Source organism: Aggregatibacter sp., assembly GCF_057314075.1.
Genome location: NZ_DBHLAR010000012.1, coordinates 37138 through 94808, shown reverse-complemented (window position 1 = coordinate 94808; position 57671 = coordinate 37138). Strand labels below are relative to the sequence as shown.

52 protein-coding genes, 2 tRNA genes and 1 other RNA gene (1 of these 55 running past the window's edge) are annotated in these 57671 nt (G+C 41.7%); 22 read left to right on the top strand and 33 right to left on the bottom strand.

Features of this window, described 5'->3' with window-relative positions; all coding sequences use genetic code 11:
* On the bottom strand, positions 1–933 hold the 5' portion of the coding sequence (locus tag ACO5E4_RS08995) for a rod shape-determining protein (RefSeq protein ID WP_314956596.1). Its footprint begins 123 nt before the window's first position; the window shows 933 of its 1056 coding nt (coding positions 1–933); it begins with the start codon at positions 931–933; its stop codon lies off the left edge, out of view.
* A 236-nt stretch (positions 934–1169) separates the two neighbouring features.
* On the opposite strand from ACO5E4_RS08995, the gene rnr reads away from it, so the two are divergent.
* From rnr to glpQ, 4 genes are all read left to right on the top strand, one after another.
* Complete coding sequence (rnr, locus tag ACO5E4_RS08990) at positions 1170–3560, top strand: ribonuclease R (RefSeq protein ID WP_485862807.1); 2391 nt, start codon at positions 1170–1172, stop codon at positions 3558–3560.
* A complete protein-coding gene (rlmB, locus tag ACO5E4_RS08985) occupies positions 3553–4290 on the top strand; it encodes a 23S rRNA (guanosine(2251)-2'-O)-methyltransferase RlmB (RefSeq protein WP_485862806.1) in 738 nt (245 codons plus the stop codon). Before rnr ends, rlmB begins: the two co-directional genes overlap by 8 nt.
* A 303-nt stretch (positions 4291–4593) precedes the next feature.
* Positions 4594–6036 carry a glycerol-3-phosphate transporter gene (glpT, locus tag ACO5E4_RS08980; protein WP_485862805.1) on the top strand — a complete coding sequence of 481 codons (1443 nt, stop codon included), beginning with the start codon at positions 4594–4596 and terminating at the stop codon, positions 6034–6036.
* A 157-nt stretch (positions 6037–6193) separates the two neighbouring features.
* Entirely contained in the window at positions 6194–7279 is a 1086-nt protein-coding gene (glpQ, locus tag ACO5E4_RS08975) for a glycerophosphodiester phosphodiesterase (protein WP_485862804.1), read from the top strand.
* Positions 7280–7371: 92 nt separating this feature from the next.
* Here glpQ and rplS read toward each other — a convergent pair whose 3' ends face one another.
* The 6 genes from rplS to ACO5E4_RS08945 form a co-directional block, all read right to left on the bottom strand.
* Positions 7372–7722, bottom strand: a complete 351-nt coding sequence (gene rplS, locus ACO5E4_RS08970) for a 50S ribosomal protein L19 (RefSeq protein WP_006719364.1) — start codon at positions 7720–7722, stop codon at positions 7372–7374.
* 24 nt (positions 7723–7746) lie between these two features.
* On the bottom strand, positions 7747–8496 hold the full coding sequence (gene trmD / locus ACO5E4_RS08965; protein ID WP_314954504.1) for a tRNA (guanosine(37)-N1)-methyltransferase TrmD: 750 nt from the start codon (positions 8494–8496) through the stop codon (positions 7747–7749).
* A 64-nt stretch (positions 8497–8560) separates the two neighbouring features.
* Positions 8561–9088, bottom strand: a complete 528-nt coding sequence (gene rimM / locus ACO5E4_RS08960) for a ribosome maturation factor RimM (RefSeq protein ID WP_485862803.1) — start codon at positions 9086–9088, stop codon at positions 8561–8563.
* A gap of 24 nt (positions 9089–9112) precedes the next feature.
* Positions 9113–9361 carry a 30S ribosomal protein S16 gene (rpsP, locus tag ACO5E4_RS08955; protein ID WP_454906375.1) on the bottom strand — a complete coding sequence of 83 codons (249 nt, stop codon included), beginning with the start codon at positions 9359–9361 and terminating at the stop codon, positions 9113–9115.
* Between the two features lie 233 nt (positions 9362–9594).
* Positions 9595–10905 carry a Xaa-Pro aminopeptidase gene (gene pepP / locus ACO5E4_RS08950; RefSeq protein WP_485862802.1) on the bottom strand — a complete coding sequence of 437 codons (1311 nt, stop codon included), beginning with the start codon at positions 10903–10905 and terminating at the stop codon, positions 9595–9597.
* Positions 10906–10917: 12 nt separating this feature from the next.
* A complete protein-coding gene (locus ACO5E4_RS08945) occupies positions 10918–11466 on the bottom strand; it encodes a YecA/YgfB family protein (RefSeq protein ID WP_485862801.1) in 549 nt (182 codons plus the stop codon).
* Between the two features lie 129 nt (positions 11467–11595).
* On the opposite strand from ACO5E4_RS08945, the gene ACO5E4_RS08940 reads away from it, so the two are divergent.
* From ACO5E4_RS08940 to ACO5E4_RS08930, 3 genes are all read left to right on the top strand, one after another.
* On the top strand, positions 11596–11901 hold the full coding sequence (locus tag ACO5E4_RS08940; protein WP_032997987.1) for a cell division protein ZapA: 306 nt from the start codon (positions 11596–11598) through the stop codon (positions 11899–11901).
* An 83-nt stretch (positions 11902–11984) separates the two neighbouring features.
* A non-coding RNA gene (gene ssrS / locus ACO5E4_RS08935) (6S RNA) lies at positions 11985–12168 on the top strand.
* 12 nt (positions 12169–12180) lie between these two features.
* Positions 12181–12756, top strand: a complete 576-nt coding sequence (locus ACO5E4_RS08930) for a 5-formyltetrahydrofolate cyclo-ligase (protein ID WP_485862800.1) — start codon at positions 12181–12183, stop codon at positions 12754–12756.
* Positions 12757–12790: 34 nt separating this feature from the next.
* Here the strand turns inward: ACO5E4_RS08930 and ACO5E4_RS08925 are convergent, their stop codons facing one another.
* On the bottom strand, positions 12791–13576 hold the full coding sequence (locus ACO5E4_RS08925) for an outer membrane protein assembly factor BamD (RefSeq protein ID WP_006719379.1): 786 nt from the start codon (positions 13574–13576) through the stop codon (positions 12791–12793).
* A 106-nt stretch (positions 13577–13682) separates the two neighbouring features.
* Here ACO5E4_RS08925 and rluD point away from each other — a divergent pair, with 106 nt between their 5' ends.
* Together rluD and pgeF are read left to right on the top strand one after the other, a co-directional pair.
* Complete coding sequence (rluD, locus tag ACO5E4_RS08920; RefSeq protein ID WP_109433007.1) at positions 13683–14657, top strand: 23S rRNA pseudouridine(1911/1915/1917) synthase RluD; 975 nt, start codon at positions 13683–13685, stop codon at positions 14655–14657.
* Position 14658: 1 nt separating this feature from the next.
* Entirely contained in the window at positions 14659–15396 is a 738-nt protein-coding gene (pgeF, locus tag ACO5E4_RS08915; protein WP_485862799.1) for a peptidoglycan editing factor PgeF, read from the top strand.
* Positions 15397–15469: 73 nt separating this feature from the next.
* Here the strand turns inward: pgeF and ACO5E4_RS08910 are convergent, their stop codons facing one another.
* On the bottom strand, positions 15470–17689 hold the full coding sequence (locus tag ACO5E4_RS08910; protein ID WP_485862798.1) for a FepA family TonB-dependent siderophore receptor: 2220 nt from the start codon (positions 17687–17689) through the stop codon (positions 15470–15472).
* Positions 17690–17952: 263 nt separating this feature from the next.
* On the opposite strand from ACO5E4_RS08910, the gene ACO5E4_RS08905 reads away from it, so the two are divergent.
* Positions 17953–18681: a 7-cyano-7-deazaguanine/7-aminomethyl-7-deazaguanine transporter gene (locus tag ACO5E4_RS08905; RefSeq protein ID WP_485862797.1), complete on the top strand. Its 729-nt coding sequence runs from the start codon at positions 17953–17955 to the stop codon at positions 18679–18681.
* A 57-nt stretch (positions 18682–18738) separates the two neighbouring features.
* Here ACO5E4_RS08905 and ACO5E4_RS08900 read toward each other — a convergent pair whose 3' ends face one another.
* The 4 genes from ACO5E4_RS08900 to hemC are packed head-to-tail and all read right to left on the bottom strand — an operon-like array spanning position 18739 to position 23165.
* On the bottom strand, positions 18739–20013 hold the full coding sequence (locus tag ACO5E4_RS08900) for a heme biosynthesis HemY N-terminal domain-containing protein (protein ID WP_485862796.1): 1275 nt from the start codon (positions 20011–20013) through the stop codon (positions 18739–18741).
* A 12-nt stretch (positions 20014–20025) separates the two neighbouring features.
* Positions 20026–21453 (bottom strand): uroporphyrinogen-III C-methyltransferase, encoded by a 1428-nt coding sequence (locus ACO5E4_RS08895; RefSeq protein ID WP_485862795.1) that lies wholly within the window; start codon positions 21451–21453, stop codon positions 20026–20028.
* A gap of 29 nt (positions 21454–21482) precedes the next feature.
* Positions 21483–22229 (bottom strand): uroporphyrinogen-III synthase, encoded by a 747-nt coding sequence (locus tag ACO5E4_RS08890; RefSeq protein WP_485862794.1) that lies wholly within the window; start codon positions 22227–22229, stop codon positions 21483–21485.
* A 9-nt stretch (positions 22230–22238) separates the two neighbouring features.
* Entirely contained in the window at positions 22239–23165 is a 927-nt protein-coding gene (hemC, locus tag ACO5E4_RS08885) for a hydroxymethylbilane synthase (protein ID WP_485862793.1), read from the bottom strand.
* Positions 23166–23318: 153 nt separating this feature from the next.
* Between hemC and ACO5E4_RS08880 the strand changes: the two genes are divergently transcribed.
* From ACO5E4_RS08880 to ppx, 5 genes are all read left to right on the top strand, one after another.
* Entirely contained in the window at positions 23319–25820 is a 2502-nt protein-coding gene (locus ACO5E4_RS08880; protein WP_485862836.1) for a class I adenylate cyclase, read from the top strand.
* 8 nt (positions 25821–25828) lie between these two features.
* The gene (gene narL / locus ACO5E4_RS08875; RefSeq protein ID WP_485862792.1) at positions 25829–26458 is read left to right on the top strand and encodes a two-component system response regulator NarL; all 630 of its coding nucleotides are present in this window, start codon (positions 25829–25831) and stop codon (positions 26456–26458) included.
* A gap of 174 nt (positions 26459–26632) precedes the next feature.
* Positions 26633–28390 (top strand): autotransporter assembly complex protein TamA, encoded by a 1758-nt coding sequence (gene tamA / locus ACO5E4_RS08870; protein ID WP_485862791.1) that lies wholly within the window; start codon positions 26633–26635, stop codon positions 28388–28390.
* A 21-nt stretch (positions 28391–28411) separates the two neighbouring features.
* Positions 28412–32287 carry an autotransporter assembly complex protein TamB gene (gene tamB / locus ACO5E4_RS08865; protein WP_485862790.1) on the top strand — a complete coding sequence of 1292 codons (3876 nt, stop codon included), beginning with the start codon at positions 28412–28414 and terminating at the stop codon, positions 32285–32287.
* A gap of 3 nt (positions 32288–32290) precedes the next feature.
* Positions 32291–33838: an exopolyphosphatase gene (gene ppx, locus ACO5E4_RS08860; protein WP_485862789.1), complete on the top strand. Its 1548-nt coding sequence runs from the start codon at positions 32291–32293 to the stop codon at positions 33836–33838.
* Between the two features lie 65 nt (positions 33839–33903).
* Here the strand turns inward: ppx and pckA are convergent, their stop codons facing one another.
* Positions 33904–35520: a phosphoenolpyruvate carboxykinase (ATP) gene (gene pckA, locus ACO5E4_RS08855; RefSeq protein WP_485862788.1), complete on the bottom strand. Its 1617-nt coding sequence runs from the start codon at positions 35518–35520 to the stop codon at positions 33904–33906.
* Positions 35521–35774: 254 nt separating this feature from the next.
* On the opposite strand from pckA, the gene ACO5E4_RS08850 reads away from it, so the two are divergent.
* The gene (locus ACO5E4_RS08850) at positions 35775–36419 is read left to right on the top strand and encodes a hypothetical protein (protein WP_314954452.1); all 645 of its coding nucleotides are present in this window, start codon (positions 35775–35777) and stop codon (positions 36417–36419) included.
* A 93-nt stretch (positions 36420–36512) separates the two neighbouring features.
* Here the strand turns inward: ACO5E4_RS08850 and ACO5E4_RS08845 are convergent, their stop codons facing one another.
* The 12 genes from ACO5E4_RS08845 to ACO5E4_RS08790 form a co-directional block, all read right to left on the bottom strand.
* Positions 36513–37334 carry a hypothetical protein gene (locus ACO5E4_RS08845; RefSeq protein ID WP_485862787.1) on the bottom strand — a complete coding sequence of 274 codons (822 nt, stop codon included), beginning with the start codon at positions 37332–37334 and terminating at the stop codon, positions 36513–36515.
* Positions 37335–37419: 85 nt separating this feature from the next.
* Positions 37420–38571, bottom strand: a complete 1152-nt coding sequence (gene mnmA / locus ACO5E4_RS08840) for a tRNA 2-thiouridine(34) synthase MnmA (protein WP_485862786.1) — start codon at positions 38569–38571, stop codon at positions 37420–37422.
* A gap of 111 nt (positions 38572–38682) precedes the next feature.
* Entirely contained in the window at positions 38683–38889 is a 207-nt protein-coding gene (locus ACO5E4_RS08835) for a tautomerase family protein (protein WP_485862785.1), read from the bottom strand.
* Positions 38890–38919: 30 nt separating this feature from the next.
* Entirely contained in the window at positions 38920–39177 is a 258-nt protein-coding gene (gene nqrM, locus ACO5E4_RS08830) for a (Na+)-NQR maturation NqrM (RefSeq protein WP_485862784.1), read from the bottom strand.
* Positions 39178–39250: 73 nt separating this feature from the next.
* Positions 39251–40339 (bottom strand): FAD:protein FMN transferase, encoded by a 1089-nt coding sequence (locus ACO5E4_RS08825; protein ID WP_485862783.1) that lies wholly within the window; start codon positions 40337–40339, stop codon positions 39251–39253.
* A 145-nt stretch (positions 40340–40484) separates the two neighbouring features.
* Positions 40485–41720: an NADH:ubiquinone reductase (Na(+)-transporting) subunit F gene (gene nqrF, locus ACO5E4_RS08820; RefSeq protein ID WP_314954442.1), complete on the bottom strand. Its 1236-nt coding sequence runs from the start codon at positions 41718–41720 to the stop codon at positions 40485–40487.
* 11 nt (positions 41721–41731) lie between these two features.
* The gene (gene nqrE / locus ACO5E4_RS08815; protein WP_005633378.1) at positions 41732–42328 is read right to left on the bottom strand and encodes an NADH:ubiquinone reductase (Na(+)-transporting) subunit E; all 597 of its coding nucleotides are present in this window, start codon (positions 42326–42328) and stop codon (positions 41732–41734) included.
* 3 nt (positions 42329–42331) lie between these two features.
* The gene (locus tag ACO5E4_RS08810; protein ID WP_005633380.1) at positions 42332–42961 is read right to left on the bottom strand and encodes an NADH:ubiquinone reductase (Na(+)-transporting) subunit D; all 630 of its coding nucleotides are present in this window, start codon (positions 42959–42961) and stop codon (positions 42332–42334) included.
* A complete protein-coding gene (locus tag ACO5E4_RS08805) occupies positions 42961–43746 on the bottom strand; it encodes a Na(+)-translocating NADH-quinone reductase subunit C (RefSeq protein ID WP_485862782.1) in 786 nt (261 codons plus the stop codon). Before ACO5E4_RS08805 ends, ACO5E4_RS08810 begins: the two co-directional genes overlap by 1 nt.
* Positions 43739–44974, bottom strand: a complete 1236-nt coding sequence (locus ACO5E4_RS08800; RefSeq protein ID WP_485862781.1) for an NADH:ubiquinone reductase (Na(+)-transporting) subunit B — start codon at positions 44972–44974, stop codon at positions 43739–43741. Before ACO5E4_RS08800 ends, ACO5E4_RS08805 begins: the two co-directional genes overlap by 8 nt.
* A 2-nt stretch (positions 44975–44976) precedes the next feature.
* Positions 44977–46317, bottom strand: a complete 1341-nt coding sequence (locus tag ACO5E4_RS08795; RefSeq protein ID WP_485862780.1) for a Na(+)-translocating NADH-quinone reductase subunit A — start codon at positions 46315–46317, stop codon at positions 44977–44979.
* 353 nt (positions 46318–46670) lie between these two features.
* The gene (locus ACO5E4_RS08790; protein ID WP_314954428.1) at positions 46671–46982 is read right to left on the bottom strand and encodes a BolA/IbaG family iron-sulfur metabolism protein; all 312 of its coding nucleotides are present in this window, start codon (positions 46980–46982) and stop codon (positions 46671–46673) included.
* Between the two features lie 95 nt (positions 46983–47077).
* Between ACO5E4_RS08790 and ACO5E4_RS08785 the strand changes: the two genes are divergently transcribed.
* Positions 47078–47671, top strand: coding sequence for a YajG family lipoprotein (locus ACO5E4_RS08785; RefSeq protein ID WP_485862779.1), 594 nt, complete (start codon positions 47078–47080; stop codon positions 47669–47671).
* Between the two features lie 198 nt (positions 47672–47869).
* Here ACO5E4_RS08785 and ACO5E4_RS08780 read toward each other — a convergent pair.
* The 5 genes from ACO5E4_RS08780 to mutY all read right to left on the bottom strand — a co-directional run bounded on the left by ACO5E4_RS08780 (position 47870) and on the right by mutY (position 50707).
* Positions 47870–47945 (bottom strand) — tRNA-Asn (locus tag ACO5E4_RS08780).
* Between the two features lie 4 nt (positions 47946–47949).
* Positions 47950–48025 (bottom strand) — tRNA-Phe (locus ACO5E4_RS08775).
* A gap of 209 nt (positions 48026–48234) precedes the next feature.
* Positions 48235–49311, bottom strand: coding sequence for a membrane-bound lytic murein transglycosylase MltC (gene mltC / locus ACO5E4_RS08770; protein WP_314954425.1), 1077 nt, complete (start codon positions 49309–49311; stop codon positions 48235–48237).
* Positions 49312–49314: 3 nt separating this feature from the next.
* The gene (locus ACO5E4_RS08765; protein WP_454905510.1) at positions 49315–49590 is read right to left on the bottom strand and encodes an oxidative damage protection protein; all 276 of its coding nucleotides are present in this window, start codon (positions 49588–49590) and stop codon (positions 49315–49317) included.
* Entirely contained in the window at positions 49568–50707 is a 1140-nt protein-coding gene (gene mutY, locus ACO5E4_RS08760; RefSeq protein ID WP_485862778.1) for an A/G-specific adenine glycosylase, read from the bottom strand. Before mutY ends, ACO5E4_RS08765 begins: the two co-directional genes overlap by 23 nt.
* 303 nt (positions 50708–51010) lie before the next feature.
* Between mutY and trmB the strand changes: the two genes are divergently transcribed.
* Both trmB and ACO5E4_RS08750 read left to right on the top strand, forming a co-directional pair.
* Positions 51011–51778 (top strand): tRNA (guanosine(46)-N7)-methyltransferase TrmB, encoded by a 768-nt coding sequence (trmB, locus tag ACO5E4_RS08755; protein WP_165817790.1) that lies wholly within the window; start codon positions 51011–51013, stop codon positions 51776–51778.
* 30 nt (positions 51779–51808) lie between these two features.
* Positions 51809–52147, top strand: a complete 339-nt coding sequence (locus tag ACO5E4_RS08750; protein ID WP_006719446.1) for a YggL family protein — start codon at positions 51809–51811, stop codon at positions 52145–52147.
* Between the two features lie 110 nt (positions 52148–52257).
* On the opposite strand, the gene ACO5E4_RS08745 is transcribed toward ACO5E4_RS08750, so the two are convergent.
* A complete protein-coding gene (locus ACO5E4_RS08745) occupies positions 52258–52668 on the bottom strand; it encodes a copper chaperone PCu(A)C (RefSeq protein ID WP_485862777.1) in 411 nt (136 codons plus the stop codon).
* Positions 52669–52793: 125 nt separating this feature from the next.
* Here ACO5E4_RS08745 and hflD point away from each other — a divergent pair, with 125 nt between their 5' ends.
* The 3 genes from hflD to ACO5E4_RS08730 all read left to right on the top strand — a co-directional run bounded on the left by hflD (position 52794) and on the right by ACO5E4_RS08730 (position 56010).
* Entirely contained in the window at positions 52794–53405 is a 612-nt protein-coding gene (gene hflD / locus ACO5E4_RS08740) for a high frequency lysogenization protein HflD (RefSeq protein ID WP_485862776.1), read from the top strand.
* Positions 53406–53421: 16 nt separating this feature from the next.
* Positions 53422–54789, top strand: coding sequence for an adenylosuccinate lyase (gene purB / locus ACO5E4_RS08735; protein ID WP_485862775.1), 1368 nt, complete (start codon positions 53422–53424; stop codon positions 54787–54789).
* Between the two features lie 222 nt (positions 54790–55011).
* Entirely contained in the window at positions 55012–56010 is a 999-nt protein-coding gene (locus ACO5E4_RS08730) for an iron ABC transporter substrate-binding protein (protein ID WP_485862774.1), read from the top strand.
* A gap of 170 nt (positions 56011–56180) precedes the next feature.
* Here ACO5E4_RS08730 and ACO5E4_RS08725 read toward each other — a convergent pair.
* Positions 56181–57671: tetratricopeptide repeat protein (locus ACO5E4_RS08725; protein ID WP_485862773.1), on the bottom strand; the 1491-nt coding region annotated here is incomplete at its 5' end.

Genomic DNA, 57671 nt, shown 5'->3' with positions numbered 1-57671 from the left:
CGCTAACAACATATCAATATTGCGCAACAAGGCGCCACCACCGGTTAACACCATGCCACGCTCAAAAATATCGGCTGCATGCTCCGGTTGGCACTCCTCTAATGCGGTGCGTACTGCCGCAACAATGCCACTCAACGGTTGACGAATCGCTTCTAAAACATCTTGAGAGGTTAATGTAATGGAACGTGGTGCACCTTCTGCAATATTGGAACAATGCACTTCCATTTGTTTGATTTCATCGCCTTCTTGAATGTACGCAATACCAATTTCTTGTTTAATACGTTCAGCGGTTGGTTCACCAATAATGGAACCAAAGTTTTTACGCACATAAGACACGATAGCTTCATCGAAACTATCACCACCAATGCGCACAGAAGAAGAATAAACGATGCCGTTTAAAGAAATTACCGCAACTTCTGTCGTACCACCACCGATATCAATTACCATAGAACCTGTTGCAGTTGAAACCGGTAATTTTGCACCAATAGCTGCTGCCATTGGTTCTTCAATTAAATACACTTCACGGGCACCAGCGCCCATTGCAGATTCTTTAATAGCACGACGTTCTACTTGAGTTGCACCTGCCGGCACACAAATCAACACACGAGGACTTGGACGCATGAAGTTGCCGCTGTGTACCTGTTTAATAAAGTACTGTAACATTTTTTCGGTCACGAAAAAGTCTGCAATCACGCCATCTTTCATCGGACGGATAGCTTCGATACTTTTTGGTGTACGTCCTAACATTTGTTTCGCTTCTTTACCTACTGCAGCAATACTTTTTAATGAGCCGCTACGATCGCGACGAATCGCAACGACAGAAGGCTCGTCAAGGACGATACCTTGTCCTTTCACATAAATTAATGTATTTGCCGTACCAAGATCGATAGAAAGATCGTTAGAAAATAAACCGCGAATTTTTTTAAATAACATACGTATTCCACTGAACTAAATTGAATAAAACAAGCTCATTTTTGAGCGTTAAAAAATTGCGCTAAATGTACCAAAAAATGCGAGCCTATAACAGAAAATTTTATGTTTCGACGGCAAAAAATTACAATTTAACGATGAGTTTGATGCTTTTCCATAAGCTGTTGAACCGCAATTTCCCTTGCTTTAGACAAAACAGCGTGTAAACTGACCGCACTTTATTTAATGAAAAGAAAATTATGGCGAAAAAAACAAACAAAGCGATATTGCAAGATCCGAATTATGCGAAGGAATTGGCAAAATATGACAATCCGATTCCGAGTCGTGACTTTATTCTGCAAGTGATTCGCAAACAGAATTCTCCTATGAGCAAAGAGGAGATTTTTAAAACCCTTGCCATTGTAAATGAAGAACAACAAGAAGCTATGCGCCGTCGTTTACGCGCCATGGAAAATGACGGTCAGTTAGTTTTCACCAAACGTAAATGCTATGCCTTACCGGAAAAACTGGATTTACTTAAAGGCATGGTGATTGGACATCGAGAAGGCTTCGGTTTTTTACAAGTCGAAGGCAAAAAAGAAGACTTTTTCATTCCCAACGTACAAATGCAGAAAGTCATGCACGGCGATTATGTGTTGGCGCAACCTAACGGATTTGACCGCAAAGGTCGTCCGGAAATACGCATTGTGCGTGTATTGGAAGCGAACAAAAAACAAATTGTCGGTCGTTTTTTCCTTGAACAAGGCATCGGTTATGTGGTGCCCGACGACAGCCGTATTACACGCGATATTTTAATTCCTGATAACGCCCGTCTTGGTGCCCGCATGGGGCAAGTCGTTGTGGTGGAACTCCACCCGCGTACAGCACCGTTTTTCCAACCTATCGGCAAAATTACCGAAGTACTGGGTGACAATATGGCGAAAGGCATGGAAGTGGAAATTGCCATTCGCAAGCATGACATTCCTCATGTATTCCCAAGTGCGGTGGAAAAACAACTTAAAAAATGGGCTGAAGACGTACCTGAAGAGGCTAAACGTGGTCGTGTAGATTTGCGTAACTTGCCGTTAGTGACCATTGATGGAGAAGATGCACGCGATTTTGACGATGCGGTATTTTGTCAAAAACAAGGCAAAGGCTGGAAACTTTGGGTGGCCATTGCCGATGTGAGCTATTACGTTCGACCGAAAAGCGCATTGGACACGGAAGCCTATAATCGAGGCAATTCCGTCTATTTCCCAAATCGCGTCGTGCCGATGTTGCCGGAAAAACTCTCCAATGGTTTATGTTCGTTAAATCCACAAGTGGATCGCTTATGCATGGTGTGTGAAATCACGCTCTCCGCTAAAGGCAAAATGACAGATTACCAATTTTACGAAGCGGTGATGAATTCCCATGCCCGTTTAACTTATAACAAAGTAGCAAAAATACTGGAAAAAGACACCGCACTTTGTGAACGTTACGCCTCGTTAGTGCCTCATTTACAAGATCTACATGACATGTATCAGGCGTTGGTGAAAGCGCGCCGGCAGCGCGGCGCCATCGAATTTGAAACAATTGAAAGCAAATTTATTTTCAATGCGTTGGGACGTATTGAACGTATTGAGCCGGTCGTGCGTAACGATGCCCATAAAATTATTGAAGAATGTATGATTTTGGCAAATATTGCGTCTGCTAACTTCATGGCGAAACATCAAGAACCGGCACTGTACCGCATTCATGCCGTACCGGGTGAAGAAAAACTCACGGCATTTCGCAGTTTCTTGGCGGAATGTGGCTTGAGTCTATCCGGTGGGAATAAACCGACACCGACCGATTATGCGCAGTTACTTGAACAGATTAAACCACGCCCGGATCACGAATTGATTCAAACCATGTTACTACGCTCCATGAGTCAAGCAGTTTATAGCGCCGACAACATCGGTCACTTCGGTTTAGCATTAGAAGAATATGCCCATTTCACCTCGCCGATTCGCCGTTATCCGGATTTGACGTTGCATCGTGGCATCAAATACCTATTGGCGAAACAGAAGGGTTCTAAACGTAAAACGACCGACACCGGCGGATACCATTATCAACTTGAAGAAATGGATGGCTTTGGCGCGCATTGTTCTTCTACAGAACGCCGTGCCGACGATGCCACCCGTGAAGTGGCGGATTGGCTAAAATGCGAATACATGCAAGATCATGTGGGCGAAGAATTTGACGGTGTCATTTCTTCGGTGACCGGTTTCGGCTTCTTTGTTCGTTTGAATGATCTGTTTATCGATGGCTTAGTGCATATTTCCGGTTTGGCAAATGACTACTACTTATTCGATATGCCGAAACAACGTCTTATCGGCGAAAACAGCGGCATGATTTTCCGTCTCGGTGATGCGGTGAAAGTGCGTGTAGAAGCCGTGAGTTTAGAACAAAAACAAATTGATTTTTCCTTAATTTCAAGTGAACGCAAGCCGAAACGTAGTGGTAAAACGGCACGAACCAAAGCCAAGAAAACTGAAGTAAAGCCTTCCAAGAAGACTTCAACCAAGAAAAAGGTAAAAGCAGAAAAAAGTGCAGTCAAAAAAAGTCACGTTTCTAAAATGAAATCCAAAGCTGCCAAAATGAAAAAGGGAAAGAAAAAACATGAGTGAAACAATTTATGGCATCCACGCAGTAAAAGCATTTGTCTCTAATCATCCGGAACGTTTAATTGAAGTGTTAGCGTTAAAAGGCCGAGACGACCAACGTTTACAGCCTTTGATTAATGAAATTCAACGATTGGGCATTTCCGTTCAATTTTTAAATCGCCAAACCTTGGATAAAAAAGCGGAAGGCGAAGTGCACCAAGGCATTATTGCGCGAGTGCACCCGTTACCGGAATTAAATGAGCATGATTTGGATCGTTTACTCGAAACACACAACGCGCCTTTATTATTGGTTTTAGATGGCGTCACCGATCCACATAACCTTGGTGCTTGTTTGCGAACGGCAGATGCAGCAGGCGTAACTGCAGTGATTGTACCCAAAGATAAATCTGCCCAACTCAATTCGACCGCGCGAAAAGTGGCGTGTGGCGCAGCGGAAAATGTACCGCTTATTCGAGTCACTAACCTTGCCCGCACCCTACGTGATCTACAAGCGCTACACAATGTATGGGTTGTTGGCACCGCCGGTGAAGCCACCGAAACCCTCTATCAAACCAAGCTCACCGGTGCCTTGGCATTGGTCATGGGGGCAGAAGGCGAAGGCATGCGCCGCTTAACCCGTGAGCATTGCGATCAACTCATCAGCATTCCAATGGCAGGTTCGGTGTCTTCGCTCAATGTCTCCGTGGCGACCGGTGTTTGTTTGTTTGAAATCGTCCGCCAACGGTTAGGCTGATTTAGCGAGTGAGACATTGAAAAAGTGAGGCGATTTTTGACCGCACTTTTCTCATCCAAACCAAAATAAGCGCTTAAAAACAGCGTTTATTTTTATTTACCCCTACAATTCATGAGCGAAAATGAACAGCCGATGTTCATTAGCAACGACAAGCATTTCGTATTCAATCAAAAGTGCGATTATTTTTGTGATATTTCTCACAAAACACCATAATTTTGCTTTCCTGTTTTTATATTTGCTTTATCATTCCTGCGTTCTTTTCATATAAAGACAATATTACTTATTTAACTCTTGGAGAATTTTATGTTTGGTCCATTTAAACCAGCTCCACATATTGCTGAGCTGCCGGCTGACAAAATCGATTCCACCTACAAACGCCTACGTTGGCAAGTATTCGCAGGGATCTTCTTTGGTTATGCCGCTTACTATTTTGTACGTGCAAACTTTGACTTAGCACAACCCGGTTTAATTCAACAGGGCTTGTACACTAAAGCGCAACTAGGTGTTATCGGCTCAGCGGCCGGTCTTGCCTACGGTTTATCTAAGTTCGTAATGGCAGGTATGTCTGACCGTTCGAACCCTCGCGTATTCTTACCATTTGGTTTATTGCTTTCTGGTCTTTGTATGACCATGATGGGTTTATTCCCATGGGCAACCTCTGGCGTTGCCATCATGTGGGTAATGATCTTCTTAAATGGTTGGTTCCAAGGTATGGGTTGGCCTCCATGTGGTCGTACAATGGTACACTGGTGGTCTAAATCAGAACGCGGTACTATCGTATCTATCTGGAATACCGCGCACAACATCGGTGGTATGATGCCGGGTGCAATGGTGCTATTAGCAAGTGCAGTGTTCTTCAGCACTCATGGTATCGAAGCACAAGCAAAAGACATTTGGCAACAATCCCTCTACTATCCGGGTATTGCAGCAATGATCTGTGCAATTCCAGTTTACTTCGTGATGCGTGATACTCCACAATCTTGCGGATTACCATCAATCGAAAAATGGCGTAATGACTACCCTGATGACTATAACGAAAAAACTTACGAAAACGATTTAAGCACAAAAGAAATCTTCGTCACTTATGTATTGAAAAACAAATTGTTATGGTACATCGCGATTGCTAACGTATTCGTATACTTAATCCGCTACGGCGTATTGAAATGGTCTCCGGTTTACTTAAGTGAAGTAAAACACTTCAACATCAAAGGTACCGCATGGGCATACACAATCTATGAATTAGCAGCGGTTCCAGGTACATTATTATGTGGTTGGGTATCAGATAAAGTCTTCAAAGGTAAACGTGGTTTAACCGGTTTCATCTTCATGATCTTAACTACCGCAGCAGTTGTAGCATACTGGATGAACCCAGCTACACCTGAAGCAGAACTTGCAAACTATGCAGCTTGGTATGAAAACCCATATCAATTAACTGACTTCATCTTAATGACCTTAATCGGTTTCTTAATCTACGGTCCTGTAATGTTAATCGGCTTACACGCTCTTGAGCTAGCACCGAAAAAAGCGGCAGGTACCGCAGCAGGTTTCACCGGTTTATTCGGTTACTTAGGTGGTACTGTGTCAGCATCAGCAGTTATCGGTTGGGCAGCCGAACACTACGGCTGGGACGGTGGTTTCTACGTCATGATCGGTGGTGGTATTCTGGCGGTGTTATTACTCTTCATCGTAATGGTTGAAGAAGGTAAACATAAAGCAAAACTAGGGGACACCTACGGCACTAAATAATTAAACAATTCAAAGGCGCAGGCGTAAAGCTTAGCGCCTTTTTTGTACCTCAATTTTATAAGTTAAATGATTTTATCCACCATAAGTTTCTTTCTTTGTATTTGGATGAAATCAAAAACACCTCAAAAATCAACCGCACTTTCAAGGAGAAATTCTTATGAAATTAAAAACCTTAGCAGTCACATTAATTACAGCAGGCGTATTAGCTGGTTGTAGCCATAAATCCGTTGTAAACAATATGAAATCAGACAAAATTATTATTGCCCATCGTGGAGCGAGCGGTTATTTACCTGAGCATACATTGGAATCTAAAGCACTTGCTTTTGCACAACAAGCAGATTATTTAGAACAAGATTTGGCCATGACAAAAGACGGTCGCTTAGTCGTCATTCATGATCATTTCTTAGACGGTTTAACCGATGTCGCTAAAAAATTCCCTAATCGCCATCGTAAAGACGGCCGTTACTACGTTATCGACTTTACATTAAAAGAAATCCAAAGTTTGAATATGACAGAAAACTTTGAAACTAAGGAAGGAAAACAAGTCGCTATTTACCCTGGACGTTTCCCTCTGTGGAAATCTCATTTCAAAATTCATACCTTTGAAGATGAAATCGAATTTATTCAAGGTTTAGAAAAATCTACCGGTAAAAAAGTAGGTATTTACCCTGAAATAAAAGCACCTTGGTTCCATCATCAAAATGGTAAAGATATTGCTGTAGAAACCCTCAAAGTATTGAAAAAATATGGCTACAGCAAGAAAAGTAATCTAGTTTATTTGCAAACCTTTGATTTTAATGAGTTAAAACGTATTAAAACGGAATTGCTACCGAAAATGGGCATGGATTTAAAACTTGTCCAGTTAGTGGCATATACCGATTGGCATGAAACTGAAGAAAAAAACGCTAAAGGCAAGTGGGTAAATTATGACTATGATTGGATGTTCAAACCAGGTGCCATGGCAGAAGTTGTAAAATATGCCGATGGTGTTGGTCCAGGCTGGTATATGTTGGTAGATAAAGAAAAATCCAAACCGGGTAAAATTGAATATACACCTCTAGTAAAAGAACTTGCGCAATATAATGTTGAATTGCATCCATACACCGTGCGTAAAGATGCCCTACCTGAATTCTTTACCGATGTAAACCAAATGTATGATGCCTTATTAAACAAATCAGGCGCAACAGGTGTATTTACTGACTTCCCGGATACGGGTGTAGCGTTTTTAAAAAAACACAAATAATGTATGAATTAAATATGTGGATTAAGCAAATTTAAGCGCTTATCAACACAAATAAAAAAGGCTTGGAAATCCAAGCCTTTTTTATATTGCGATTATTCGCCCAAACGCTCTTTAATACGAGCCGCTTTACCGGAAAGTGCGCGTAAGTAGTAAAGTTTCGCTTTACGTACCGCACCTTTACGTTTCACTACGATGCTATCAACTGCCGGAGAGTGAGTTTGGAATACACGCTCAACACCAACACCGTTAGAGATTTTGCGTACAGTAAATGCAGAATGCAAGCCACGGTTACGAATTGCAATAACCACGCCTTCGAATGCTTGCAAACGACGTTTGCTACCTTCAACAACCCATACTTTCACTTCTAAGGTATCACCCGGACGGAAGCTAGGTACGTTTTGTTTTAATTGTTCTTGTTCAAGTTGTTTAATGATGTTAGACATTTTTGATCCTTTTTGATCCTAGAGTTAACTGAGTTTACTGTTATATTCGGCTTTCACCTGTTTTAACAGCTTACGTTGTTCGTCAGTCAGAGCTAGGCCTTCCAGTAGCTCAGGGCGTCGTAACCATGTTCTCAATAGCGATTGTTTTAATCGCCATTTACGAATTTCCTCATGGTGTCCCGACATCAGCACGGGTGGCACAGTTAATCCGTCAAGCACTTCAGGGCGAGTATAATGCGGGCAATCCAGTAATCCATCGGCAAACGAATCTTCCTCGGCGGAAGCTTGTTTACCCAGCACACCAGGAATAAATCGGGCAACTGCGTCAATTAACGTCATTGCCGGCAATTCACCACCGGTGAGAACATAATCACCTACTGACCATTCTTCATCAACAACCGTTTCAATCAAACGCTCGTCAATGCCTTCATATCGACCGCATAACAAAATCAATTTCTGATTCTGCGCTAATTCTTCTACGCCTTGTTGATCGAGTTTACGACCTTGCGGCGAGAGATAAATCACTTTTGCACCTTCACCTGCGACTTCTTTTGCTGAATTAATAGCATCCTTTAATGGTTGCACCATCATCAGCATTCCCGGGCCTCCGCCATAAGGACGGTCATCCACGGTTTTGTGCTTATCGTGCGTAAAATCTCTTGGATTCCAGCACCGCACTTGTAACAGGTTTTGCTTAACAGCCCTGCCGGTTACCCCGTATTCCGTAATTGCTTTAAACATTTCAGGGAACAGACTTATTACCCCAATCCACATAATTTAGCCTTAACTTTTGAGCCTTATGTTAATGTTACCGCAAAGCGCTACGGCATACCTGAGATTAGAAACCAGCGTCCCAATCCACTGTAATCGTCTTAGTGGCGGGATCGACTCTTTTAACTACTTGTTCATACAAAAACGGAATTAACCGCTCTTGTTTCCCGAAAGCATCTTTTACATTGGCTTTTACCACCAATACATCATTAGAACCGGTTTCCATCATTTCGGTTACGGTTCCCATGGCATAACCGTCCAGATTCACCACCGCACAACCAATTAAATCGTGCCAGTAGTAATCCCCTTCTTCCAAGGTTGGAAATACCGATAAATCGACACCGATTTCCACATTGGCAAGAATTTGCGCCGCTTCACGATCATCTACACCTTTTAATTTAACGATCAGTTCGTGATTATGATGACGCCAGTTTTCCAGTTCGGTTGGCTGCCACCGCCCTTTGATTTTCAAAAACCAAGGTTGATAATCAAAGATACTTTCAGCTTGTTCTGTGGATGAGTAAATACGTAACCAACCGCGAATACCATAAGTCGAACCTAATTTGCCGACAGTTTCGATTCTTTGTTGTTGCATATTCATCACCTCAAAAAAGTAAAATTAGGCGGTTTTTTGCGCTTCTTTTACTAACGCCTGAACGCGATCTGACAATGAAGCACCTTGGCCAACCCAGTGGTTAACACGGTCTAAATTGATACGAACACGTTCTGCATTGCCTTGTGCGATTGGATTGAAGAAACCAACACGCTCAATGAAACGACCGTCACGTGGTGAACGGCTGTCAGCAACTACGATTTGGTAAAATGGGCGTTTTTTAGCTCCGCCACGAGATAAACGAATGGTTACCATAACCTTCCTCTAATTATTTGATTACAAAAAGAAAACCCTCAAATATCGAAAGTTAAATGAGAGTTAAACTTACTTTTTTCTCTGTATATATAGACAAAAAGCCCGTGGATTGTACTCTTTTTCGCATAAAAAGCAAGTTAAAATCCATGTTCGGGCGTTGTTGAAATAGGCGTTTTTCAGATAGCGTGAAACTAAAGTGCGGTAGTTTTTCAGAACGTTTTTAAGTGCTATTTTTACCGCGCCAAAGATTGCGCATCTGCCATTAATTTTTCAATATCGGCAATTTCTTTCGGTGCAGCGGACGTCAGATTTTTGTTGCCGTAATCGGTAATCAACAAATTGTCTTCAATCCGAATGCCAATGCCTTTGTATTGTTCCGGAATATCGCCGTTTTTAGATAAATACAATCCCGGTTCTACGGTGAGTACCATGCCGGGTTCTAAAGTGCGGTCGCGATTTTCACCATATTCGCCTACGTCATGTACATCCAAACCGAGCCAATGTCCTAACCCGTGCATATAAAATTCACGATAGGCTTTTTGTTCGATCAATTCATCTACCTCGCCTTTCAGAATGCCTAAACGCACCAAACCTTCGGTTTTAATACGAATGACTTCCTCGTTCGCTTTCGCAATGGAACTGCCCGGTACCAGCAATTCAATGGCGCATTTTTGTGCTTGTAGCACAATCTCATAGATCGCTTTTTGCGCCTCGCTAAATTTACCGTTTACCGGGAAAGTACGGGTAATATCGCCAGCATACATGGCAAATTCGCAGCCCGCATCAATGAGCACTAAATCGCCGTCGCGCAACGGCATATCATTTTCCGAATAATGCAAAATGCAGGCATTTTCACCACCGGCAATAATGCTGTTATAGGAAGGATAACGCGCGCCGAAGCGATTAAATTCATGCAGAATATCGCTTTCCACCTCATATTCCAAACGGTTCGGGCGGGTTTGTTGCATGGCTTTAATGTGTGCAAGCGCGCTGATTTGCCCCGCTTGTTGCATGAGTGCAATTTCATTTTCTGATTTGAACAGGCGCATCTCACCAAGCATCGGCTTCCAATTAAAAACACTCAAAAATTCCACCGCACTTTGTTCCAGCAAGGCATCGCCCCAAGGCTGTTGCTTCGGCGCATAATAAAGTGCGGTCTGTTTTTGCGCTAAATTTTTAAACTGCGGTACAAACTCGTCGATGGCATAAGCGGTATCTACCAACAAGGTTTGCGGTGCATTGTCTACGCCAAGACGGCGTCCGTTCCAAATTTCCAGTAATTTATCGGACGGGCGTACAAACATGATCGCCTGCTGTTCACCTTGCTGTTTACGCAATAACAATGCCGAATTCGGTTCATTAAAACCGGTTAAATACCAGAAATAGCTGTCCTGACGGAAAGGATAATCACAGCCGTCATTGCGGCGGCGTTCAATATCGGAAAAGACTAAAAACAGGGAATCGTCCTGCATGAGTTCAAAGACCTTAGCGCGGCGTTGGGCAAATTCTTCCATCGGCAACGCCGCCATGTATGCGAGATCCATATTGTATCCTTATTAATGTAACGTTGGCTGTTTGTCTTCTTGTTTGGTGAAATGAGTAAAAAACAAGGTGGCAATGGTGCGCACATATTCCACGATTTCTTCCACCGCTTGCGCCAGTTCCTCCGGATCATCGTCTTCTTCGTAACCTAACTGGCAAATATCATGTAAATCGTCCACGGCTTCGCCAATGTCGCCTTTTTCTTTATCCAAATGCGGTTGAGCTAAGCCTAAACCAAGCAAAAAGTGATTCGACCATTCTGCCAAACCGTCGGCATATTCAAAAATATTTTCCGTATCGGGCAAACAAAGCGCAAAGTCAAAGGCTTCATTATCGGATAATTGGTGATGAATTTGTTGATAAATGTCGGTAATTTGCGTTAAAAGTGCGGTAGGATAGGCATAATTATCATTGGTAAATTGATAGAGCAACGGCTGCCAACTTTGATCTTGAATCCCTCCGCAAATTAAACCACTCAAAAAACCGTGTAATTCGGCGGCAGAAAGTGGAATAGAGGCTTGTTGGAGTTGTTGATTCAGGTTTTGATAAGAAATTGTTGTCATTGAAATTATCCTTGTTGAAATTGCACTTAGTTTATCATCCTATATCGCAGGCAACCAGTTTAGAAATTGGCAAGTTTTTTTGCCTATGGCATAATACGGGCAGTTTTGATTAAGGAATTTGAGGCTCAAATGTCATCAAAAAGTATTGAAATTTCCGTCTTAGGGCAGGTATTACGTTTAAATTGTCCGGAAGAACAACATGAAGCTTTACGCAACGCTGCCCGTGAATTAGATCAACGCGTCTTGGAAATGAAAGAGCGCACCGGCATGTTACAAGTTGAAAAAGTCCTTTCCATCGTCGCCCTCAATTTAAGTTTTGAACTCATGCAAGAGCAACAAAAAACGCATCTCATTGAGGATGTGCTAAAAAACAGAATTTTACGTCCGCTCGATCATTCTCTTGAAAATATCGGGGCACAAAAACTAAATTCCTGATAATTTCAGATAACAAAATGTCATCCGAGAAAAAGAATTAGTGCTAGTCATTAAACCTAATTTCGAGTAGTATTGAATAAAAGAAATTCCTGAGGTGTTCGCCAGTGGGTTACGTCCCTGAGCCGATACTTTTAATCTTATGAATTGGTTTCCTGTCATTGGTGTGCAGGCTTAGCTCTGCTAAGAAGCCTAAAAATGATTTCAACTAATTCCCTTGAACCGTTGGGTTCAAGGACCGACCATCCACAACGGCACCTCGGGTCCTCTCAAACAACAACTATGCGTTCATTTTCCTCAACCACCACTCTTCGCCAACAACTTCGTCAGCAAATGCGAGAAACTCGGCAAAAACAGACCGCACTTCAACAGCAACAAGCTGCGCAACATATTACCGAAAAGGCGCTAAAACTTATCGAACAACAACGGGCAAAGAATATTGCACTCTATCTTGCCTTTGATGGGGAAATTTCAACAAAACCGCTTATTAACCAACTTTGGCAACAAGGAAAACATGTTTATTTGCCGGTATTGCATCCTTTTGTTCATGGGCATTTATTATTCTTGCGCTACTTACCTGATACACCGATGAAAGCCAATAAATTTGGCATTTTAGAACCGCACTTAAATGTAAAGAGTGTATTGCCGATAGAACAATTAGATATCATTTTCACGCCTCTAGTAGCGTTTGATAAGTTAGGAAACCGCCTTGGCATGGGCGGAGGATTTTATGATCGTACGTTACAAAACTCACAACACCGTTTCATCACAGTGGGTTTAGCACATCAATGCCAACAAGTAGAAGCACTCCCAATCGAAAACTGGGATATTCCTTTAGAACACATTTTAGTAGGATAAAAAAACCTCCGAAAATTCGGAGGTTTTTTATGGATTATTGTGGCGCTTTTAATTCCGGTTCTTTTGGTTTTTCCGGCTCATCAAATTTTTTGCCTTCGTTGGCCGCAATAATTTTTGCGGTTTGATCTGCTAAGTGAGTCAAGTTCATCTTTTCATAAGATGCTTTCATCAACGGTAATGCATCCAAAGTCGCTTGCGTATCCGGATACAGTTTCAACATAGAAACCACACGGTTTGCTGTTGCCACATAAGCATCACGTTTAAAATAAAACTTCGCAATCGCTAACTCATGACGAGCAAGACTCGCTTTAATGTAAGTCATACGCGCCAAGGCATCTGGCGTATAAGGACTATTCGGGAAATGCTGCACTAAATTTTGGAAGTTAGCAAAGGCCGTTTTTATCGATGTATTTTCACGGGTTGCGCGATCCACACCAAAGAAATCTTGGAAGAAATTATCACCCAATGCAGAATTAGTTAAACCCGCCATATAAAGGGCATAATCTAAATGACTACTGTTTGGGAAACGTTGAATAAAACGATCAATGGTGACTAACGTTTCGGAGTAGTCCTGCGTTTTATAGTAGGCATAAATCAAATTTAATTGTACTTGTTCGCTATAAGAACTCCCCGGAAAACGACTACTCACAGCATTTAAATAACGGATTGCCTGAGAATAATCGCCGTCCTGTAAATAGGTTTGCCCTGTGCTGTATAAGGTTTGTTCCGGTGCTTGTTCTACATCTTGTTTAGAGCTTGAACATGCGGTCACCGCCAACGCCATAGCGGTAAGCAATGCAAAGGATTTAAGTTTACGCATTGAATAGAATCCTTATTTTTACGAAAAATGAGAAATGAGTTACAATTGCCCGATATTGTATAGAACATTGCTAAATAAGCAAACTTGATTAACGGATTTTTTATTTATGGCACAAATTACTCTCTCGGCAACCGTGCAACCGCAACAAATGGGACAGCGCTTAGACCAAACCTTGGCGGAATTGTTCCCCGACTATTCCCGCTCCCGCTTAAAAACATGGATTGAGGAGGATTTGGTGTTGGTCAACGGCGTCGTGCAAAATGTGCCGCGTACCAAAGTTTACGGTGACGAACAAATTGAGATTACCGTAGAAATTGAAGATGAAACCCGCTTTGAGCCGGAAGCTATTCCGTTAAATATCGTTTATGAAGACGAGGACATTCTCGTTATCAACAAACCCAAAGATCTTGTGGTCCACCCCGGTGCAGGCAATCCTAAAGGCACCGTTCTCAATGCGCTACTTTACCATTACCCACAAATTGCCGAAGTGCCGCGTGCGGGCATTGTACACCGTTTAGATAAAGACACCACTGGCTTGATGGTCGTCGCCAAAACCATTCCCGCACAAACGCAGCTGGTGCGTGATTTGCAAAAACGCAAAATCACCCGCGAATATGAAGCCGTTGCCTGCGGCATCATGACCAAAGGCGGCACCGTGGATGAGCCCATGGCGCGCCACCCAACCAAACGTACTCATATGGCTGTGCATCCGATGGGCAAACCCGCCGTTACCCACTATCGCATAATGGAACGTTTCCGCGATTACACGCGCTTGCGTTTACGTTTAGAAACCGGCAGAACCCACCAAATCCGTGTCCATATGGCACATATCGCTCACCCGTTATTAGGCGATCAAACCTATGGTGGTCGTCCACGTCCCCCAAAAAATGCCAGTGAAGAACTCATGGAGGTACTACGCAATTTTAAGCGTCAGGCACTCCATGCTGTGATGTTACGTTTACAACACCCGATTAGCGGCGAAATGATGGAATGGTACGCACCGTTGCCGGACGATTTTGTGGAATTAGTGACCGCTTTAAAAGCGGATTATGTTCTCCACAAAGACGAATTGGATTATTAATATGCAAGCCATTAAACCGAACTGGAACGCCCCTCAAAATGTGAAGGCGTTCACCACGCTTCGCCATGGCGGTGTGAGTCTTGCGCCCTATGACAGTTTTAATTTGGGTAACCATGTAGGCGACAATAAAAACGCCGTGAAAATCAACCGCACTTTATTGATAGAAAAATTCCATTTGCCACAAATGCCGTTGTTCTTAAACCAAACTCATAGCACGCGCGTATTAACCCTGCCTTATGACGGGGAAGATTTCAATGCCGATGCGGTTTATACCTGCCAACCGAATCAAGTGTGTTTAGTGATGACTGCCGATTGTTTGCCCGTGTTATTTACCAATAAACAGGGCACGGAAGTGGCCGCTGCCCATGCCGGTTGGCGCGGATTATGCGATGGTGTATTAGAACAAACTGTCGCCAAATTTCACTGTCCGCCTGAAGATATCTTAGCGTGGTTCGGACCGGCTATTGGCCCAACAGCTTTCCAAGTAGGTCAAGAGGTTATCGATCAATTTGTTGCCCTAGATCCCCAAGCCACATCCGCCTTTATCGCTGATCCTGCAGCCGAAGACAAATTCCTCGGCAACCTTTACCAAATCGCTACGCAACGTCTCAATGCCCTTGGCATCACCCAAATCAGCGGCGGCGAACACTGCACTTATCTTGAAACGGAAAACTTCTTTTCTTATCGCCGAGAGAATGTCACAGGAAGAATGGCGTCAGTAGTATGGATTAACGAATAATTTGATTTTTAATCTGTTTCATGAAAAAAGTGCGGTCATTTTTAACCGCACTTTTATTTATCAAGGAAAGAAATTAAAACGTATATTTCAACGTTGCATAATAAGCACGACCCGGCTCATTGTAAGTATGCGCGTTATAATTGGTACTACTTGAAGAGCGATAAAGTCGTTTATCAAATAAGTTATTTACACCAACTCGAACACTCACGGTATTTTTCCAGTTGTAACCAGCACTTAAGCCCCAAACTGCATAGCTACCGATATTAGAAGAATTTGCTAACTTACCATTTTCCATTCGATTCTCCGGATTCTTACGAGAAGTTTGCTTGCCGTATTGCGTATAGGTCAACATGGTATCGAACGCCTCTGTAATTTGATAGTTCAAGCTGGAATTCAATGTATATTTTGGCACAATAGAAAGCGGGTTGCCGGTATCTTTATTTTTAGTTTTGTGCATATAGGTGAAGTTATTCACCCAAGATAATTTATCTTCAATTAATGGCAAGGTTAGGTTTCCTTCCAAACCTTCAATCACCGCACGGTTTGCATTGCCCCATTTATATACATAGTTACCTAAGTTAGTTAAACCGATAAATTCACCATCAGACACGATTTTATTACGATAGTCATTACGGAAGTAAGCCACAGAAGCAAGAAGTCCGTCTTTATCATATTCAATACCGATTTCTTTATTCCAGCTGGTTTCCGGCTTGATGTCGCTATTACCTTGGAAATAACAGGTTTTATTATTCGGTACATTTGTTGGACAACCTTGACCTAAGGTAAACAGTAAGTAATTTGGGTTAGTTTGATAAAGGTTTGGTGCTTTATAGGCACGGGCAATGCCACCTTTTACTTTCCAATGGTCACTTAATCCTTGTAAGAAGTTTAAACCACCACTCACATTAGAGCCGGAATAAGTATTATAATCATAGCGTAAAGACGGGGTGAGCACCGTTGATTTTGTTGCCGAAATATTGTCTTCAACAAATACGGCCCATTCACTTTGACTGGAGTATCCGCCACGAACATTCGGCACACCGCTCGGTAAGGTTTCTGTAAGATCATAAACGACTTTCCCGCCAACACGTCTTCCCCCGAGCAATTGTGTCATAGAGGAAGCATCGTCTAGGCTACTGTGTGCTCCCTCAAAACCAACCGTAAGCATATGCTCGACGCCAAAAGTAAACGGAATATAGAATTCAGAACTAAAACGGGTATTTTTTAAAACAGAATCTTTAAAATCAGTAGTGCTTGAGTAGCTTCCTTCCGGACCACCGGCTAAAAACTCCGGTAAACGGCTATTTTTAGTTTTATCAAAAGTAATGTAGGTTTTATTATCGAAACGATCAAATTTACCTTCATAAGTTAAGGCATAATTTTGACGATACAAACGCGCTGTTTCTGCTTTATTGGCAGCTAATGTTTTGGTTGCAGGATAATTAGCATTATTATAGAGTCCGCTAGAACTATTTTGCGTATCACCGTTATAAATATTGCCTTGGCGACTAAAACCACTGTCTAAAGTTAACTTGTGATCTTTGTTGATATTCCACACTAAACGACCGTTAATATCTTTGTTACGAACACCTTCACGGCCAGCAATCGCAGGATCGCCATTAATGCCAACTTCATCCGCTTGAGTTTTATTCCAGTTACCATATAAACGGAATTGCAATACATCTTTAATTAATGCACCGCTTAGATTAAAACCAACACGATTCGTTGCACCTTCTTTGCTATCTTCCGGCTGGTTAGTGTAATAACTTACGCTCCCGTGTAAATCATTGGTAACAGGTTTAGTGATAATATTAACCACCCCACCCATTGCACCTGAACCATAGCGTGCCGCTGAAGGACCACGTAATACTTCAATTTTTTCAATTGCTTCAACTGGTACCCAGTTACTGTCACCACGAGAATTACGTTCACCACGCACACCATAACGTTCTGCATTACGAGAGGTGACTGGTTTACCATCCACTAAAATCAATGTATTTTCTGGCCCCATACCACGAATATCAATTTGACGTTTATTACCACGTTGTCCAGTGGATGAGTTACCCGTCAAATTCACGCCAGGCATAGTACGTAATACTTCAGAAACATCATTTGTCGCAGGACGTTTCTCTAAATCTTTTGCAGTAACAAGAGAAGAACCAAGTGATTGTTTTACTTGGTTTTCCGCTGTAACACGAATTTCATCCAACTGTTGAGTTCCCTCAGCGTGTGCATTATTCAGAAATAATGCGGTACTGATCAAACTCAACATGAAAATAGATTGTTTTTGCATAAAATGCTCCTATCCTAAATAAAAAATATGTCATATATGGGGTGCTTATTCTAACGAAACACCACCCTTTGTTGCAAATACGAATTAATTTTATTTATCTAATATCTATTTGGTTGATATTTTTTGCATTATGATTATTGATTCAATACTTAATTCTGGTTGAATTATTTTTTTGATGCAGTATCATTTGCGCCCTGCATTTTTGCAGACTCACAATATGTTCTGGGTTCCCTAACCCCAATTTAAACTAAAAAGGTATTCAAATGACACACGCATTTTCGATCTTTAGCGATCGCCAAAAACGTCGAGCATTAGTTTTGCTCAGTTTCTTCCACATTTTTATCATTGCTGTCAGTAACTATTTAGTACAGCTTCCTTTTGAAGTTCATGTGCCACTGACATTCTTCGGCGCACAAGAAGACTTTATGTTCCACAGCACCTGGGGCGCAATTACCTTTCCATTTATTTTCTTGGCGACGGATTTAACCGTGCGTATCTTCGGTGCGAAAGAAGCACGTTGGATCATTTTCGTGGTCATGATTCCGGCGTTAATTATCAGCTATGTGGTCTCAACCCTCTTTTCAGATACCCAATATCAAGGTTTACAAGCATTAACCGAATTTAATATGTTTGTGTTCCGCATTGCAGTCGCGAGTTTCTTCGCCTATGTTTTCGGACAATTACTAGATGTTTTAGTATTCAATCGCCTACGCCAACTCAAAACTTGGTGGATAGCGCCAACCAGCTCCATGGTATTTGGTTCTATGGCAGACACTTATTTGTTCTTCGCGATTGCCTTCTATGCCAGCAGCGATCCGTTTATGGTGGAACACTGGATGGAAATCGGCTTCGTCGATTATTTATTTAAATTATTCATCGGGTTACTGTTATTCGTCCCTGCTTACGGTGTATTCTTAAATATGATTCTGCGTAAGATTCAGCAACTGACTGCAGCGCTCGAAAATGACATGGAATTACCCCAAAATTCTTAAAAAAGAAAGAATAAAAAAATGCCCTGAATCATCAGGGCATTTTGTTTTTTGAAGAGATTATTTTTGCGCTAAAAGTGCGGTCGGATTTTCTGATGTTTCTTCCGATAAGTTGAGATTTTCCACCGCCATGACAGACTTCAAACCGTCTTCACGTAATTGTTGTGCTGCAGCCTTATCACCAACTTGCTCAAAGACATAAGATGCCATTGTAATGTCCGCCGGCTCCAATTTCTCTTTATTGGCGATTAACGCTTTAAACACCTCATTGGCTTTAGCAAAGTCATTGTTACGCACATATAAATAACCAAGTGCACGATGCGCACAACATTGTGCCGATGTGTTTGCGCCTTTTAACCACTTGCTGATAAATTTTACCAACTTGCTATTATCTTCCGGCTGCAAACGGCTGATTTGTTTAAACAATTCTTGCGTTAACGGGCTATTGTCACTATCTAATTTTTTCACTAATTCCAACATGAATTCATAAGCGGACTCATGATCATTGGCATCGATTAATCGCGTGATTAACGCCAGTTTCACACGGGAATCATTGCGACGTTTACGTGATTGCTCATCCCACCAATCTAACAACCCATCGACGCCTTCTTCGTTCATTTTCTCATCGAGCAATCCATCTTCCACTTGGGTTTGTAATGCAACAAATTCCTGTGAGGTATATAAGCCGGATTTTTCGATTTGGTCTAAAATATTATCTAGCGCCTGGTAAGCTTTTGATTTTAAATAAATCTCAACGGCTAATTTAAGTACTTCCTTATTTTTCCCCGCCATCAACAATAAGCTGTCAACGGAACTGCGCGCTGCCGGTAATTTATTTTGTTGTAATAAAATACGGGTACGTGCAATTTCTAAAACCAAGCTATCAGAACCGGCAATTTCCGTTGCTTCCATTAAATAACGGTTTGCACTGAATTCATCACCACGCTGTTGTGCAGCCTCTGCTGCTTTAATGAAATTCAGCACCGGCTCATCAGAATGCTTCGCATTTTTACCAATTAATTTTTCCGCTTTAGAATAATCCCCTTCATCCATACGCATTAAGCCTTCCAACGTTTGCTTTTGCGCTTTCGTGCGTTTACGACGAGAGAACCAGCTGTATGTGTTGTTGCTTAAACGGAAAAAACGGCTAATGACGACCTCAATGCTGTACACCAAAGCTAAAGCGAGTACAAAGAAGATCACTAAAGTAGTAATGGACATTTCGACGATATGACCTGCCGTTTCAATCCGCACATAGCCTTGCTTACCCGCTAAATACGGACCGGCAATTAAGCTCGCCAGTAACAACAACATCAAAAATAGCACTCGTAACATAATCTATTTCTCCTATTGTTGTTCTTGATTGACTTCCGGTTTGGTTTCATTCGCCGGCGCGGTAGCAGCCTCATTTTCTTTTCCTGTTGGCTCAGTTCCCGAATTACCGTGCGACTCGAGTTCTTTATCCACTGAAAGCGTGATTTTTTGCATTTCTTGTGTTGGCTTATTCAACAATTTATCTAAGGCATTTAACCCACTTAACTGAGTCGGCACATCCACGTAAATTGATTGTTCCGCTAATTCATCCAGCTTCTTCAAGAAGTTTTGAGCCACATCAGTATTGGTATCAAAATACGTACGAATCCAAGAAGCCACTGTTTGTAAAGATTGTTTGTATAAATCGTCTTGTTGGCGCGGTACAGATAAAATTGCAATTTGTAAACGTAAACGAATATTCTCACGTAAATAAATATCTTGATTTGGCGCTAACAAGGCTTTGTCATTCGCTTTCTTCGGAGTCACACGGATAAAATGATTTAAAAAACTCACCGCACTTTTTTCTGCATTTTCTTTCCAATCATCCAAAGAATCCGTCAATTTATCATTATTCGGATCTTCATCAAAATTTACGTTTAACACTGTTAATTCGTCAACATTGTTCGCAAGCTCGGATAAATCTTGCATGATGGCATTCTGGTCTACGTTATTAAGCGATAATAAGTTTTTCAAGTCCGAGTGAATGGCGTTACGTACCGGAGCCACCTCTGGTAACGCAACTTTTGATAAGGTTTCATCAGCTACTTTTAATAACGCAACGCTGGTGTCCACGTCATTATCTAACACCAATTTACGCAACGCATTATTGAGTAGAAAATCCGCCTCGGTAAGCAACCAATCATTGGGTTGCTCTGCTTTTGCTTGGTTCGCCAAGCGTTGAACTTCTTGTTTCAACGCTGATAAGCTTTGTTCTTTAACAGCAATTTCCTGATGCAATGCACCAATTTGTTCACCTGCCGTTTTTGAAAATGCAATAAGCTGTTGAAGCTGTGCTCTTTCGGCTTCAAAATTTTGTCCTTCGGCTACCACTGCAGGCACTGGCTGTTGTACTTTCCCTGAAAGTGCGGTTAATTTTTGTTGTATTTCCTCAACCTGTAACTGACCCAAATAATAGCCTGCGCCACCCAAACCTAGCGCAATAAAAATGGCTAACAAACCTAATGCAGAACCACCTTTTTTTACAACTACCGTTTCTTTTACAGGTGTTTCTTTCGTTGTAGAAGCGTTAGCAACAGTTTCCGCCGCAGCAGATTGCTGTTCCGAAGAGATCATCTTTTCATTGTGTTCTTGTTGCATAGTGTTTACTTTATCCTCTATTGGAGTCTCAATTTGTTCAGTTAACGCCTCATCTTGTGTCGCTAAATCAAGATCTTCACTAACATCAATTTTCTGTTCCACTTCTGCATTCCGTTTCGACGGGTGAGATTTCTTGTTAGCCATAATATTTACCTATAAAGAAAAAATGTGGTTTAACGACATTGTAATAAGGTTTGTAATAACGTTCTGTTGTCTGAACACGGACAAACCGTCACTTGTTGCCAACCTAACGCTTGTGCCAAATGAGCAATACGCTCACTGATTGTAATAAGGTGACAACTTTTTAGCCAATTATGTTCGCTTTGCGGAACAAAATCCACTAATTGGGTGAGTATTTCAGCACTGGTCACGACTATCGTTTGTACGCCTGCTCGTTTGCACAAACTGGTTTTCTCCGCTTGATTGTAAACAAGAGGTTCCCGTCGATAGCATTCGACAATTTCAATACTACCGCCACGTTGTTGTGCCTGTTCGGCAAAAAACTCGCGACCACCATTGCCGCGCAAAATTAATACCGTTTTCTCAGACAAATCCTGCATCATGGATAACTGCAATAATCCTTCACTATTTTCTTGCATAGTCGGATAGTGAACGGCAATTTCTGTCATGGCCGAAAAATACTGAGCCGTACTTTTCCCGACGGCAAAATAGACCAAATCATCACGCCACTTAAAACCGGTGTTTTTAATGGCTTTATCCGCAAAATCTACCGCATTTTTAGAAACAGCAAAGACATAATCGCCAGATTTCAGCTTCGCTAATCTCGCAGGCAATTCATTCAGCTCTGCTCCACGAGTAATTTGAAATAGGGGTAAATGCAACGCAACAATGCCGGCTTTCACCAACATCTCAACCAGTTTTTCCCCACGTTCATCCGGGCGTGTCACCAAAACAGCCATGTTCAACTCTTATGCGTAAATATTTTGCAAAATCTTGTCAGCACCTTGTGCTAAAAGTTGCTCGGCAATTTGCACGCCCAAAACCTCAGCATTTTCTACCGCACTTTGACCTTCCGCACGAATAATTGTTGAACCGTCAACACTCCCCACCAAGGCTCGCAAGTACAACATGCTCTCACGCAATACGGCATAACCACCAATAGGCACTTGGCAACCGCCCTGTAAGCGATTATTCATGGCGCGTTCCGCCAACACACAATAAGTCGTTTCAACATCTGCCAACGGTGCTAATAATTGTTGCACCTGTTCGTCATCCGTACGGCATTCAATCCCCACTGCGCCTTGCCCGGCAGCAGGAAGTGACTGTTCTACCTCAATAAAAGAAGTAATTCGATCTGCCAATTCCAAACGAATTAAACCGGCAGAAGCCAAAATAATCGCATCAAAATCACCGTTGTCCAGTTTGCTCAAACGCGTCCCCACATTGCCTCGCAAAGAGCGAATTTCCAAATCCGGACGTAAGGCTTTTAGCTGACACTGACGACGCAAACTGGATGTACCGACGATGGCTCCCGGAGGCAACTCGGCTAAAGTGCGGTAAGTATTTGAAACAAATGCATCACGCGGATCTTCACGCTTACAAATGACGGATAAACCTAGCCCTTCAGGAAATTGCATCGGCACGTCTTTCATAGAATGCACAGCGATGTCCGCTTCATTATTCAATAATGCATTTTCCAATTCTTTCACAAACAAACCTTTACCGCCGATTTTCGCCAACGGCGAATCTAAAATCACATCCCCTTTAGTGACCATTGTCACCAATTCGATAGATAAATCGGGATACAGTTGTTGTAAACGCGCTTTCACAAAGTTTGCCTGCCACAATGCTAATGGGCTTTGACGAGTGGCAATTTTTAAAGTTTTTTTAAACATAATAACGAGATATGGAAGTGATCTTATGTGCTTTATCCTACCATTGTTAGCCCGTATTGTCAGTTTCCATTTAATTTTTTTGCTTTCCTGAAGTACTGGTGATAGAGTAGCCACCAGCCAAGTATGACTGTTGTAAAAAAGTTAGGATACGAATTGAAGTTTGATGTCAATGAAGCCAAAAAACGCGTGGACTTTCTAGATAAATTACGCATTGATCGCGCTTTATCCGACACGACTGAATCCTTTCAACTTGTCTTTAAAGTCATTCCTTTATTACTTCATTTTAACCATCCAGATCTTCCGTGCTATGTTGCGAATGCGCCAACCGGGATTGCACGTTTTTCTCTCAGTGGTTTTCAACAAGACTACCTTGCTCGAACACTCTCTGAAGAACAAAGAAAAAACATTCAAAAAAACCACCGCACTTTTGAGCAAGAAGCAATTCTAGGCGTATATGTAATGGGCAGTATTGCCTCCATCGCCCAAACACCGTCTTCCGATTTGGATATCTGGATTTGTCATCGGGAAGATTTAAGCCAAAGCGCGCTCGAGCTGTTACAACAAAAAACCAATGCGATTCAACAATGGGCAAAACGCTTTCAAGTAGAAATTAACTTCTACTTAATGGATCAAAAGCGTTTCCGCTGTTTCCGTTATACCGAACCGATGGACGGTGAAAATTGTGGCTCAACACAATATATGTTATTGCTGGATGAGTTTTATCGTTCCGCCATACGCCTTGCCGGCAAACCTTTGTTGTGGCTACATTTATTGGTTGAGCGTGAAGAAAATTATGAAGCGGAAATTGAGCGTTTAACTCAAGAAGGGCAACTGGATTTAAACGATTGGGTCGATTTTGGGGGGTTAGGCTCGTTCTCAGCAAACGAATATTTTGGCGCAAGCTTGTGGCAGCTTTATAAAGGCATTGATTATCCGTATAAATCTCTGCTCAAAATTTTATTACTTGAAGCTTATTCTTGGGATTACCCAAACACCTTCTTAATTTCTCGCGAATTTAAACAAGCCTTACTAAATGGTGATGTGAACGTTACACACCAATTTGATGCTTATTTAGCCATGTTGCAGCGAGTAACCGATTATTTAACTCGTCAAAAAGAATTTAAACGGTTGGACTTTGTGCGTTGCTGTTTTTATATCAAAGTACACGAAAACGAAGTAGCCCCGGGGGAAACGAACTGGCGTTTGGATGAACTGTTCAAACTAGCTCAACAATGGGGATGGAAGTGCGGTCAATTACAGTGCCTCAATAATCGCCGACATTGGAAAATCAAACAAACCATGAAAATACATAATAGTTTGATTAAATTCCTCATGTTGAGCTATCGCAACTTAGTCCATTTTGCACGTAAACACCAAGTAAATGCCAGCATCATGCCGCAAGACATGAGTGTGCTGACACGTAAACTGTACGCTGCTTTTGAAGAATTGCCGGGTAAAGTGACCTTGCTCAACCCACAACTAGCGGTGGATTTATCAGAACCGGCATTGACGTTTATTGAAGTAAAACATAATCGACATTTTAAAAACGGCTGGTATGTCATCAATCAAACACCAGATGTGGAAGGTTGTAGCCATCCTCGTTATATTGAATATAACGAAAGCTTGAATAAGCTTGTGGCGTGGGCGTATTTCAATCGTTTATTAACAGCCAATACGCAGCTCTTCATTTCCAGTGATAATATCGAACTAAAAACATTACGCCAATTTGTTACCGATCTTCGTTTAACGTTCCCAATTGAAACAACTTTCGCAAGCAATTCTGATCTCAGTCATCCTTGCGAAATCCGTAGTCTTGCCGTGATTATCAATTTAACTCAAGATCCGACGCAACAGCTGAGAGACATCAAGCCAACAATCCAAGCCAGTGATTTATTTAGCTTTGGTCCGAATGAAGAAAGCTTGGTTGGCAGCATTGACTTAACCTACCGTAATGTATGGAATGAGGTCAGAACGCTACATTTTGAAGGGGCAAATGCGATTTTATTGGCGTTAAAAGTGCTTTCCAACAAAATTTATCGTGGTGCGCCATCACCAAAATTCGTACAAGTTTTTTGTTATAGCCGCTACTATCGACATGCCTTACGCCGCATCGTCACGACACTCATTAATAAATGTATCAGCATCCAACTCGGAGTCACCGAACCACCGAAAAATAATTTATTGCGTGTGGCGGGAAAAAACTGGCAATTTTTCTTTGAAGAACGCGGTATTAGTTTGCAAGAAATTCATCATGGACGGGTCACAAAAACACATCAATTTGACACCGCACTTAACAAGAAAGCAGCAGCAACTGACCCGCTTCCAACAAAGCATCAAAAGTATCCACGAGAAATCGATCGATTTGCAACGGAAGGTTTCCTGCAATTCTTCTTTGAAGATAATCCGAACGGCAGTTTTAACGTTTATATTTTAGATGAACTTAATCGCCTTGAGGTTTACCGTAACTGTGATGGTGCAAAAGAGAAAAAAATTCATGAGATAAACCGAATTTATCAACTGTCAGGCTTGGATGAAAATGAGAATCCGTATAAAATTGTACAACGCGATTTTAATTATCCACAATTCTACCAATTATTAATGACAGAAGAAGGAATAACGATTGTTCCTTTCCACAGCCGTTTGGCTTTGTCTTGAGGTGTAACATGAATGAAAAATTAAAAGTTTTAATTATTGACGACCATCCATTAATGCGCCGTGGAATACAGCAACTTATTGAATTAGAAGAAGGTTTCGAGGTTGTTGGTGGTGCAGGGAATGGTTCTGAAGGGATTAATTTAGCGCTACAAACCTCACCGGATCTCATTATTTTAGATCTGAATATGAAAGGACTCTCCGGTTTAGATACGCTTAAAGCATTAAGAGCAGAAGACGTTGATGCACGCATTGTCATTTTGACCGTATCTGATGCTAAAAACGATATTTTCACCTTAATTGATGCCGGTGCAGACGGGTATTTATTAAAAGATACCGAACCCGACACATTGCTTTCTCAACTAAAACGCATCGCTCAAGGTGAGGTTATCCTCAGTGATTCCATTAAAAATCTCTTATTAGAGCGCCAATCTTCGCAAAGTCCTATTGACTCTCTTACCGATCGTGAAATTGATGTATTGCGCTTAGTGGCAACCGGTCTTTCTAATAAACAAATTGCCGGCCAATTGTTTATTTCGGAAGAAACCGTCAAAGTACACATTCGTAATTTGCTACGTAAACTTAATGTTCACTCACGTGTTGCCGCAACAGTGCTTTATTTTGAGCATAAAAACGGCTAAATCATATAATTTCACAAGAAATAGCTGACCAAATTGTCGGCTATTTTTTTGTTATCAATTTACTCGTTCCTTTTTCTTAAAAATACCGAAAAAATCCACCGCACTTTGTATAAGCGAAACATTGCAGGGACAAAACCTAACGAGTAAACTACCAAGGTTTAATGTGGGAGTTATATGAAGAAATTGTTCAATAAAAAAGCGACTCAACGTTTCTATGCACTTGTATTTTCGTGCTTATTTTGGCATTCCTCTGCCTACGCTGAACATCTCGTTGATTTACAAATTGATGGGGTAAAAAACGACGCTTTAAAAAACAATATCCAGATTCACCTCAACGCCATCGATAAAGAAGAGGCAGACGGTTCCGAACGTTATCAAAATATTGTCAGCAAAGCCGTTGATAAAGGTCTGCGTGCTTTAGGGTATTATGATCACCAGATTCAATTTGAATTAAAACCACGAGCCAAGAACAAACCGCTATTAATCGCTCACATTACTATAGGGGAACCGGTAAAAATCGCCGCCACAGACATCGTGATTAAAGGAGATGCCAAACAAGATCCGGAATTCATTCAACTGGAAAAACAGGTTCCTAAAACCGGCACCATACTCAATCACGAAACTTACGAAGATTATAAAAACCAACTGCAACAACTCGCGCTATTTCGCGGTTATTTTGATGCAGAATTTGAACAATCCCGTTTAGAAGTGATGAAATCCACGCGCGAAGCTTGGTGGAATCTCACCTTCGATAGCAAAAAACGCTACCACTATGGGAACATTCATTTCTTACACGCGCAAATTCGAGAAGAATATTTACGCAACATGCTCAACATTCACTCAAATGAACCCTATTTAATGAGTGATTTTTCTACCTTAACCAACAATTATTCCTCCTCAAACTGGTTCAGCTCAGTACTATTGCAACCGCACTTAGACGATAAAAAGAAATTAGTGGATGTGGATGTGCTGCTCTACCCGCGAAAAAAAAATATTATGAATGTCGGACTAGGTTATTCCACCGATGTTGGACCTCGCTTCCAATGGAGTTGGACGAAACCTTGGATCAATGATCGCGGGCATAGTGTCAGAAGTAATCTCTATTTTTCCTCACCGAAGCAAACGCTCGAACTGACCTATAAAATGCCCCTACTGAAAAATCCGCTGAATTATTACTATGAATATTCCGGCGGTTTTGAACGTGAAAATAAGAACGACACCCAAATAACCTCATCAACCTTTGCCGCACTACGTTATTGGAATCATCCTACCGGATGGCAGTATTCCTTAGGTTTACGCTTGCGCTACGATGCCTTTACCCAAGCGGATATCGCCGACAAAACGCTATTACTATATCCGACAACCTCTTTAACCCGTACCCGTTTACGCGGTGGTGCCTTTCCTGATTGGGGTGATTCACAACGTATTACCTTCGATTTTGGACGTAAATTCGGGATTTCTGATATCAATTTCTGGAAAATTCAAGCGTCCACCGCTTGGGTCAGAACCTATGCGCAAAATCACCGTTTTCTTACTCGTTTAGAAATTGGCGTACTCAACACTGCAGATATTCACCGAATTCCACCCTCATTACGTTTCTTTGCCGGCGGCGATCGCAGCGTGCGTGGTTACGGTTATAAAAAAATCTCGCCAAAAGATCGAAATGGCAAATTAGTCGGCGGCTCCCGTTTAGCGACAGGAACGATGGAATACCAATATCAGGCTTATCCCGACTGGTGGCTAGCTACCTTTGCTGATGCAGGTCTGGCGGCAAATAGCTTTAAACCTGACGAATTACGCTATGGTGCGGGCTTTGGCTTGCGCTGGGCCTCGCCGGTAGGCGCCATTAAATTTGATGTTGCCACCCCGATACAAGACAAAGACAAGAGTAAAAACATTCAGTTTTATATCGGGCTGGGTAGTGAAATATAGCAACATAAAACGGATGACTTCATGACAGAACAGACAGAAAAAACGGCTCAAACAACAAAAGCAAAATCGCCCAAACGCCTTTGGCGGTGGATTTTATGCCTCGTAAGTGCGGTCATTTTTTTACCTATTTTTACCCTCTTCGCCCTCCTTTCAACAGAAAGTGGTCAGCACAAACTCCTCCACTGGGCAGATGCAGGGCTCGATGCTCTTTCCATTGAACAAGCAGAAGGCAACTTAAAGGAAGGGTTAACATTAAAACATCTGCGCTTTCAAACAGAAGGTATGGATGCCCATATTGAGGAAGCGCGTCTTCAGCTACAGTTAAGCTGTTTATGGCATTTAGACATGTGCATTGATGATATCACTCTGACACAACCATCCATTCTGATTGACACCACTTTGCTGCCATCATCTGAGCCCCCAAAGAATAGCAACAGGAACATGAAACATGTGTTCTTACCTATCTCAGTGCAAATCAATCGGTTAGCCGTTAACGATTTCTCATTATCTCTTGATAAAAATAAAATCATTTTAGGTACATTCCATACGTCGGCAAGTTTAAATAATGCCGATGGATTAACATTAGCACCGACCCAAATTGAAAATTTGAGTTTTACCCATGATTTAACCTCAACTGCGGGCAACGCCGAAACACCGAAAAAGACGGACGTGTCCGAACCTATTCAATGGGAATACCTGGAACGAGCTCTGCGTAAACCGCTACTTGCCGAAGTGCAGCAAATTGAACTGCCTTTTGCAATACACATTCAAGGCGTGCAAGGCAAAAACTGGCGATATCAAAGTCTCAGTAGGAAAAATACGGTCGAGCAAGATATCCTCATTGCTTCTGTAGAACTTCAAGCAAGCGCAACTGATGATACTATCAAACTAGCTAAATTTGATGTGCAAAGCTCACTTGGTCAGTTACAAGCAAATGGGCAAGTGACATTCCAACAAGATTTCCCATTGCAATTTGATGCCTTCGCTAAAATTAATGACATACGCCAAAATAACGACCTTGTTTTGCCTGCAAGCCAAGCGGAAATCCATCTTTCAGGCGCATTAAAAAAACAGACCGCACTTTCATGGCAAACTCAAGGCGCGTTGGAATCACAACTGAATGCTCAAATTCAGGCTGCTGAACCTAACCTTCCGCTTCAAGTGAACTTGACTGTGCCTCAAGCACAATACCCTTTTAATAACAAAGATCCGTTAAAAATCCAGGATTTCAATTTCACCCTAGACGGCAACTTAACTACCGCACAAATACAACTTAAAAGTGCGGTCAGTGGTATGGGAATACCAAACAGCGATTTGGCATTACAAGCCGTAGCCCATTTATCCGACATCGCGATTAATCAACTCAAACTCAATACCTTAAATGGCACGGCAGATTTAACAGGCAACCTCAATTGGCGTGATGGTGTGGAATGGAACGGGCATTTAGCATTGGCAAAGATGGCGCTTGGTGCCTACTTAGCTGATTTTCCGGCAATCATTTCCGGCAGCTTAAATTCACAAGGAAAAATCACTCAAGACAAGCAACAAATTTCGGTTTCAGACATCGATCTGCAAGGCTCACTGTCGCATCGCCCGTTGAGCCTAACCGGCAATTTACATATGGCAGAACAGCCATTACTTAATGTACCACAGCTCACGTTCACTTACGGCGACAACAAAATCAACGCACAAGGCAACCTTGGTTCCGTCTCCGATTTTACTCTTGATATTAATGCACCGAATTTAAGCGGTTTATTGACCGGTTTATCCGCCTCAGTTAATGGCAAGGGCGCCTTAACCGGCAACATTATGCACCCAAATCTTGTCGTGGATTTAACCGCAAAACAGTTTCATTTCCGCGACATAGGACTTACCCAAGCCAGCATTAAGGGGCAGCTGAATACGGAACAACGCATTCAAGGTCAACTTAATGCCCATCTTAATGGCTTTCATTACAATGACATCAAGGTGAATAGCCTTCAGCTCTCTGCTTCAGGAGAAGAACAAAAACACAGTTTGCAGTTGATTTCAGAGGGAAATCCCATTGCTGCCAACATGAATATCATCGGAAATTTCGACCGCACTTTACAACAATGGCAAGGCACGATTAGCCAACTTATGCTAAAAACGGAGTTTGGCCACATACAAACAAACAAAAGCGTGGCTGTCACATACGACAATAAAAGCACCCAAAGCACCATTGCGGCCCATTGCTGGATGCACAGCAACATAGATCTTTGTTTTCCGCAAACCTTTAATGTCGGCACTAACGGTGAAATACCTTTTGAAATCAAACGCTTTGATTTAGCATTTATCAATAAAATACTTGAAGACGATATCTTAAAAGGGCAGCTAAATAGTAAAGGAAAAGTAGCCTGGTCAACACAGGCACCACTATCTGCTGAAATACAAATCAGCGGCAATGCCTTATCTATAGCAAAAAAATTAGACTACCGTACTTTTAAGTTAGATATGCCCAAAGTCACGCTAAATGCCAACTTAGCAAATAACGATCTTGCCTTGAAAACAGAAGTTCATGTTCAGGAACAAGGCAAAATCAATGTCGATTTAAAATTACAGGATATTGTTAACACTCGTAAACTGAGCGGCACTTTTACAATTCCTCATCTTAATCCTGCAATTGTTAACCAACTTTTAGCAAACGATGAAAAAGTCAGTGGGGAACTCAAAGCTAATCTCACATTAGGTGGAAACCTAAACGCACCAACGCTGAACGGCGATATTCAACTTAAACAACTGAATGCTCAAATTCGGGCATTACCTTTCGATATTAAAAATAGCGAATTAGCGTTACATTTTGCCGGTACCAACTCCACGCTAAAAGGGTTTGTACAAACAGATGACAGTCGTTTAAATCTCAGCGGTGAAGCCCATTGGAAGAATATCAATGAATGGCGCACCCGCTTGAACGCGCAAGCGGAGAAATTTAAAGTGGACATCCCATCAATGGCAAAATTAACGATGAGTCCAAATATTGAAATCAGTGCCTCGCCAAAACTCTTAGAATTATCCGGAAATATTGAGATTCCCAAAGCACGAATCGCAATTGAAAGCTTGCCGGATAGCGCCATTGAAGTCAGTGCTGACGAAGTTATTTTAGACGGTAAGACAAAAAGAACATTGCCAAAAAATATTCCGGCAGAAACACGAAGCGGCATGGCGGTAAAATCTAATCTGAAGATTCATATTGGAGATGATGTCAGTCTAAAGGCTTATGGACTCAAAACCTATTTGCATGGCTTACTTAGCGTACGACAAGAAAAGGGAAACCTGGGTTTATACGGCGAAGTTAATCTTAAAAATGGGCGTTACGCCTCCTTTGGGCAAGATTTGATTATTCGCAAAGGGTTAATCAGTTTTGTCGGACAGCCTTCCCAACCCTTCTTAAATATTGAAGCCATTCGCAATCCAGAAGCGATGGAAGACAATAGCGTCACTGCCGGCGTGAAAGTCACTGGATTAGCCGGCTCACCAAGCATTACTGTTTTCTCCGAACCCGGTATGCCACAGGATCAGGCTTTAGCCTACATTCTCACCGGACGTTCTTTAGAAAACAGTGGCGATGCATCTTCAAGTGGTTCTGTGGGTGCGGCCCTATTAGGTATGGGGTTAGCTAAAACCGGGAATGTTGTAGGCGGCATTGGAAAAGCCTTCGGAATTAAAGATCTGAATCTCGGCACACAAGGTGTCGGCGACAGTTCTAAAGTGGTAGTAAGCGGCAATATCACACCACGTTTACAAGTCAAATACGGGGTGGGTTTATTCGATGGCTTAGCTGAAGTTACCTTGCGTTATCGCTTGTTACCACAACTTTATGTACAATCAGTGTCAGGCGTTAATCAAGCCTTTGATTTACTCTACCAGTTTGAATTTTAATCTATGAATAACGAAAATTTACTCAGTAAAGCCAATGAACTTCATGCGCAACGTGGCAAGGTGCGTGAAATTGCTGCCATTGATCTCGGCTCCAATAGCTTTCACATGATTATTGCCCGCATCGTAAATGGCACACTACAAGTGCTTTCCCGCCTTAAGCAAAAAGTACAGCTTGCCGAGGGGCTAGATGAGAACCAAGTGCTAAGTCCAGCCGCGATTGAACGTGGTGTCAACTGCTTAGCATTATTTGCAGAACGCTTACAGGGTTTTCCTGCTGAAAACGTCAATGTCGTAGGCACATATACCTTACGCCGTGCTGTGAACAATGAGGAATTTCTACGCCAAGCGGCAAAAGTCTTCCCTTACCCTATTCATATTATCAGTGGCAAAACGGAAGCAAAAACCATCTACGCAGGCGTTTGCCACACGCAACCTGAAATTGGTCGGAAATTTGTTATCGATATCGGTGGTGGTTCAACAGAAATGATCATCGGCGATAACTTTACCCCATTAATTTACGAAAGCCGCCACATGGGCTGTGTGAGTTTTGCAAAACAATTTTTTCCTCACGGTCAAATCAGTGAAGAAAACTTTCGCCGAGCAAAGCAAAGCGCTTTAAACAAAATTGAAGATCTCGCTTGGGAATACCAAAATTTGGGTTGGCAATCAGTACTTGGCTCGTCCGGTACGATTAAAACTGTCCATCAGGTTATTTGTGAAAACATTGATCCGAATGGCACTATTACTGCTGAACGATTAAATCAACTCATTCAACAAACCCTGCAATTTAGCCACTTTGATCAAATCCAACTTAGCGGATTAAACTATGAGCGTACAGATGTTTTTGTGCCGGGCCTGGCTATCTTAAGTGCAGTTTTTGAAAACTTTCACATTGAGAAAATGCGTTATTCCGATGGCGCACTGCGAGAAGGGGTAATGTATAGTTTAGAGCAAAACTTCCAAGTCAATAATATTCGTGAACGCACCGCACTTGGTCTGATGGAACAATTTAATATTGACCAGGCACAGGGCGAACGGGTATATCAAAGTGCATCGTTACTATTTGAGCAATACCAACATTGGCAAAACCGAGAAATGGTTGATGAAATAAAAGACGTTCTCTTGTGGGCTGCGCGTTTACATGAAGTAGGCATTGTCATCAATCACAGAAATCTACAAAAACACTCTGCTTATATTTTATACAATACTGAATTGCCGGGTTATGACAACGAACAACATCGTTTACTATCAACCTTAGTACGTTATCACTTGGGAAATTTCAAATTACCGGAAATGTTTAAATTTTCTCGTTATCACGAGCAAGATGTACTGGCATTAATTCGCATTTTACGCTTAGCAATTATCCTCAATCGAGCCCGTCAAGCGACAGAAAAACCTCAAAAAATCATATTAAAAATCGACCGCACTTTGGTAGATTGGTACTTAACATTTGAAACGGATTATCTAAAAAATAACCCACTAGTGAAAAACGATTTGGCATTAGAACATCGTTTCTTGCAGACATTAGGCTTATCCTTATCAATTCATTAATTGATTTTTTTCTCCCATAAAAAATCCCCGCTATCATCAGCGGGGATTTTTATTCTTTCGTCCGACTACGCTTTAGGACCTGCAGCAATTAATGCTTTACCTTCAGCATTTGTTGCATATTTTTCGAAGTTCTTCACGAAACGACCGGCAAGATCTTTCGCTTTTGCTTCCCATTGTGCTTTGTCTGCGTAAGTGTCACGCGGATCTAAGATAGCCGGGTCAACACCTGGTAAAGCGTTAGGAATTGCCAAATTGAAGATTGGTAATTCGCTCATTTGGGCTTTTTCGATAGAACCGTCTAAGATAGCATCGATAATTCCACGGGTATCTTTAATGGAGATACGTTTACCTGTACCGTTCCAACCGGTGTTCACCAAGTAAGCTTCTGCACCTACCGCTTGCATACGTTTAACTAATACTTCCGCATATTGAGTTGGGTGTAAAGTTAAGAACGCCGCACCAAAACAAGCTGAGAAAGTTGGGGTTGGTTCAGTGATACCACGTTCTGTACCCGCTAATTTTGCAGTAAAGCCTGATAAGAAGTAGTACTTAGTTTGTTCCGGTGTTAATTTAGAAACCGGTGGCAATACGCCGAATGCGTCTGCAGTTAAGAAAATGACTTTCGTTGCGTGGCCTGCACGGGAAACCGGTTTAACGATGTTATCGATGTGATAAATCGGATAAGACACACGCGTGTTTTCTGTTTTGGAACCGTCATCAAAGTCAACGGAACCATCTGCACGTACAACAACGTTTTCTAATAATGCATCACGACGGATTGCGCGATAAATGTCCGGTTCGTTTTCTTCAGAAAGGTGAATAGTTTTCGCGTAGCAACCACCTTCAAAGTTGAAGATACCTACATCATCCCAACCGTGTTCATCGTCGCCGATTAATTCACGTTTCGGATCGGTAGAAAGGGTTGTTTTACCCGTACCGGATAAGCCGAAGAAGATTGCTACATCGCCATCTTTACCCACGTTAGCGGAACAGTGCATTGCACCCACGCCTTTAAGCGGTAGGAAGTAGTTCATCATAGAGAACATCCCTTTCTTCATTTCACCACCGTACCAAGTGCCACCGATTAATTGAACACGTTCAGTCAAGTTGAAGGCAACGAAGTTCTCAGAGTTCAAACCTTGTTCTTTCCAGTTCGGGTTGGTGCATTTAGAACCGTTCATCACCACGAAACCGGGTTTGAAATCTTTCAATTCAGCTTCTGTCGGACGGATAAACATGTTTTTCACGAAATGGGCTTGCCATGCTACTTCAGTCACTATACGTACCGCAATGCGGTCTTGTTCGCTAGCACCACAGAAACCATCAACCACAAAGAGACGTTTACCGGAAAGTTGTTTTGTCACAAGACCTTTCAAGCTCGCCCAAGTTTCTTGGGTCATTGGTTTGTTATCGTTTTTCGCTGCATCAGAATTCCACCAAACAGTGTCTTTTGTGGTGTTATCCAACACAATATATTTATCTTTAGGTGAGCGACCGGTAAAGATGCCGGTATCCACAGCCACCGCGCCGGTTGTGGTCAACGTACCCTTTTCAAAACCCTCTAAGCCCGGTTTGGTTTCTTCTTCAAATAATCGTTCATAACTTGGGTTATAAACAACCTCTTTAATATCATGAATACCAATCGCTTCAAGTTCTTTAATTACTTTACTTAAGTCAGTCATAGATCACCTCTTTGTGTTAAAAATGGAAACTGATTCTATTTTATGAAAATTCCTACCTAAAAACTGTTATCTTGATCAAATATTTAAACATTACTTTCTTTTTTATTCGATTTTAAGGAGAATTCATCCGCCTTCTGGAAAACGCTAACCACTTTATCAAAACGCGTCCAAAAAGCACCGCACTTTCAACGGGAACTTATGCTTTAACGCCCGCTCTAAGTTGCACAACAATTGAACGAGATAAAAGGAATCACATGAAATTACTCAAACTATTTTTACTTGCCACATTACTTTATATTCCTAGCATCCAAGCTACCGAAGCAACAGATTTAAATATCAAATACAGCTCTAATTATCTCATGCCTGCTTATGTACATTTTCACTCTGATGGCTTTGAATATACGATCAAAGCGAACATCAATATACCTTTGTACAAGATTCAGTTTATCTCTAAAGGTGCGCAAAGTAGCAACGTTTTTAACATGTTTAGCTACAAAGACACCCGTAATGAGAAACCTTATGCCGAAGCAAAAATTGCCAATCGAAAAATTGAATACGGCAAAATAAAAAATGGACTCCAAACTGAAGAGTTAACCTTACCAACCTATGATTTATTTACCGTAGCCTTCCAGCTAAGCTATTACGATAAGTTGCCAAATAGCTTCCAGATCACCAATGGTAAAAAACTTTATCCAATGGAAAACGTAGTGCTAAATACAACGAAAAAACAAGTGAAATACAACAAACAAGAGGTAACTGAAATCACCTATCAATTTAAAACCGGTGGCAAAGATATTGTGGTGAAAAAACATGAAGGGGAAAAATTCCCGCGCTTTATTTCCTACAGTCGGGACGGTGATGAGTACGAGCTTACTTTTAGCGATTTTGTCAAAAATTAATCTTTTAATGAAAAATAAAGCCACCGAAATAGGTGGCTTTATTATTGGCAAGTGCGGTCTAAAAAACATATGAATTTTAGACCGCACTTTAAGCTAATAATATTCGTATGAATTTTCAACAATAGTACTGCTAGGATTATTACGATTATCAAACTCTTCAATTCTCACCACATTACCATAGTTATCCAACGTGTTTTTCCAGATTTTTACGGAAGATACGCTACCATCACCAAATCCATAAGGTGGAAAATCTTCAAATTTGATTTTATTTCCATTGGTATCAAAAGTCGTCACTTCTCGCCCACCATATGCAAATTGCGTTTGTTCAACTAATTTACCATCAACATATTTGTTGACATATTTAAAAGGTTCGCCACCAAAAATCTCATTTCGAGTTTCCAGAATATTTCCATGCTCATCATAATGATGGCTATATTTATTCATCCCATTTTCAAGTTTTTCGCAACCTTCTTCACAAGACTCATCTTCTGTTTTTTCAACGAGTAATAACCCATTTTTGTCATAGGTGTTTTCAGATATGATCCGTTTTGGGGAACCTTCCATTTTCAATGTCTGAATAACTGTTAACGTGTCATCCGGATTATTACGGTAATGATATTCGGTAAAAACATTGTCTCCTTCCTCAAAAGATTTGACCAAGCGCCCTTGTTCATCATAAATAAAGTGTAATACCTGTGTAAAACTCCCTAAAATTTCTTGTTTGGTTTTAGATCCCTGCGGATTAAAATAGGTAATCTCATGTTCATAAACCCTAGACCTATCACGTTCAATCAATTTCCTTTCCCATTTTTTAATCGGGCCCTTTAGATTTAATAAGGCTAAATCGTTTTTTGGAATAGCAAAAAGTACGGTGGAAAACAGGGTTAAAAGGCATCCTAATAAAATGTGTCGCATAGAAGATCCGCTAGGTAAAGTAACTAAAAAAAGTGCGGTGGAAAAAAACAAATGTTTTTCTGACCGCACTTTAATTCTAATCTTATTATTTTAATTGCTGTTCAATAATGCCGCCGCCAAGACAAACTTCATTCAAATAGAACACGGCAGATTGTCCCGGCGTGACCGCAATTTGCGGTTCATCAAAAATGACTTTAATGCTTTCGTCATCAATAGGTTCAATAATACAAGGCACATCCGTTTGGCGATAACGGGTTTTCACCGTACAACGCAACGGTTCACAAATCGCTTGACGATCGACCCAATGCAATTGTTGCGCGATTAAGCCGGTAGAAAGTAATGCTGAGTGATCATGTCCTTGCGCCACAATTAACTCATTATTGACCAGATCTTTTTCTACCACATACCACGCTTCTTCACCAGCCCCTTTTACGCCACCAATGCCCAAGCCTTTGCGTTGCCCCAAGGTGTGATACATCAAACCATCGTGGCGACCAATAATGTCGCCCTCTACCGTGCGAATATTGCCCGGTTGCGCCGGCAAGTAACGGGCTAAGAAATCTTTAAATTTACGCTCACCAATAAAACAAATGCCGGTAGAATCTTTTTTCTTCGCCGTGATCAAACCTAAATCTTCGGCAATCGCACGTACAATCGGTTTTTCAATGTCGCCAACAGGAAACAGACTTTGTCCCACTTGCTTACTACTCAATGTATATAAAAAATAGCTCTGATCTTTGTTGGCATCCAAACCGCGTAATAGCTCCGCTTGATTATCCGAACCACGACGACGTACATAATGGCCGGTAGCAATATAGTTAGCGCCCAAATCTTCCGCTGCATATTCCAAGAAAGCTTTAAATTTAATTTCTTTGTTACACAGAATATCCGGATTCGGAGTACGACCAGCCTTGTATTCGCTAAGGAAATGCTCAAACACATTATCCCAATATTCCGCCGCAAAATTGATTTTATGCAGCTTAATCCCGAGCTTATCACACACCGCCTGAGCATCTGCCAAGTCTGCTGCAGCGGTACAATAATCGGTGTCGTCATCCTCTTCCCAATTCTTCATAAACAAGCCTTCCACTTGGTAGCCTTGTTGTTGAAGAATAAAAGCAGACACGGAGGAATCTACCCCACCTGACATGCCACAAATCACTTTTTTCGTGGCATTTTGGGCAAGTTGTTCAGCGGAGAGTTTCGGGAAATGTTTTTCGTAGGTTTGTGATTTCATAGTTTAATAATGAACGTTCCACTAAATAAATAATCGTGTATTCTACCGCAAATCAAGTAAGAGTAAAAATGCCCGACAATTTCGGGCACTTTCATACAGATTGCGGCATGATCACTTCATTGTACGTCGAGAAGTCACCGTTTTCCCTCCAATCCCCCAGTTGTCCATATCGACCTCATCAATAATCACTACTGTCGTTTCAGGATTTTTGTTCAACACTTTCTGTAATAAATAGGTGACACCTTCAATTAACTCTGCTTTTTGTTTAGCTGTCGGCGCTTCTGCACCACCGGTCACTTTAATATTGACATAGGGCATACTGTTCTCTCATCACAACGTTAAATAGAACTACTTCACTTCGTAAAATTGAACTTTCTCTTTTTGCGCAAATTTTTGTTCATATTCTGCCTTGGCATTTTCATCGCCGGCATCTAATTTAGACTGCAAAGTGTCGCAAGGTTTATCGCAATCGCAGGCTTTGGCAATACCTAAAGACGATAAACCGCCACAACTGCCTTTCAGCGCTTGGCGTTTCACAATATAGCCCAATGCCATAGCCAAAATAATCAGGATGAAAATCCCGAAGGTCACTAAGAATAATTTCATAATCTCTCCATAAATAATATAAATATCTACCGCACTTTATCACTCAAAGTGCGGTCCTTTCTCACTCTGTTTTTTACTGAGCCAAGAATTGCTTAAATGCAGAAGACATTTCCGTACGATAACCTTTGCCGTCTTTAATGATCATAAAAATCGGCAAATTTTCCAGTTCAGCCACAGCTAAGGCTTTTTCCTCGCCTAATACAAATAAACCGGTGGAAAGGCCGTCAGCCGTCATAGAGCTTGGCGCTAATACGGTAATTGAGGCTAATGCATGTTGAATCGGGTAGCCTGTTTTCGGATCAATTTCGTGGGAAAAACGCACACCGTCTTGTTCAAAATAATTACGGTAATCACCTGATGTTGCCATCGCCATATTATTTAAACCGATAATCTGTTGGGCTGCTTGCTTACCGTCAAAGGTTGGTCGTTCAATTGCAATCTGCCACAGTTTATTTTCGGCATTTTTGCCTTTAGCACGAATTTCGCCACCAATTTCCACCATGTAGTTTTGTACGTGAATACTTTCTAAATAATCTGCCACCTGATCCACACCGAAACCTTTAGCAATAGAAGAAAGATCTACATAAAGCTGTGGCACGGCTTTTGCGAGAAAAAACTTACCACTCTCTTCAGTGAGTGATAGCTTATCAATCCCCACCGAAGCTTGTCGTTCGTTAATTTGTGCTTGTGTTGGCTGTTTTTCCACGCGTTTTTCCGGCCCAAAGCCCCAAAGATTAACGACTGGCCCAACAGTCACATCCAACGCCCCTTGGGTCACTTGATTTAAACGTATTGCCTCTTTAACCACAAGTGCAAAATCTGCCGAGATTTCAATCGGTGTATTCGTCTGTGTATTTTGATTAAAACGACTGATTTCAGAATCCTGGATGTAAGTGGACATTTTGGCGTTCACCGCTTTCAGAATCGATTCAATCTGTTCATGCACTTGTTTTGACGTGATAGAAACCTCATTGTTGGCAGAATATTTAATATGGTAAGTGGTTCCCATCGTTTTACCACTAAGGGAAACAAGTTCATTTTTAGCTACCAACGCTTGCTGAGTTTCAGCTTGTTGCGAGGTTGTTTTCTGATCACAAGCACTTAACGTGAATGCAATGGCGATACAGGTCAGCCCTCGAACGAGTAAATGAGAGATTTGCACAATACTTTCCTAACATTAAATGGATCACACGCAAATCAACTGTTGAAATTGATTTGCGTGTGATAAATCAAGGTGGAAAACACCGTAAAAATTGACCGCACTTTCGTCTTAAGTGCGGTCAATTTATGGTGTAACCTAAAAGGAATTAACCACCGAAGTCATCTAATAAGATGTTTTCGTCTTCAACACCGAGGTCTTTCAACATTTTGATTACCGCCGCATTCATCACCGGAGGTCCGCACATGTAGTATTCACAATCTTCAGGTGCTTCATGATTTTTCAGATAGTTTTCATAAAGCACATTGTGAATAAAGCCGGTGTAACCTGTCCAATTGTCTTCCGGTAATGCATCTGAAAGCGCTACATGCCATACGAAGTTATCGTTTTCAGCTTGTAATTGGTCAAAGTCTTCTTGATAGAAGATTTCACGTTTAGAACGTGCACCATACCAGAAAGACATTTTACGTTTAGAATGCAAACGTTTTAATTGGTCAAAGATATGGGAACGCATTGGCGCCATACCTGCACCACCACCAATAAAGACCATTTCGTTGTCGGTTTCTTTCGCGAAGAATTCACCAAACGGACCGGAAATCGTCACTTTATCACCCGGTTTTAATGACCAAATGTAAGAAGACATTTGTCCCGGAGGCGCATCCGGTTGACGTGGCGGAGGCGTTGCAATACGCACGTTCAGCATAATAATGCCTTTTTCTTCCGGATAAGATGCCATGGAGTAAGCACGGATAATATGCTCATCGACTTTGGACACATAACGCCACAAGTCATATTTATCCCAGTCCTCATGGTATTCTTTCGGAATATCGAAATCTTTATAGTAAACCGTATGTGGATCAGCTTCGATTTGGATATAACCACCGGCACGGAATGGTACCTCTTCCCCCTCAGGAATCGCTAATTTCAGCTCTTTGATAAAGGTGGCTTTGTTATCGTTAGAGATAACGGTACATTCCCATTTTTTCACACCGAAAATCTCTTCCGGTAATTCGATATCCATGTTGCCTTTTACGTTCACCTGGCAAGAAAGACGATAGCCTTCTTTCGCCTCACGTTTGGTAATGTGAGATAACTCTGTCGGTAAAATTTCACCGCCACCGCTTTTCACTTTTACCACACATTGACCACAGGAACCGCCACCACCACAGGCAGAAGACACGAAAATACCTTTGCTGGCAAGTGCACCGAGTAATTTTCCGCCTGCCGGTAACGTAATGGCTTTATTTGGATCATTATTAATTTGAATAGTAATGTCGCCTGAATCGACCAATTTAGATTTGGCAAATAGAATGATGGCGACAAGCACTAAAACGATAGCAGTAAAGGCTGCAACACCGAGTACAAGAATTGTTGTTTCGCTCATTTACGCCCTCCTTATAACTGAATACCGGAAAATGACATAAAGCCAAGAGCCATTAAGCCCGCTGAGATAAAGGTAATCCCTAAACCTTTCAAACCGGCCGGAACATCCGCATATTTCATTTTCTCAGTTAAACCGGCTAACGCAACGATTGCCAACATCCACCCCAAGCCAGCACCAATACCGTACACGGCAGATTCTGCGAAGGTATATTCACGTTGAATCGCAAAGGATACACCACCGAAGATCGCACAGTTTACAGCAATAAGCGGAAGGAAAATCCCCAATGCGTTATACAGAGCCGGGAAGAATTTATCGAGCGTCATTTCAAGAATTTGAACGATACCCGCGATAATCCCGATAAACGTAATAAAACTTAAGAAGGATAAATCTACGCCTTCAACCAAGGCACCATCTTTTAACACATGTTCAAACACAAATTGGTTCGCCGGCACAGAAATGCCAAGCACAACTGTTACTGCAACCCCTAAGCCGAATGCCGTTGACACTTTTTTCGATACAGCAAGGAAAGTACACATCCCTAAGAAGAAAGAAAGCGCCATATTTTCAATGAAGATCGCCTTCACAAATAGGCTAATATAATGTTCCATTGATTATTTCTCCTGTTGCTCAGGTTTCCACGTTCTTAAGCCCCAAATGATAAAGCCGATAATAAAGAACGCACTTGGTGCAAGAAGGAACAAGCCGTTTGGTTGATACCAACCACCATCTTGAATGGTTTGGAATACTGGGAAACCAAGTAAACGACCAGAACCAATTAACTCGCGTAACGTTGCAACAATTAATAAAATTGCACCGTAACCTAAACCGTTACCGATACCATCAACAAAGCTCTCAAGCGGACGGGATTTCATCGCAAAAGCTTCTGCACGACCCATCACGATACAGTTGGTAATAATCAAGCCCACGAATACCGAGAGCTGTTTAGATAAACCATAAGCAAAAGCTTTTAATACTTGGTCAACCAAAATTACCAAAGAAGCGATAATTGCCAGTTGTACAATGATACGAATACTATTTGGAATGTAATGGCGAATCATTGAAATAAACATACTGGAAAAACCGGTTACTAAACTTACCGCAATTGCCATAACGATAGCGGTTTGTAATTGAGTTGTTACCGCTAATGCAGAACAAATACCCAAAATTTGCAGCGCAATCGGATTATTTTTTACGATCGGATCAAGCAAAAGTGCTTTTAAATTGCTTTTTGCATCAGCCATTATCTTGCCCCCGCTTTAAATTTTGCTAAGAATGGACCAAAACCATTTTGACTAAACCAATAATCAAAAGAACCTTGCACACCATTTGAGGTTAAGGTTGCACCTGATAAGGCATCAACGCCGTGTTCTTTGTTAGAAGACGCATTTTTAGCAACACGAATAGCCACACGTTGATTATCATCAAACAGTTTCTTATCTACGAAAAGTGCTTGCCAACGCGGATTGGCGATTTCACCACCAAGACCGGCGGTTTCACCTTGATCATAGTAAGTAATGCCTTTGATGGTATTGGCATCTGGGGCAACCGCAACGAAACCGTACATTGTTGACCATAAACCGCGACCGTACATCGGCAATATGACTTGATTGACCTGACCTTGTTCATCTTTTACAAGGTAAACACGCGCTTGATTCGCACGCACTTTAATACCCGCTTTATCTTGCTCAGCTGGAATTGCTTGGCTAAGTGCGGTCGATTTTACCGCTGTTTTTGGATCAAATTTTTCCACATCATCTTTTGATGCTTCAATAAAATCACCGCTTTGCAAATCCACTAAACGAGGTTCAATAAACTTGTTATAAGTGTCTTTAATGACAGAAGCATTATCTTCTTGCATTAGGCCGGCAACCGTTAAAATATTACGTTGAACGTCAAGTGCTTTTTGTTCATCTTGTTTTGATTTCAATGCAACTGCGGCACCGGAAACCACGATAGAACACACCAAACTTAGCAATACAACAACGGTAACTGTACCGCCAACGCTATCTTTATTAAATTTAGCCATTTGTTCTTGCTCTCCGACGTTTGATATTTGCTTGAACCACGATGTAATCGAAAATTGGTGCAAACAAGTTTGCAAATAAGATCGCTAACATCATACCTTCCGGGTAAGCTGGGTTCACTGTACGAATTAATACTGCCATCACACCAATTAACGCGCCGTACCACCATTTACCAGTATTGGTAAATGAAGCAGAAACAGGGTCAGTTGCCATGAAGATCATACCAAGAGCAAAACCACCTAATACGAAGTGCCAATGCCAAGGCATAGAGAACATTGGGTTAGAATCAGAACCAATCAGGTTAAAGAGGGTTGCAGTACCAATCATACCGATCATCACACCCGCCATAATGCGCCAAGAAGCAATACGGGTGAATACAATGACGGCACCACCGATTAACAATGCAAGCGTTGAAACTTCACCCATGGAGCCAGGAATATTACCGATGAAGGCATCCATCCAAGTAATTGGCTCACCGGTTACCGTATGTTGCAATGCTGCTTGACCACCTTGTGACCATTGTGAAAGTGCGGTAGCGCCTGAGAAACCATCTGCCGCAGTCCATACTAAGTCACCGGAAATTTGTGCCGGATAAGCAAAGAACAAGAATGCACGACCAGCAAGTGCAGGGTTCATAAAGTTACGACCTACACCACCGAAGATTTCTTTTGCTACAACGATACCAAAGGTGATACCGAGTGCCGCTTGCCATAATGGCAATGTTGGCGGAACAATTAAGGCGAAAAGAATGGTTGAAACGAACATCCCTTCATTCACTTCGTGACCACGCACAACGGAGAACAATAATTCCCAAATTGTACAAACCGTGAATACCACTAAGTAAATTGGTAAGAAGAAGATCGCCCCTAATGCCATTTTCGAGCCCCAAGTTGCATTATTGGTTAAATCTAAACCTAGTGAACTTGCAAGGGCATAGTGCCAATCGTTAGCAATTAATTGTTCTAAATTGCCTAATTGATTTAAGGCAGGGATCGCTTGGTTACCCACATTGTACATCCCATAGAAAATCGCAGGGAACAACGCAAGGAAAACCGTAATCATCATACGTTTTGAGTCTAACGCATCACGAACGTGTGTGTTTTTGTGCGTTACCGTACCTGGTGTATAAAGCAAGGTATAAATCGATTCAAAGATCGGATAAAGCTTGCTGTATTTACCGCCTGGTAAAAACGCGGGTTCCATTTTTTCAAAAAGATTTTTTAAACCCATTTTTAACCTTCCTTCTCAATCTTATCTAATACTTGACGCAAGATTGAACCGTATTCATATTTGCCCGGGCAAACGAAAGAACATAATGCCAAGTCTTCTTCATCTAATTCAAGACAACCCAACGCTTGCGCGCCATCAGTATCGCCCACGATTAAATCGCGTAATAATAATGTCGGTAAAATATCCAACGGCATCACGCGCTCATAGCTACCGATTGGTACCATTGCACGTTCACCACCATTTTCTGCGGTAGTGAAGTTAAATAATTTCTTGCCAAAGTGACCAAGCACGGTACGGGTAATCGAATATTTATTCGGTTGTGGTGTAATCCAACCGAAGAACTCTTTCTCATTACCTTCTGCAATGACAGACACTTGTAATGCATAACGACCTAAATAATCATGCACACCTTTTGCCGTTTGACCGCAAAGTACTGAACCGGAAATCACGCGATTATTACCGTCTTTTAATTCACCTGCGGTTAATTGAGAGAGGTTCGCCCCGATGACTGTACGCACTAAACGTGGCGATTTGACTTGTGGTCCTGCAAGAGAAATCACGCGTTCTACATTGAGCTCACCAGTGGTAAATAATTTACCGATAGCGATCACATCTTGATAGTTGATATACCAAACAATTTTATTGATGCCCACCGGATCAATAAAATGGATATGTGTACCACTTAACCCTGCCGGATGTGGCCCGGCGAATTCATCTACGATCACATTACTCGCATGTGATGCCGGAATTTTATTATCCGGCGCTTTACATAAGTGAATGTTGCCGTCATGTAAACGACTTAACACGGTTAAGCCATTGACGAAATCATTTTCGGACGCAGCAATAATAACCGCAGGATCTGCTGCGAGGGGATTGGTGTCCATCGCATTAACGAAAATGGATGAAGGCACGCTATCAATCGCCGGAACTTTGCTGAATGGACGGGTACGGAACGCTGTCCATAAACCGGATTCCTGTAAATTTTTACGCACTTGCTCCGCACTTAACGTGTTCAGTTCAGCTGTCTCGTATTTATCGAAAGAAAGCGCTTCATTGCCTTCCACTTTAATTACTACAGACTGTAATACACGTTTCTCGCCACGATGAATCGCGGTGATCGTGCCACTCGCCGGTGCGGTGAAAATCACACCAGGATTCTTTTTGTCTTCAAAAAGCACCTGACCTTTTTTCACTACATCACCTTCGCGAACCTTCATCGAAGGGCGCATTCCCACATACTCTTCACCCAGCAAAGCAACTTCAGTAACGGTATTCCCGTTATGGATTACCTGCTCCGGTTTTCCTGCAATAGGAAGATCCAAGCCTTTTTTAATCGTAATCATATTGTTTGCACTACTTTTGTTAGATTAAAAATACAGCAATAACCCTGAGGTTATTACCTCGTCTTGAGTGATGGTTGTTGAAATGATTAAAGAAGAAAACGACAAGATGCCGCTACGACTAAATAATCGCTCTCCAACCGATAAAAATAAAACTCAAATTCTGTTTCAATTTTACGGACATTTGCCCCTAAAAACGTTAAATTTTTGCTAAAAAAATTGGCTCATTTTAACCAAATAATAACGTTCTTACCACTTTGAAAGCCGATTGTTTATGTATTTTTGTGAAAAACTTCACATTCTTTGCCAAAAATCAATTTTTAATTTCATAAGGTAATTACAAAGAGGTAGAGAACTTATTGCCCTACACCTGCACAATTAGGTGACTTTGGGAACTGCCGCCCCAATTTATCCCATTCTTGCTTGGTATAAAGATGCAATGCCAAAGCATGAATGCCATTTTTTAAGTCTTGAGAGAGTAATTGATAAATTTTTTGGTGACGAGCAACTTTGCTAATCCCCTCAAAGGCGTCACTTACCAATACAATTTTAAAATGCGAATCCGCACCACGCCCGGAGCTATGCATATGACTCTCGTTTTCAACCATAATAAAGTGCGGTTGAAATTCCTGGCATAATCGTTGTTCTAATGCTTGTTGTTTTGACATACTTCTTCCTTAAGGGATTTATTAAATGAGGAGACTATACAATTACTTGTAACTTTGTAAGAATAGCGCAAATTAATCAAACTTATGAGGATATTATGAAATTCAACATGAAAACCTTAATACTTGGCTCAGTCTTACTTTCAAGTGCATTATTGAGTGGTTGTCAAAGTGAGTCCAACACCTTACGTTTTACACCGGCTGCGCCACAAGCGAGCATGAATGTTAACCAATCCGCTGTTGTTTACGTCACCACTCGCGATATGCGCCAAGCCCCTGAAATTTCCAGTTATGTTGCCGATGGGAAACTTGTAAAATTATCGGCTATACCAAATGTCACCGAGCTATTCCAACAAGTTGAACAACAGAATCTTATCAGTAAAGGATTTCGCATTGGCACGGCAAATAACGCGAATGTAGCAGTCACCGTAAACGTGCAAGAGTTTTTTGCTAAAGTCAATCAAGGAAACTTACGCTACGATATCGATAGTAAAATCAAGTTGGCCATTCATGTTCAAGGCGCTAAAGGTCAATTCACCAAAAATATCGGGACAACACGGAATTACTCCGGTGCATTCTCTGCCAAAAATTCAGAGATCCAAAAAGTGTTAGGCGAAGCCTTTAATGACATCGTTCAGTCTATTTATAAAGACCAAGAAATCACCCAAGCAATTAATCAATACGCTAACTAAAAACACAGTGAAAAACTACCGCACTTTCTAGCTTAGCTCAGAAAAGAATGGTACAGATATCCGCTGCTTTTTAGGTCACAATCCCAAAGATAAAAATAACGCATAATTTGATTCCGATTTATGCGTTATTTTTTGCTTTGCAAAACACAAAATCAGAAAAAACAAAAGCCGCTAATTACTTAGCGGCTTTCTAGAATTTGGCTCCTCCTGCGGGACTCGAACCTGCGACATATGGATTAACAGTCCACCGTTCTACCGACTGAACTAAGGAGGAATAGTGGTGCCTCGAGGCGGAATCGAACCACCGACACGGGGATTTTCAATCCCCTGCTCTACCGACTGAGCTATCGAGGCAACTCATCAGTGGTGCGTATTAAACGTTTTTTTCAATTTCAAGTCAACATCTATTTTTAAAAAAGACGAAATAATTAACTTGTTTGCACATTTAACAAGCAAAACGTACATAACTGCTATATTTATCGAGAAAATTTTACTTCTCATACAAAGAAGAAAGCCCGCTTAATATTCATTACACGGGCAATAAATTTCACACAAGATTGCAATTAACGTCTAACTCGATAGTTCTTTTGCGCTTTATCGACTTTCACCAAATAATTTCGCGCCTGCGCGGATGGATGGCTAGTAGTCAAAATACGATACACTTGTTCCGGATAAAGTTGGTTAATTTTCATCATTGCCATCTCTTTATCATCGTTAAATACGCGCAATACTGCACCGGCACCACTGTTATACGCCGAAATCATGGCAAAGCGTTTCGATGTCGGGTTCGTAATACCATCTAAGTATTTATTTTGTAACAACCATAAATAAGCCGCTCCGGCATCAATGTTTTTCTCAGGATCAAATAAATAATTTTTACTTGGTTGACCACTCATGCCTTTCATTTGGAACACATCTCGTCCTGCGGTGTGCGGCACTACTTGCATTAAGCCCATAGCGTTAGCATAGCTTATCGCATACGGGTTAAAGCTCGATTCCGTTTGCATAATGCCCAGAATTAAACTTTCATCCAATCCATAATGACGTGCTACTTTACGCACAATAGGTAAATATTTTTGCGCCCGAACTTCCACGTGGTTAGCAATCATTGGAATTACCACAAATTGCACTTGATTACCATTTGATAAACGACGAGTTTGCAGTTTATTTTGAATTAAATACGTCGCAAAATTGCTTGCTGTAAACTGATCTGCAATAGAACCACCGCGATTATCGATCACCTGCCCGACCAAGAAGGGACGGGAACTAATCGGCACATCGCCGGAGGCAAATAAATCGATACCATTCGCATCAGAACCCATCAATAAAGTATGCACAATAGCATTATGTAAACGGTTCAAATCTGCCTGCGTTTCGATAGTAATCAAGCCCTCATCAAAACTTACATGGCTACGGGTGAAATAACGATCCGTATATTTTACATAGTCTTTACGGCTCGCCACTAATAGCTCATTCACCCCCCAAATACGATCGATATTATTGGCAAATTGTCCGGTTAAAATATCCAAGCCACGGGTATCTTTTGCAAAAGCTTCATCGTAATCCAATCCTCGATGGTGCGAACCGCCACCACAAGCATATAAAAAAGGGATAAGGGCTAAAATTAAATACTTCTTCATCTTTTATTTCGCTTCAGGGGGTGTGTAACCTTCAATATGTACATCTTTGCCTTCAAAAAGAAAGGCCACCATTTCCTGTTCCAATAACTTACGATGATCCGCATTCATCATGTTTAATTTTTTCTCATTCACCAACATGGTTTGTTTTTTCATCCATTCTGCCCATGCTTGTTTACTAATAGAATCAAAAATACGTTTACCCAATTCGCCCGGATACAACTGAAAATCCAACCCTTCGGCTTCTTGTTTTAAACGTTCACAAAATACCATTCTTGCCATAATGATTCCTTACATATTGAGTTAATAAATTCTTCACGGGCGTTGCCAACCCGATAGGTTCAGGATGCTGCGGATCATACCAACATTTGACCGCACTTAATAGGTCTGATTGATATTCCTCCGTTTTTTCCAGCACTTTTTTCCAAGGGGAACAATCCACATCTTCTATCTCAATTAGACCATCAACTTGCGCATAAATTGGATAAATATCTAAATGAAAATGGCTAAATGTATGGCGAAATGCCGGCCACTCCTGATATTGCCTAATCCTGTTTGCAGCTAAATAGGCTAATAACGCCTGCTTTTCAGTAAATTGCGGAAAACAATACAATCCGCCCCATAAACCGGCGCTTTCCCGTTGTTCCAAGGCAATTTTGCCGTTTTGTTCTAACAACAAGAAATAACTTTCTCGTTCCGGTAGCGTTTTTTTCGGCTTTTTACCGGGATAAGCCTGCCAATTTTGTTCGGCCTTTGCTCGACAGTCCTTTTTTAGCGGACAAAGATCGCATTTGGGCTTGGTTCGCGTACACACCATTGCACCAAGATCCATCATTGCCTGATTAAAATCCGCCACCTGTTCCGTTGGGGTCACCTGCGCGGTCAATTGCCACAAACGATCTTCCGTTTTCTTCTCGCCCGGCCAACCATCCACGGTAAAATAACGGGATAACACCCGCTTCACATTACCGTCCAGAATGGGATAAGGCGCATTCAAACAAGAAGATAACACTGCTCCTGCCGTACTTCTCCCCACACCGGGCAATGCCCAGACTTGTTCAAATTCTATCGGAAATATGCCGCCATATTGATCACGCATGATTTGCGCCGCTTTATGCAAATTTCGCGCCCGCGCGTAATAACCCAAGCCCGTCCACAAATGCAGCACCTCATCTAACGGCGCATCAGCAAGTGCGGTCAAATTAGGAAACGTTTTAACAAAACGTTCAAAATACGGAATGACCGTTGCCACCTGCGTTTGCTGCAGCATTACTTCTGACAACCAAACGCCATACAAGGTTTTATTTTGTTGCCACGGCAAATTTTTCCGCCCGAACTTGGCATACCACGACAGTACGGCATGTGCAAAAGGCGCATGAGGAGATGATTGAGCGAGCATAAATCCTGATATATTCAATAAAAGTGCGGTCGCAAAAAACAACGTTTTTGAACGTCAATTTTGCCGCCAACCTAAAGAGGTAAACAACTGAACTTAATTCGATTGCGCGTAAAATATTCGCTGTTTTTCAACCGCTTGATAACACAAAAACCGGCAAAGTTTATCACAAAGTACAATGCACCTTCAGCAAACTTCAAGAAATCCCTTAGGGTTTAACCGGGCTAAATTGCTAATGTATTGGAAACAGCCTATAATCAGCCGCTAAAATTTTACGCAGACAACCATTTTAACTTCAAAGAAGACATGTTAGAAACGCAATCAGAACATTCCATTCAACCGACTTTTGCCGACCAAAAACGCAAAACCGTTGAGGCTGCCGAGTTTACCGAAGACGGACGTTATAAACGCAAAGTGCGCAGCTTCGTATTACGCACCGGACGCTTAAGCGATTATCAAAAAAACGCTATGAACCAAAACTGGGCGGCACTCGGCTTAGACTATCAACCGCAGCCATTTGATTTCAATGCAATTTACGGCAACGACAATCCGGTCATTTTGGAAATTGGCTTCGGCATGGGCAGTTCACTTGTGGAAATGGCTGCACAAAATCCTGATAAAAATTACTTAGGCATTGAAGTGCATACACCGGGTGTAGGTGCTTGTATCGCTTATGCCGTAGAAAAAGGCGTTACCAATTTACGCGTGATTTGCCACGATGCCACTGAAATTCTGCGAGACAGCATTGCCGACCAAAGTCTCGGTGGGTTACAACTGTTTTTCCCAGATCCGTGGCACAAAGCGAGACATCACAAACGCCGTATCGTACAACCGCACTTTATTGACCGTTTATTAAATAAATTGCAGGCAGGTGCTTTCATTCACATGGCAACCGACTGGCAAAACTATGCGGAACATATGTTGGACGTGTTGCAACAATATCCGCAATTACGCAATACGTCAGACACAAACGACTACATCCCTCGCCCTGATTTTCGCCCGTTGACCAAATTTGAACAACGCGGTCACCGCCTTGGCCACGGCGTATGGGATCTGTATTTCATCAAGTCTTAATTTCATCCACCTCAATAGAAGGAAATCATCATGGCTATTAAACGTAACCAAAGACAACGCAAAAAAATGCATATTGCCGAATTCCAAGAATTAGGCTTTTTAGTGCAATGGCAATTTGCTGAAGGCACTTCCGTAGAACAAATCGACAGCACCGTTGACCGTTTCATCAGCGAAGTGATCCAACAAAACGGTTTGGCTTACGAAGGCAGCGGCTACTTACACTGGGAAGGTTTAGTGTGCTTAGAAAAAATCGGTAAATGCGATGCGTCTCACCAAGAATTAGTGAAAAACTGGTTAACGCAAAACGGCTTACAACAAGTGGAAGTTAGCGAATTATTTGATATTTGGTGGGATTACCCAACAAAATAATCACTGTTAAAAACAGTTAAAAAATAGCTAAAAAACAGACCGCACTTTCCGCGCCCACAAAACGCAATAAAAGTGCGGTCTTTTTTTGTGTTGTTTACAAAACACGATGATCAATACTTCACGACATTTGCCTTAACTTGAATTTTCTCACCATTATCAAACAGCAACATCAGCGGAAAATATCCTCCTGCCTGTAAAGCCGTAGCAGAATCAAACACCATAATATGCAAACCGCCCGGCTTCAGTTTTACGTTGCCTTTGGCAGGAATTTCAATGCCATCCGTGGTGATCATTTTGCCGTTTTGTGTGCCGTGCAAAACCAAATTTGCCGGCTGACTGCTCTGCACCATCGCAAGATTAACGGCTTCATTACCGTCATTATGCAGTTCCATAAAAACAGCCGTTGGTTCACCCGCCTGTTGGGTTGCAAAAATAGTAGGATTGGTCACACTGATTTTTGCCAACGTGCCTAGAGGCAAAAGTGCGGTCATAAAAAACAACGTTTTAAAAATACGTCGCATCGTTTTCTCCTTTTTCATTTCTTATTGATTTCGTCGGCATTGCCGATTGCCTTTAAAATATAGCAGAAAAATGCTATATTACCGCCCACTTTTTCATACCTATTTTATGCAATTCTAAAACCTCAATGGCAAATTATTACGACATTACACTCGCCCTAGCCGGTGTCTGCCAAGCGGCAAAATTAGTGCAACAACTGGCGTTAAATGGCGAAGCGGACTCAACGGCATTAGAAACCGGTTTAAACAGTTTGCTAAAAACCGCACCGGATACAGCATTAGATGTTTTTGGCGGCGAGCTAAACAACCTGAAATTGGGGTTAACCACACTTTGCGAACAGCTTAACGGCAGCGAGCCGGAACTAGGTCGTTATTGGCTCAGTCTGTTAGCATTGGCGGCAAAACTCAACAAAACCCCGGAAGCCAAACAAGAATTGGCGCGCCGTATTCAATATTTACCCACACAGCTGGAACATTATCATTTACTCGATGAACAGATGCTGTCTAATTTTGCCGGCATTTATGTGGACGTTATCAGCCCGTTAGGTCGCCGAATTCAAGTGACCGGCGTTACTCAATATTTACAGCATTTAGGCACACAAAATCGCATTCGCGCCGCGTTATTAGCCGGCATCCGTTCCGCTATTTTGTGGCAACAAGTGGGCGGCACCAAATGGCAACTGCTGTTTTTCCGTCGCAAAATCGCCACCACGGCACAACACATTCTCTCTTCTCTTTAATATGGAGCTTTCATCTATGCAACTTAGCGCGCTAACCGCACTTTCCCCGATTGATGGTCGTTATCAAGACAAAACCGCCCGTTTACGTCATATTTTCAGCGAATTCGGTTTATTAAAATTCCGCGTTACGGTGGAAGTTCGTTGGTTACAAAAATTGGCAGCAACCGCACAAATCACCGAAGTTCCTTCTTTGTCAAAAGAAGCAAACGATTACCTTAACCAAATTGTCGCTAATTTTGCTATTGAAGATGCCGAGCGCATTAAAGAAATTGAAAGAACGACCAACCACGATGTGAAAGCGGTGGAATATTTCCTTAAAGAAAAAAGCGCAGCCTTACCTGAATTGGCGGCAGTCAGCGAATTTATTCACTTTGCCTGCACCTCCGAAGACATCAACAACCTTTCCCACGCCTTAATGCTAAACACCGCGCGTGAAGAAGTGTTGCTGCCGGAGTGGCAAAATTTAATCGAAAAAATCACCGCACTTGCCGAGCAATATAAAACCATTCCACTGCTTTCCCGCACGCACGGACAACCGGCATCGCCAACTACCGTAGGCAAAGAAATGGCCAACGTGGTGTATCGTTTAAGACGCCAATACAAACAATTACAACACATTGATATTCTGGGTAAAATCAACGGCGCTGTGGGCAACTATAATGCCCATTTATCCGCTTACCCGAATATTGATTGGCATACCTTCAGCGAAGAATTCGTGACCTCTTTGGGCATTACATGGAACCCGTACACCACTCAAATCGAACCGCATGATTACATCGCCGAATTGTTCGATTGCGTAGCGCGTTTTAACACTATCGTGATCGACTTCGACCGCGACCTATGGGGTTACATCGCATTAAATCATTTCAAACAACGTACTATCGCTGGTGAAATCGGTTCTTCCACCATGCCACACAAAGTCAACCCAATCGACTTCGAGAACTCCGAAGGCAACCTTGGTTTGGCAAACGCCGTGATGGCACACTTAGGCAGTAAATTACCGATTTCCCGTTGGCAACGCGATTTAACGGATTCCACCGTGTTGCGCAACCTTGGCGTAGGTTTAGGCTACTGCTTAATCGCCTATGCAGCGACCCAAAAAGGCATCAGCAAATTAGAAGTGAATGAAGCCCATTTACGTGAAGAATTGGATCAAAACTGGGAAGTGCTCGCCGAACCAATTCAAACCGTGATGCGTCGTTACGGCATTGAAAAACCGTACGAAAAACTGAAAGAACTCACCCGCGGCAAACGCGTCGATGCTAAAGCGATGTTTGATTTTATTGAGAAATTAGACATTCCGGCAGAAGAAAAAGCACGCTTGCAACAACTCACGCCGGCAAGCTATATCGGTGCGGCAGTACAGTTGGTGGAAAAACTGTAACATCATTAAAAAACGGTCGTATTAAATACGACCGTTTTTCTTTTTACGCTTTTCTCAGTCCAAAATTCACGAAAAAAACGACCGCACTTTTCACTCTCACCACCAAATCTTAATATTGAGAACAATTTGCATTTATGCAAATATCCCCCTAGAATAGACACCGTTCAAATTTGCCATTTAGGCAAAATCTATTTGAATAAACATCTTTTAAAAGGAGCATTTATGAAACTTAACGCATTAAAACTAGCAACACTTACCGCAGCATTGGCATTCTCTAGCACCGCTTTTGCTGACATCACCGTGTATAACGGTCAACACAAAGAAGCGGCCAAAGCCGTCTCAGAAGCTTTTACCAAAGAAACCGGTATTAAAGTCACTTTAAACAGTGCTAAAAGCGAACAGCTTGCCGGTCAATTAAAAGAAGAAGGCGACAAAACCCCGGCTGATGTATTCTATACCGAACAAGTCGCCTCCTTTGTTGGATTATCCGATGCAGATCTACTCGAACCACTCTCTGCAGACATCATTAAACAGACCCAATACAAAGGCGTTCCGGTAGCACCGAAAAAAGACTGGATTGCCTTAAGTGGTCGTTCCCGAGTGGTGGTTTATGACAAAAATAAACTCTCCGAAAAAGACATGGAAAAATCCGTGTTAGATTACGCCACCCCAAAATGGAAAGATAAAATCGGTTATGTGCCAACTTCCGGTGCATTCTTAGAACAAGTTGTCGCTATCACCAAACTAAAAGGCGAACAAGCGGCGTTAGACTGGTTAAAAGGCTTGAAAGAAAATGGCAAACTCTATGCGAAAAACAGCGTGGCATTACAAGCCGTTGAAAATGGCGAAGTGCCGGCCGCGTTGATTAACAACTATTATTGGTATGCCTTAGCAAAAGAAAAAGGCGAAGATAAATTAAACTCCCGTTTATACTTCATCCGTCACCAAGATCCGGGTGCATTAGTCACCTACTCCGGTGCCGCAGTGTTGAAAGGCTCTAAAAATAAAGAAGAAGCGAAAAAGTTCGTCGAATTCTTAGCCAGCAAAAAAGGCCAAGAAGCCCTCGTTGCTGTTCGAGCAGAATACCCATTGCGCGCTGACGTAGTTTCCCCATTCAACATGGAACCTTACGCAAAATTAGAAGCCCCTGAAGTCACCGCAACAACGGCGCAAGACAAAGAAAAAGCCAATAAATTAATTGAGCAAGCGGGATTGAAATAATCGTATCACAACAGTATCTCTCAACGTGAAATACCGTGGGTACAGTTAAAAATATAAAAAGCCACCTAAAAGTGCGGTCGTTTTTCAACGCATTTTTCGGGTGGCTTTTTTGTTGCGAGCGAAATAGCTAAACAAGAAAAAGTTTCCAATAAGATGGAAACTTTTTGAGTTTAGTCTTTCTTAATCGGAGGATTCGCATAAATCGGCAATGATGAACGAGAAACCTTAACATATGGACATTTTTGTCTCATTTGGTGTTGGAACACTTCTGCTTTGCGTCTGCTATTGGTTTTCTCATAATTGGTTCCTAAAATCACTTCATCTACTACATTGCTGATATCGGCATAAGGTAAATAAATAGATTTCGTTGTTTTGCAATATTCAATTTCTTCCGAGCCGATTTCTGCCATTTTTAGCACACGGAATTCTTCTTCATCGCGGAAAGCAAAGTCTTTGAACAGATAACGAATATATTCCAAAGCGTTTTTATTTTCATCATTAACATTAGCCTTCTTCTTGAAAAACTTAATGAGTTGTTGTAACGCCTCTTTAAGTTTTTTGATACGATATTTATGCCATTCACTATTTTTATCTACAGACTTCAAACAAATACCAAATTTAAAATTATCAAGCCATATTTCACATTTTTCTTCGGCAATGTATTCATCTTTATATGCAATATAAGCAACTTGATAAAGTGGTAGTTTTTCATATTCCACGTTGGAAATATCCGTCTCCTTAAATTCAGCTGAATTTTTGTCCAGATTTTTTATAAGATCACGGAAGGGTGCTGAAATGTCCGGTTCTCTTAACCAATTCCCGTTTTTATTAAATACCAAACAACATCCCGAAGCCTCCACCCCATCTTCTTTGCCATACAGACGGAATTGATTTAAATCGTTCACCCGACTAGAAAAACAGGCAAAAAAAGCATTGTGAGGTGAACAATCTGTTTTATTTTCCAACTCCAAATCTGGCAATGCTAACAACTCCATTAACCCTTTTCCTTCAGAAGGATCGTTCATATAGGAAGAACTGCCTATTCGCATTGGCTTGGAATTTTTCTCATTCACAACACCAAACAATTTGTTACACACTGTGGAAGACGTGTAATGCGCAAGCGGAGTTGAACCCAGTTCAATCGGAGGAATATTTAAAACAGCTAGAATAGTAGAAACTGCGTCCTCAAATTCCTTATCTAGACGTTTACTCATATCTGAGAATAACGCGTTACGTATATCTTGTTTTTTCTTCTCCCAATAAGAAGGCCAATTTTTTTCAAGAAAGCTAATATTTCTGTGACAACGATCAATCCAAGATTGAGCATTGTTTTGCTGTTGAATTCGTGTTTGCTCATCACTCAGCTGTTCGGTAAGTTTGAGTCGCTCTTGGTTGTGCTCAGCTGCTTTTGTAAATAAATCCTTCGCTTCCGTTATGTCTTTAACCTTCCGTGCCTGCTCTAAATAACAAAGACCAAGCCAAAATTGAGCATTGTTTTGCTGTTGAATACCTGTTTGCTCATCATTTAGCTGTTTGGCAAGTTTAAGTTGCTCTTGGTGGTGCTCAATAGCTTGGGCAAATAACCCCTTCGCCTCTGTTATATCTCTAACCTTCCGTGCCTGCTCTAAATAACAAAGACCAAGCCAAAATTGAGCATTGTT

Excerpts from the sequence above, each read along its gene's own strand:
- ACO5E4_RS08845 (WP_485862787.1), bottom strand. The coding sequence starts at position 37,334 with ATGCGACACATTTTATTAGGATGCCTTTTAACCCTGTTTTCCACCGTA.
- glpQ (WP_485862804.1), top strand. The coding sequence starts at position 6,194 with ATGAAATTAAAAACCTTAGCAGTCACATTAATTACAGCAGGCGTATTA.
- rpsP (WP_454906375.1), bottom strand. The coding sequence starts at position 9,361 with ATGGTAACCATTCGTTTATCTCGTGGCGGAGCTAAAAAACGCCCATTT.
- ACO5E4_RS08940 (WP_032997987.1), top strand. The coding sequence starts at position 11,596 with ATGTCATCAAAAAGTATTGAAATTTCCGTCTTAGGGCAGGTATTACGT.
- rplS (WP_006719364.1), bottom strand. The coding sequence starts at position 7,722 with ATGTCTAACATCATTAAACAACTTGAACAAGAACAATTAAAACAAAAC.
- rlmB (WP_485862806.1), top strand. The coding sequence starts at position 3,553 with ATGAGTGAAACAATTTATGGCATCCACGCAGTAAAAGCATTTGTCTCT.
- ppx (WP_485862789.1), top strand. The coding sequence starts at position 32,291 with ATGAATAACGAAAATTTACTCAGTAAAGCCAATGAACTTCATGCGCAA.
- ACO5E4_RS08810 (WP_005633380.1), bottom strand. The coding sequence starts at position 42,961 with ATGGCTGATGCAAAAAGCAATTTAAAAGCACTTTTGCTTGATCCGATC.
- nqrE (WP_005633378.1), bottom strand. The coding sequence starts at position 42,328 with ATGGAACATTATATTAGCCTATTTGTGAAGGCGATCTTCATTGAAAAT.
- ACO5E4_RS08800 (WP_485862781.1), bottom strand. The coding sequence starts at position 44,974 with ATGGGTTTAAAAAATCTTTTTGAAAAAATGGAACCCGCGTTTTTACCA.
- ACO5E4_RS08745 (WP_485862777.1), bottom strand. The coding sequence starts at position 52,668 with ATGCGACGTATTTTTAAAACGTTGTTTTTTATGACCGCACTTTTGCCT.
- pgeF (WP_485862799.1), top strand. The coding sequence starts at position 14,659 with ATGCAAGCCATTAAACCGAACTGGAACGCCCCTCAAAATGTGAAGGCG.
- tamB (WP_485862790.1), top strand. The coding sequence starts at position 28,412 with ATGACAGAACAGACAGAAAAAACGGCTCAAACAACAAAAGCAAAATCG.
- narL (WP_485862792.1), top strand. The coding sequence starts at position 25,829 with ATGAATGAAAAATTAAAAGTTTTAATTATTGACGACCATCCATTAATG.
- mnmA (WP_485862786.1), bottom strand. The coding sequence starts at position 38,571 with ATGAAATCACAAACCTACGAAAAACATTTCCCGAAACTCTCCGCTGAA.
- ACO5E4_RS08785 (WP_485862779.1), top strand. The coding sequence starts at position 47,078 with ATGAAATTCAACATGAAAACCTTAATACTTGGCTCAGTCTTACTTTCA.
- mltC (WP_314954425.1), bottom strand. The coding sequence starts at position 49,311 with ATGAAGAAGTATTTAATTTTAGCCCTTATCCCTTTTTTATATGCTTGT.
- ACO5E4_RS08930 (WP_485862800.1), top strand. The coding sequence starts at position 12,181 with ATGCGTTCATTTTCCTCAACCACCACTCTTCGCCAACAACTTCGTCAG.
- rnr (WP_485862807.1), top strand. The coding sequence starts at position 1,170 with ATGGCGAAAAAAACAAACAAAGCGATATTGCAAGATCCGAATTATGCG.
- ACO5E4_RS08900 (WP_485862796.1), bottom strand. The coding sequence starts at position 20,013 with ATGTTACGAGTGCTATTTTTGATGTTGTTGTTACTGGCGAGCTTAATT.
- ACO5E4_RS08945 (WP_485862801.1), bottom strand. The coding sequence starts at position 11,466 with ATGACAACAATTTCTTATCAAAACCTGAATCAACAACTCCAACAAGCC.
- ACO5E4_RS08890 (WP_485862794.1), bottom strand. The coding sequence starts at position 22,229 with ATGGCTGTTTTGGTGACACGCCCGGATGAACGTGGGGAAAAACTGGTT.
- ACO5E4_RS08765 (WP_454905510.1), bottom strand. The coding sequence starts at position 49,590 with ATGGCAAGAATGGTATTTTGTGAACGTTTAAAACAAGAAGCCGAAGGG.
- mutY (WP_485862778.1), bottom strand. The coding sequence starts at position 50,707 with ATGCTCGCTCAATCATCTCCTCATGCGCCTTTTGCACATGCCGTACTG.
- ACO5E4_RS08835 (WP_485862785.1), bottom strand. The coding sequence starts at position 38,889 with ATGCCCTATGTCAATATTAAAGTGACCGGTGGTGCAGAAGCGCCGACA.
- purB (WP_485862775.1), top strand. The coding sequence starts at position 53,422 with ATGCAACTTAGCGCGCTAACCGCACTTTCCCCGATTGATGGTCGTTAT.
- rluD (WP_109433007.1), top strand. The coding sequence starts at position 13,683 with ATGGCACAAATTACTCTCTCGGCAACCGTGCAACCGCAACAAATGGGA.
- pckA (WP_485862788.1), bottom strand. The coding sequence starts at position 35,520 with ATGACTGACTTAAGTAAAGTAATTAAAGAACTTGAAGCGATTGGTATT.
- ACO5E4_RS08750 (WP_006719446.1), top strand. The coding sequence starts at position 51,809 with ATGGCTATTAAACGTAACCAAAGACAACGCAAAAAAATGCATATTGCC.
- ACO5E4_RS08730 (WP_485862774.1), top strand. The coding sequence starts at position 55,012 with ATGAAACTTAACGCATTAAAACTAGCAACACTTACCGCAGCATTGGCA.
- ACO5E4_RS08790 (WP_314954428.1), bottom strand. The coding sequence starts at position 46,982 with ATGTCAAAACAACAAGCATTAGAACAACGATTATGCCAGGAATTTCAA.
- pepP (WP_485862802.1), bottom strand. The coding sequence starts at position 10,905 with ATGGATCTCGCATACATGGCGGCGTTGCCGATGGAAGAATTTGCCCAA.
- nqrF (WP_314954442.1), bottom strand. The coding sequence starts at position 41,720 with ATGAGCGAAACAACAATTCTTGTACTCGGTGTTGCAGCCTTTACTGCT.
- tamA (WP_485862791.1), top strand. The coding sequence starts at position 26,633 with ATGAAGAAATTGTTCAATAAAAAAGCGACTCAACGTTTCTATGCACTT.
- trmD (WP_314954504.1), bottom strand. The coding sequence starts at position 8,496 with ATGTGGATTGGGGTAATAAGTCTGTTCCCTGAAATGTTTAAAGCAATT.
- hemC (WP_485862793.1), bottom strand. The coding sequence starts at position 23,165 with ATGTTTAAAAAAACTTTAAAAATTGCCACTCGTCAAAGCCCATTAGCA.
- ACO5E4_RS08805 (WP_485862782.1), bottom strand. The coding sequence starts at position 43,746 with ATGGCTAAATTTAATAAAGATAGCGTTGGCGGTACAGTTACCGTTGTT.
- hflD (WP_485862776.1), top strand. The coding sequence starts at position 52,794 with ATGGCAAATTATTACGACATTACACTCGCCCTAGCCGGTGTCTGCCAA.
- ACO5E4_RS08795 (WP_485862780.1), bottom strand. The coding sequence starts at position 46,317 with ATGATTACGATTAAAAAAGGCTTGGATCTTCCTATTGCAGGAAAACCG.
- ACO5E4_RS08850 (WP_314954452.1), top strand. The coding sequence starts at position 35,775 with ATGAAATTACTCAAACTATTTTTACTTGCCACATTACTTTATATTCCT.
- ACO5E4_RS08910 (WP_485862798.1), bottom strand. The coding sequence starts at position 17,689 with ATGCAAAAACAATCTATTTTCATGTTGAGTTTGATCAGTACCGCATTA.
- trmB (WP_165817790.1), top strand. The coding sequence starts at position 51,011 with ATGTTAGAAACGCAATCAGAACATTCCATTCAACCGACTTTTGCCGAC.
- nqrM (WP_485862784.1), bottom strand. The coding sequence starts at position 39,177 with ATGAAATTATTCTTAGTGACCTTCGGGATTTTCATCCTGATTATTTTG.
- rimM (WP_485862803.1), bottom strand. The coding sequence starts at position 9,088 with ATGCAACAACAAAGAATCGAAACTGTCGGCAAATTAGGTTCGACTTAT.
- glpT (WP_485862805.1), top strand. The coding sequence starts at position 4,594 with ATGTTTGGTCCATTTAAACCAGCTCCACATATTGCTGAGCTGCCGGCT.
- ACO5E4_RS08905 (WP_485862797.1), top strand. The coding sequence starts at position 17,953 with ATGACACACGCATTTTCGATCTTTAGCGATCGCCAAAAACGTCGAGCA.
- ACO5E4_RS08895 (WP_485862795.1), bottom strand. The coding sequence starts at position 21,453 with ATGGCTAACAAGAAATCTCACCCGTCGAAACGGAATGCAGAAGTGGAA.
- ACO5E4_RS08925 (WP_006719379.1), bottom strand. The coding sequence starts at position 13,576 with ATGCGTAAACTTAAATCCTTTGCATTGCTTACCGCTATGGCGTTGGCG.